This window comes from Agrilactobacillus composti DSM 18527 = JCM 14202 (assembly GCF_001436375.1).
GTDB lineage: Bacteria > Bacillota > Bacilli > Lactobacillales > Lactobacillaceae > Agrilactobacillus > Agrilactobacillus composti.
In genome coordinates this window covers 57,672-115,342 of the sequence record NZ_AZGA01000057.1, presented here as the reverse complement: position 1 = coordinate 115,342, position 57,671 = coordinate 57,672, and the positions used below count along the sequence as shown (strand labels likewise).

The 57,671-nt window shown below is 47.6% G+C and carries 56 protein-coding genes, 2 pseudogenes and 1 CRISPR repeat array (2 of these 59 cut by a window edge); of the genes and pseudogenes, 32 read left to right on the top strand and 26 right to left on the bottom strand.

Annotated elements, in window-relative coordinates; genetic code table 11:
* From FC83_RS09405 to FC83_RS09385, 5 genes are all read right to left on the bottom strand, one after another.
* Positions 1-86: the start of an SDR family NAD(P)-dependent oxidoreductase gene (locus tag FC83_RS09405; RefSeq protein WP_035450861.1), read on the bottom strand. The gene continues 682 nt to the left of window position 1, outside the view; 86 of the gene's 768 nt are visible here — the first part of the coding sequence; its start codon is at positions 84-86; the stop codon falls past the left edge of the window.
* Between the two features lie 317 nt (positions 87-403).
* Positions 404-1,747, bottom strand: coding sequence for a PFL family protein (locus tag FC83_RS09400; protein ID WP_035450864.1), 1,344 nt, complete (start codon positions 1,745-1,747; stop codon positions 404-406).
* Positions 1,748-1,756: 9 nt separating this feature from the next.
* Positions 1,757-2,026 carry an ACT domain-containing protein gene (locus tag FC83_RS09395; protein WP_035450867.1) on the bottom strand — a complete coding sequence of 90 codons (270 nt, stop codon included), beginning with the start codon at positions 2,024-2,026 and terminating at the stop codon, positions 1,757-1,759.
* 127 nt (positions 2,027-2,153) lie between these two features.
* Complete coding sequence (locus tag FC83_RS09390; protein ID WP_081762963.1) at positions 2,154-3,602, bottom strand: MDR family MFS transporter; 1,449 nt, start codon at positions 3,600-3,602, stop codon at positions 2,154-2,156.
* Positions 3,599-4,042 carry a MarR family winged helix-turn-helix transcriptional regulator gene (locus FC83_RS09385; RefSeq protein WP_057002696.1) on the bottom strand — a complete coding sequence of 148 codons (444 nt, stop codon included), beginning with the start codon at positions 4,040-4,042 and terminating at the stop codon, positions 3,599-3,601. The genes FC83_RS09390 and FC83_RS09385 overlap by 4 nt, the downstream gene beginning before the upstream one ends.
* Positions 4,043-4,232: 190 nt before the next feature.
* On the opposite strand from FC83_RS09385, the gene FC83_RS09380 reads away from it, so the two are divergent.
* From FC83_RS09380 to FC83_RS09295, 18 genes are all read left to right on the top strand, one after another.
* Positions 4,233-4,937 (top strand): uroporphyrinogen-III synthase, encoded by a 705-nt coding sequence (locus FC83_RS09380; RefSeq protein WP_035450872.1) that lies wholly within the window; start codon positions 4,233-4,235, stop codon positions 4,935-4,937.
* An 83-nt stretch (positions 4,938-5,020) separates the two neighbouring features.
* Positions 5,021-5,440, top strand: a complete 420-nt coding sequence (locus tag FC83_RS09375) for a 3-hydroxyacyl-ACP dehydratase FabZ family protein (RefSeq protein WP_035450874.1) — start codon at positions 5,021-5,023, stop codon at positions 5,438-5,440.
* A 21-nt stretch (positions 5,441-5,461) separates the two neighbouring features.
* Positions 5,462-5,926, top strand: a complete 465-nt coding sequence (locus FC83_RS09370) for a MarR family winged helix-turn-helix transcriptional regulator (protein ID WP_035450877.1) — start codon at positions 5,462-5,464, stop codon at positions 5,924-5,926.
* Between the two features lie 8 nt (positions 5,927-5,934).
* Entirely contained in the window at positions 5,935-6,924 is a 990-nt protein-coding gene (locus FC83_RS09365; protein WP_035450880.1) for a beta-ketoacyl-ACP synthase III, read from the top strand.
* Between the two features lie 93 nt (positions 6,925-7,017).
* On the top strand, positions 7,018-7,254 hold the full coding sequence (locus FC83_RS09360) for an acyl carrier protein (RefSeq protein WP_035450883.1): 237 nt from the start codon (positions 7,018-7,020) through the stop codon (positions 7,252-7,254).
* Positions 7,255-7,271: 17 nt separating this feature from the next.
* Positions 7,272-8,228, top strand: coding sequence for an enoyl-[acyl-carrier-protein] reductase FabK (gene fabK / locus FC83_RS09355; protein WP_057002695.1), 957 nt, complete (start codon positions 7,272-7,274; stop codon positions 8,226-8,228).
* Complete coding sequence (locus FC83_RS09350; protein WP_057002694.1) at positions 8,228-9,157, top strand: ACP S-malonyltransferase; 930 nt, start codon at positions 8,228-8,230, stop codon at positions 9,155-9,157. The genes fabK and FC83_RS09350 overlap by 1 nt, the downstream gene beginning before the upstream one ends.
* Positions 9,154-9,885, top strand: coding sequence for a 3-oxoacyl-ACP reductase family protein (locus FC83_RS09345; protein WP_057002693.1), 732 nt, complete (start codon positions 9,154-9,156; stop codon positions 9,883-9,885). The genes FC83_RS09350 and FC83_RS09345 overlap by 4 nt, the downstream gene beginning before the upstream one ends.
* 56 nt (positions 9,886-9,941) lie before the next feature.
* Positions 9,942-11,177, top strand: coding sequence for a beta-ketoacyl-ACP synthase II (gene fabF, locus FC83_RS09340; protein ID WP_057002692.1), 1,236 nt, complete (start codon positions 9,942-9,944; stop codon positions 11,175-11,177).
* A gap of 3 nt (positions 11,178-11,180) precedes the next feature.
* On the top strand, positions 11,181-11,645 hold the full coding sequence (locus FC83_RS09335; protein ID WP_035450885.1) for an acetyl-CoA carboxylase biotin carboxyl carrier protein: 465 nt from the start codon (positions 11,181-11,183) through the stop codon (positions 11,643-11,645).
* Between the two features lie 12 nt (positions 11,646-11,657).
* Entirely contained in the window at positions 11,658-12,083 is a 426-nt protein-coding gene (gene fabZ, locus FC83_RS09330) for a 3-hydroxyacyl-ACP dehydratase FabZ (RefSeq protein ID WP_057002691.1), read from the top strand.
* A 15-nt stretch (positions 12,084-12,098) separates the two neighbouring features.
* Entirely contained in the window at positions 12,099-13,511 is a 1,413-nt protein-coding gene (locus FC83_RS09325; protein WP_035450888.1) for an acetyl-CoA carboxylase biotin carboxylase subunit, read from the top strand.
* A complete protein-coding gene (locus FC83_RS09320; protein ID WP_057002690.1) occupies positions 13,480-14,331 on the top strand; it encodes an acetyl-CoA carboxylase carboxyltransferase subunit beta in 852 nt (283 codons plus the stop codon). The genes FC83_RS09325 and FC83_RS09320 overlap by 32 nt, the downstream gene beginning before the upstream one ends.
* 10 nt (positions 14,332-14,341) lie before the next feature.
* A complete protein-coding gene (gene accA, locus FC83_RS09315; protein WP_057002689.1) occupies positions 14,342-15,118 on the top strand; it encodes a carboxyltransferase subunit alpha in 777 nt (258 codons plus the stop codon).
* A gap of 17 nt (positions 15,119-15,135) precedes the next feature.
* Positions 15,136-16,530, top strand: a complete 1,395-nt coding sequence (gene lpdA, locus FC83_RS09310; RefSeq protein WP_035450890.1) for a dihydrolipoyl dehydrogenase — start codon at positions 15,136-15,138, stop codon at positions 16,528-16,530.
* A 45-nt stretch (positions 16,531-16,575) separates the two neighbouring features.
* On the top strand, positions 16,576-17,598 hold the full coding sequence (locus FC83_RS09305; RefSeq protein WP_057002688.1) for a thiamine pyrophosphate-dependent dehydrogenase E1 component subunit alpha: 1,023 nt from the start codon (positions 16,576-16,578) through the stop codon (positions 17,596-17,598).
* Positions 17,585-18,574, top strand: a complete 990-nt coding sequence (locus tag FC83_RS09300) for an alpha-ketoacid dehydrogenase subunit beta (protein ID WP_035450891.1) — start codon at positions 17,585-17,587, stop codon at positions 18,572-18,574. The genes FC83_RS09305 and FC83_RS09300 overlap by 14 nt, the downstream gene beginning before the upstream one ends.
* 15 nt (positions 18,575-18,589) lie before the next feature.
* Positions 18,590-19,885 carry a dihydrolipoamide acetyltransferase family protein gene (locus FC83_RS09295; protein WP_152537675.1) on the top strand — a complete coding sequence of 432 codons (1,296 nt, stop codon included), beginning with the start codon at positions 18,590-18,592 and terminating at the stop codon, positions 19,883-19,885.
* 61 nt (positions 19,886-19,946) lie between these two features.
* Here FC83_RS09295 and FC83_RS09290 read toward each other — a convergent pair whose 3' ends face one another.
* Positions 19,947-20,324 (bottom strand): HIT family protein, encoded by a 378-nt coding sequence (locus FC83_RS09290; protein WP_035450893.1) that lies wholly within the window; start codon positions 20,322-20,324, stop codon positions 19,947-19,949.
* 130 nt (positions 20,325-20,454) lie between these two features.
* Positions 20,455-21,468 carry a glycosyltransferase family 2 protein gene (locus FC83_RS09285; protein ID WP_057002687.1) on the bottom strand — a complete coding sequence of 338 codons (1,014 nt, stop codon included), beginning with the start codon at positions 21,466-21,468 and terminating at the stop codon, positions 20,455-20,457.
* A gap of 164 nt (positions 21,469-21,632) precedes the next feature.
* Here FC83_RS09285 and FC83_RS09280 point away from each other — a divergent pair, with 164 nt between their 5' ends.
* Positions 21,633-22,280: an NAD(P)H-binding protein gene (locus FC83_RS09280; RefSeq protein WP_035450894.1), complete on the top strand. Its 648-nt coding sequence runs from the start codon at positions 21,633-21,635 to the stop codon at positions 22,278-22,280.
* Between the two features lie 101 nt (positions 22,281-22,381).
* Here the strand turns inward: FC83_RS09280 and FC83_RS09275 are convergent, their stop codons facing one another.
* From FC83_RS09275 to FC83_RS09265, 3 genes are read right to left on the bottom strand one after another with little or no spacing between them, the layout of a single operon-like run.
* Positions 22,382-23,797, bottom strand: a complete 1,416-nt coding sequence (locus tag FC83_RS09275; protein ID WP_057002686.1) for an NAD(P)(+) transhydrogenase (Re/Si-specific) subunit beta — start codon at positions 23,795-23,797, stop codon at positions 22,382-22,384.
* A complete protein-coding gene (locus FC83_RS09270) occupies positions 23,797-24,111 on the bottom strand; it encodes an NAD(P) transhydrogenase subunit alpha part 2 (RefSeq protein WP_035450896.1) in 315 nt (104 codons plus the stop codon). The genes FC83_RS09275 and FC83_RS09270 overlap by 1 nt, the downstream gene beginning before the upstream one ends.
* Before the next feature lies 1 nt (position 24,112).
* The gene (locus FC83_RS09265) at positions 24,113-25,327 is read right to left on the bottom strand and encodes an NAD(P) transhydrogenase subunit alpha (protein WP_035450898.1); all 1,215 of its coding nucleotides are present in this window, start codon (positions 25,325-25,327) and stop codon (positions 24,113-24,115) included.
* 455 nt (positions 25,328-25,782) lie between these two features.
* Between FC83_RS09265 and FC83_RS09260 the strand changes: the two genes are divergently transcribed.
* From FC83_RS09260 to fdhF, 3 genes and pseudogenes are all read left to right on the top strand, one after another.
* The gene (locus FC83_RS09260) at positions 25,783-26,286 is read left to right on the top strand and encodes an NADH-quinone oxidoreductase subunit NuoE family protein (protein ID WP_035450899.1); all 504 of its coding nucleotides are present in this window, start codon (positions 25,783-25,785) and stop codon (positions 26,284-26,286) included.
* Between the two features lie 2 nt (positions 26,287-26,288).
* Positions 26,289-27,587: a complex I 51 kDa subunit family protein gene (locus FC83_RS09255; RefSeq protein WP_035450900.1), complete on the top strand. Its 1,299-nt coding sequence runs from the start codon at positions 26,289-26,291 to the stop codon at positions 27,585-27,587.
* Positions 27,588-27,673: 86 nt separating this feature from the next.
* Positions 27,674-30,166 (top strand): annotated as a pseudogene (gene fdhF, locus FC83_RS09250) (formate dehydrogenase subunit alpha); the annotation flags it as partial.
* 88 nt (positions 30,167-30,254) lie between these two features.
* Here the strand turns inward: fdhF and FC83_RS09245 are convergent.
* The 4 genes from FC83_RS09245 to FC83_RS09230 form a co-directional block, all read right to left on the bottom strand.
* Positions 30,255-31,043: a hypothetical protein gene (locus FC83_RS09245; RefSeq protein WP_035450903.1), complete on the bottom strand. Its 789-nt coding sequence runs from the start codon at positions 31,041-31,043 to the stop codon at positions 30,255-30,257.
* A gap of 110 nt (positions 31,044-31,153) precedes the next feature.
* Positions 31,154-31,945, bottom strand: a complete 792-nt coding sequence (locus FC83_RS09240; RefSeq protein WP_152537672.1) for a hypothetical protein — start codon at positions 31,943-31,945, stop codon at positions 31,154-31,156.
* A gap of 66 nt (positions 31,946-32,011) precedes the next feature.
* Positions 32,012-32,755, bottom strand: a complete 744-nt coding sequence (locus tag FC83_RS09235; protein ID WP_035450906.1) for a metallophosphoesterase family protein — start codon at positions 32,753-32,755, stop codon at positions 32,012-32,014.
* A gap of 69 nt (positions 32,756-32,824) precedes the next feature.
* A complete protein-coding gene (locus tag FC83_RS09230) occupies positions 32,825-33,199 on the bottom strand; it encodes a hypothetical protein (protein WP_035450907.1) in 375 nt (124 codons plus the stop codon).
* Positions 33,200-33,459: 260 nt separating this feature from the next.
* Here FC83_RS09230 and FC83_RS09225 point away from each other — a divergent pair, with 260 nt between their 5' ends.
* The 4 genes from FC83_RS09225 (at position 33,460) to FC83_RS09205 (ending at position 37,816) form a co-directional block, all read left to right on the top strand.
* Entirely contained in the window at positions 33,460-34,686 is a 1,227-nt protein-coding gene (locus FC83_RS09225) for an argininosuccinate synthase (protein WP_035450908.1), read from the top strand.
* On the top strand, positions 34,686-36,068 hold the full coding sequence (gene argH / locus FC83_RS09220; RefSeq protein WP_035450910.1) for an argininosuccinate lyase: 1,383 nt from the start codon (positions 34,686-34,688) through the stop codon (positions 36,066-36,068). Before FC83_RS09225 ends, argH begins: the two co-directional genes overlap by 1 nt.
* A 163-nt stretch (positions 36,069-36,231) precedes the next feature.
* Positions 36,232-36,807, top strand: a complete 576-nt coding sequence (locus FC83_RS09215; RefSeq protein WP_057002685.1) for a hypothetical protein — start codon at positions 36,232-36,234, stop codon at positions 36,805-36,807.
* Between the two features lie 616 nt (positions 36,808-37,423).
* On the top strand, positions 37,424-37,816 hold the full coding sequence (locus FC83_RS09205) for a hypothetical protein (protein ID WP_035450925.1): 393 nt from the start codon (positions 37,424-37,426) through the stop codon (positions 37,814-37,816).
* Positions 37,817-38,124: 308 nt separating this feature from the next.
* Here FC83_RS09205 and FC83_RS09200 read toward each other — a convergent pair whose 3' ends face one another.
* Both FC83_RS09200 and FC83_RS09195 read right to left on the bottom strand, forming a co-directional pair.
* On the bottom strand, positions 38,125-38,895 hold the full coding sequence (locus tag FC83_RS09200; protein ID WP_057002684.1) for a LytTR family transcriptional regulator DNA-binding domain-containing protein: 771 nt from the start codon (positions 38,893-38,895) through the stop codon (positions 38,125-38,127).
* A 14-nt stretch (positions 38,896-38,909) separates the two neighbouring features.
* Positions 38,910-40,229, bottom strand: coding sequence for a sensor histidine kinase (locus tag FC83_RS09195; RefSeq protein WP_035450934.1), 1,320 nt, complete (start codon positions 40,227-40,229; stop codon positions 38,910-38,912).
* A gap of 331 nt (positions 40,230-40,560) precedes the next feature.
* Here FC83_RS09195 and FC83_RS09190 point away from each other — a divergent pair, with 331 nt between their 5' ends.
* Positions 40,561-41,496, top strand: a complete 936-nt coding sequence (locus FC83_RS09190) for an alpha/beta fold hydrolase (protein WP_035450938.1) — start codon at positions 40,561-40,563, stop codon at positions 41,494-41,496.
* A 35-nt stretch (positions 41,497-41,531) separates the two neighbouring features.
* Positions 41,532-42,494 carry a D-2-hydroxyacid dehydrogenase gene (locus FC83_RS09185; protein WP_035450942.1) on the top strand — a complete coding sequence of 321 codons (963 nt, stop codon included), beginning with the start codon at positions 41,532-41,534 and terminating at the stop codon, positions 42,492-42,494.
* Between the two features lie 253 nt (positions 42,495-42,747).
* Positions 42,748-43,100: direct repeats of the CRISPR family, unit length 30 nt; unit sequence CGCAACTCCTGTAGTTGCGTGAATTGAAAT.
* A 530-nt stretch (positions 43,101-43,630) separates the two neighbouring features.
* On the opposite strand, the gene FC83_RS09180 is transcribed toward FC83_RS09185, so the two are convergent.
* The 9 genes and pseudogenes from FC83_RS09180 to FC83_RS09145 all read right to left on the bottom strand — a co-directional run bounded on the left by FC83_RS09180 (position 43,631) and on the right by FC83_RS09145 (position 49,860).
* Positions 43,631-44,284 (bottom strand): response regulator, encoded by a 654-nt coding sequence (locus FC83_RS09180; RefSeq protein ID WP_035450945.1) that lies wholly within the window; start codon positions 44,282-44,284, stop codon positions 43,631-43,633.
* Between the two features lies 1 nt (position 44,285).
* Positions 44,286-45,338, bottom strand: coding sequence for a sensor histidine kinase (locus FC83_RS09175; protein ID WP_035450948.1), 1,053 nt, complete (start codon positions 45,336-45,338; stop codon positions 44,286-44,288).
* A 65-nt stretch (positions 45,339-45,403) separates the two neighbouring features.
* A complete protein-coding gene (locus FC83_RS09170; RefSeq protein ID WP_035450951.1) occupies positions 45,404-45,832 on the bottom strand; it encodes a GAF domain-containing protein in 429 nt (142 codons plus the stop codon).
* A 22-nt stretch (positions 45,833-45,854) separates the two neighbouring features.
* On the bottom strand, positions 45,855-46,118 hold the full coding sequence (locus FC83_RS09165) for a hypothetical protein (protein ID WP_057002683.1): 264 nt from the start codon (positions 46,116-46,118) through the stop codon (positions 45,855-45,857).
* 14 nt (positions 46,119-46,132) lie between these two features.
* Positions 46,133-46,633, bottom strand: coding sequence for a cyclic pyranopterin monophosphate synthase MoaC (gene moaC / locus FC83_RS17440; protein WP_035451067.1), 501 nt, complete (start codon positions 46,631-46,633; stop codon positions 46,133-46,135).
* 144 nt (positions 46,634-46,777) lie between these two features.
* A pseudogene (gene mobB / locus FC83_RS17435) lies at positions 46,778-47,122 on the bottom strand (molybdopterin-guanine dinucleotide biosynthesis protein B); the annotation flags it as partial.
* Positions 47,098-48,321, bottom strand: a complete 1,224-nt coding sequence (locus FC83_RS09155; RefSeq protein WP_057002682.1) for a molybdopterin molybdotransferase MoeA — start codon at positions 48,319-48,321, stop codon at positions 47,098-47,100. The gene FC83_RS09155 and the pseudogene mobB, both read right to left, overlap by 25 nt.
* 14 nt (positions 48,322-48,335) lie before the next feature.
* Positions 48,336-48,806, bottom strand: coding sequence for a MogA/MoaB family molybdenum cofactor biosynthesis protein (locus FC83_RS09150; RefSeq protein ID WP_057002681.1), 471 nt, complete (start codon positions 48,804-48,806; stop codon positions 48,336-48,338).
* The gene (locus FC83_RS09145; RefSeq protein WP_057002680.1) at positions 48,799-49,860 is read right to left on the bottom strand and encodes a HesA/MoeB/ThiF family protein; all 1,062 of its coding nucleotides are present in this window, start codon (positions 49,858-49,860) and stop codon (positions 48,799-48,801) included. The genes FC83_RS09150 and FC83_RS09145 overlap by 8 nt, the downstream gene beginning before the upstream one ends.
* A 211-nt stretch (positions 49,861-50,071) precedes the next feature.
* On the opposite strand from FC83_RS09145, the gene FC83_RS09140 reads away from it, so the two are divergent.
* From FC83_RS09140 to narI, 4 genes are read left to right on the top strand one after another with little or no spacing between them, the layout of a single operon-like run.
* Entirely contained in the window at positions 50,072-53,749 is a 3,678-nt protein-coding gene (locus FC83_RS09140; protein WP_057002679.1) for a nitrate reductase subunit alpha, read from the top strand.
* Positions 53,739-55,298: a nitrate reductase subunit beta gene (gene narH, locus FC83_RS09135; protein ID WP_057002678.1), complete on the top strand. Its 1,560-nt coding sequence runs from the start codon at positions 53,739-53,741 to the stop codon at positions 55,296-55,298. Before FC83_RS09140 ends, narH begins: the two co-directional genes overlap by 11 nt.
* On the top strand, positions 55,291-55,881 hold the full coding sequence (gene narJ / locus FC83_RS09130; protein ID WP_035450953.1) for a nitrate reductase molybdenum cofactor assembly chaperone: 591 nt from the start codon (positions 55,291-55,293) through the stop codon (positions 55,879-55,881). Before narH ends, narJ begins: the two co-directional genes overlap by 8 nt.
* 2 nt (positions 55,882-55,883) lie before the next feature.
* The gene (gene narI / locus FC83_RS09125; RefSeq protein WP_035450955.1) at positions 55,884-56,573 is read left to right on the top strand and encodes a respiratory nitrate reductase subunit gamma; all 690 of its coding nucleotides are present in this window, start codon (positions 55,884-55,886) and stop codon (positions 56,571-56,573) included.
* Between the two features lie 83 nt (positions 56,574-56,656).
* On the opposite strand, the gene FC83_RS09120 is transcribed toward narI, so the two are convergent.
* Positions 56,657-57,671, bottom strand: partial view of an alpha-galactosidase gene (locus FC83_RS09120; protein ID WP_057002677.1) — the end only. Its footprint extends 1,205 nt past the window's final position; only the last 1,015 of its 2,220 coding nucleotides appear in the window; the start codon falls outside the window, past its right edge; it ends in the stop codon at positions 56,657-56,659.

Genomic DNA, 57,671 nt, shown 5'->3' with positions numbered 1-57,671 from the left:
TCAAGTGTCGGCATTTTTTTAGCTACAGTGTGCACATATTGATGGCCTAGGCCAGATGACGCCCCGGTAATAATTGCAATTTTCATATAGAAGTACCCCTTTCAAAATTTGCAATGATTAATTCATAAAGGAACGGCTAATCTAGTTAAATTGAAAACATATGTCAAATTATGGACATGTGTCATAATCTATAGCTATCATAAACGCAATAAGGTGTTTAAAACAAGAGACGGACCAATCAGATTGTTAAAATATCGACATGTTTTTTAAATTGTAACCATCTCAACCAACCTAAAAATGAATGCTAAAGATAACTGACCTATAACAGAACGCCACAAAAAGCTTTCTGTTATAGGCCAGTCGTTTAAACTATAATTGGTTTTATGATGAACCAAATGAAATATTAGTTTTTAAAGGAATGAATCGGTGCAGGAATGCGACCGCCCCGGGCGATGAAGTCCGCGGCACTGCTGGGGTTCACCGCCATGATTGGGGCGTGGCCGAAGAGGCCGCCGAAGTTGATGTCTTCACCGACTTTTTGACCGGTGGCGGGGATGACCCGCACGGCAGTGGTCTTGTTGTTTTGCACGCCAATGGCGGCTTCATCGGCGATCATACCGCTGATGGTGCTGGCTGGCGTGTCCCCAGGGACGGCCACCATGTCTAACCCTACGGAACAAACGGCGGTCATGGCTTCTAGTTTTTCTAAGCCTAAGCGGCCAGCTTCCACGGCTTTGATCATCCCCGCGTCTTCTGACACTGGGATAAAGGCGCCGGACAACCCACCCACATGCTCGCAGGCCATGACGCCACCTTTTTTAACTGCATCGTTTAAGAGCATTAAAGCAGCCGTGGTGCCATAAGCACCAACACTCTCTAAGCCCATTTCTTCCAAGATTTCGGCCACGGAGTCCCCCCGAGCCGGGGTTGGGGCCAAGGAGAGGTCTACGATGCCAAAAGGCACGCCCAGGCGCTCAGACGCCACGTTACCCACGAACTGGCCCATGCGGGTAACTTTAAAGGCGGTTTTCTTGATGGTCTCAGAAACCACGTCAAAGGGCTGACCCTTGACCTGTTCTAGGGCGTGCTTCACCACGCCGGGGCCGCTGACCCCCATGTTGATGACCCGATCGGCTTCACCCACCCCGTGAAAGGCGCCGGCCATGAAGGGGTTATCCTCCACGGCATTGGCGAAGACCACCAGATTCATACACTTCACCGGATCAATGGCCGCCACTTGTTTGATGATTTGGCCCATTTGCTGCACCGCATCCATATTGATGCCGGCTTTGGTGCTCCCCACATTAATGGAGCTGCACACCCGACTGGTGGCTTTTAAGGCTTCGGGAATAGAAGCAATCAATTTGGTATCGCCACTTTGAAACCCTTTTTGCACCAGAGCCGAAAAGCCCCCGATGATATCAATACCCAATTCTGTGGCGGCTTTATCTAAAGTCTGGGCAAAACTGACGTAGTTATCGGTGTTGCTGGCGGCCGCCACGATGGAAATTGGGGTGACGGAAATACGTTTGTTTACGATGGGGATACCATATTCCATCTGGATTTCGTTGGCAACCTTCACCAAATCCTTGGCACTGCGCATGAGTTTGTCATAAATGCGCTGGTTGGCCCGTTTAGGATCACTGTCGATACAATCCAGCAGGGAAATACCCATGGTGATCGTCCGAATGTCCAAATTCTCATCAGAGATCATTTGGATGGTTTCTAAAATCTGTCTGCTTTCCATGAATACCTCCTAGAGTTTTTGAATGGCGTCAAAAATTTCTTGACGTTGGGTGCGGATATCCACGCCAATTTGGCCGCCCAAAGCGGTTAACTGATTTTGAATCCCTTCAATATCCGCTTTATCGCTGGCGGTTTCACCCATTAGGATCATGGTAAAGTTATGTTGCATCAAAGTTTGGGAGATATCGATAATATTAATATTGAGTTCTGCTAATTTCGCGCTAACCTGGGCCACAATACCGACTTTGTCCTGGCCAATGACCGTGATAATAATTTTCATGGGTAATCTCCTCATAGTAAATTCATTGATTTCTAATACTTTATGAAAACATTATATCGGTTTATGGGGGTAAAAAAAAGAGAAACTCAGGTAAAAGTTGAAATTACCGTCATTTCTCGAAAAAGAGTTAAATTGTATCTGTCGATTCCATTTTTTTAATATCCGCACCGCTGGCATCGAAATTTTGCGGTTGTGGAGCTTTGTTGCGGCGGGGAACTAGTTTCAAGGCACAAAAGGCCCCCACTAAAGCTAAGACCCCACAAACGGCGTAGGCGGTGTTGATACCTTGCAATTGGGCCAAGGCAGCTTGGTGGCTGGAAGCTTTAGAAACTAAGCTCATCACCGTGATCAAGCAGGCGGTCCCCATGGAACCGGCGATTTGGCGAATGGTGGTATACATGGCCGACCCGTGGGAAATCAAATTCCGGGGCAGGGCATTTAAGGCTTCGGTTTGCAGGGGCATGGTGGTCAGGCCAATGGCCAAGTTGCGCACGGCCTGACAAATGATGATGTACAACAAACCCGTGGCCAGCTGTAATTGGGCAAACATAAAGGTACTAATGGCTAGGATCAACAGGCCAATGAAGCTCAAGTATTTAGCCCCATAGCGGTCGTACAAGGTCCCGGAAATTGGCGACATAATGGCGGTGATCAATGCCCCAGGCAGTAACACCAGCCCAGAAATTTGGGCGGATTGGCCCTGGACGTTTTGAATAAATAAGGGGAGTAACAAAGTCCCACCATATAAAGCCATCATGACGAAGACGTTGGTGATGACCGCCAGGGTGAAGTTACGGTATTGGAAGACTTTGAAGTTTAACAAGGGTGTTGGCCGGTGCATTTGGCGCCGGACGAAATAAGTGAGGACGGCTAGGCCTAAGAAAATCAGGCCAATCACCGACCAGGACAGCCAGTTGCCTTCCCCGGCATTGCTTAAGCCGGCTAATAAAGCCCCCATCCCCACCATGGATAAACCGATGCTGATGGTATCGAATTTCAATTTGACAGTTTCCCCATAGTTCTTCAATAGGAAGCTTGCCAAAATCACGTCTAAAATCGCTAAGGGTGCCACCATGTAAAATAAGTAGCGCCAGGTGAAGTTGGTCACAATATACCCGGACAAGGTGGGCCCAATGGCCGGGGCAAAGTTCATGGCTAAACCAATGAAACCCATGGCCCGCCCCCGTTTGTTAATGGGGAAGATGCGCATGGTGATCACGTTCATTAAGGGAATTAAAATCCCGGTCCCGGCGGCTTGGAACATGCGTCCTAAAATTAGAATCCAAAAGTCCGGGGCAAACCCGGCCACCACGGTCCCGATGGTAAACATGGACATGGCGGTCAAGTATAGGTGTTTAGTCTTAAAGCGGTCCATTAAAAAAGCGGTCAAAGGAATCATGACCCCATTAATCAACATATAACCATTGGACAACCACTGCCCTTGGCTGGCGGAAATGGAAAATTCCCGCATAATACTAGGCAAGGCAGTGTTCATCAGGGTTTGGTTTAAGAATCCTAAAAAGTTACCGATGCCGACAATTAGTAAAATATTTAACTCACGTCGACTGACGTTCATTGACATTCCTCCTCGAATTTTTCGATAATGCGTTGCTGGGTTTTGAAATATGACGCAAGTTCAGAAGATGGTACCTGTAGCACTGGTGCCAATTGGGCGTAGAATTCAGTGTGAATCGCTGCATCCAAAGCTTGGCCTTTTTTGGTCAATTGGATAGCTAGCTTGCGTTGGTCTTGGTCTTGTTTGGCCTTAGCCACCAAGCCCCCAGTGATTAAGCGTTCAACGATGCCGGATACCGAGCTTTTGGATAGATGCAATTGCTCTGCTAGTTGATTCAAATCCGTGTTGGGATGGTGCCGCAGGATTTCTAGGGTCAACACTTGGGTATAGGTCACGTTGTGGCGCTTGGCTACTTCACTGGATAGGCGTTGGGTAATTTTTCGAAAGCGCCGATTCTGGGATAACAGTTGCTGAATCATGGCTACTTGATTTGCCTCCATACTGCCGCTCCTTTGCTTTGTTCGTATACGAACAGTCAATATATAATGTTACACGTTATTTAATTTATGTCAAATATTCCCCGCAAAATAATGGTTTCATGAAAATAAATTATAAATTTACTGGAAAAATGCGGCGATTTCCCATAAAATTAACGCAATGACTGTTTATTAATTTGGTACAGGAGACCATATGGCAAAAAAATATTTAATCACACGTTCGCAAAAAAGCTTGCCCACCAGACTGTTGACCCGTCTGCTCCAGCAGCAAACCGACTTTATTAATCTCACGGAGTTAGCGCCCCTACATTTACAGCGTAAGCAGATCCAACTGATCAAAAGTGCCGATATTTTGGCCTTGACCAGCGGCTTTGCCCTCCAGTGTATTCAGCCCTTTTTTCAAAATTCGGCTAAAAAGCCCCAATTGGCGGTGATCAGTACCCGCCTGCAACTGTTGGCCCAAAAGGCGGGGTTTGACAGTGTGCTCACCAGCCGCAGCGAACAGCAGGATTCCCTGGCCACCATGCTACGGGCCCGGATGTATGCTCGTAAGCGAATCCTCTGGCTGCGGGGGGACTTGTCTGATCGCTATAATCCCCTCAATTTAAATGCCAAGAATTGGCAGGCCCTGGTGGTTTATAAAAATAGTGTCACCTATTTGCAGGCTTTGCGGCTGGCTCATTTATTGCAAGTCCAGGACTATGACAAAATTTTAGTCACCAGTAATTCGGCTTTTGAGCGGATCATTGACATCGACCCAAAATTGTCGGCAGATTTCGTCAGTATGAGCTATAAAAGTGCCCACCTGATTCAAAGTAAGGGCTTTAATGCCATTGCCCCCAAACAAGGCCAGCAACGCCTAGAGGCGGCGGTTAAGCTGTTGTTGACGGACAGCTGAAATTTGACATTTTATTTCTTACAGGGTACTATGCTTAAAGTTAAATATTTTGATGTTTGAAGTAATTTTTTAGGAGGTTGCTCGTGACTAGTCTCTCTTTAAAAGCAATTGAAGCGTTGATCCCAGAACGGGGCAGTGAGCTAATGGTGGATGAAATCCTGGAGATTAACGATAATTCTATCACCGCCCATCAAACCGTTGCGGTAGATGCCCCTTATTTTCAGGGCCATTTCCCTGGGGAACCCGTGGTACCGGGGGTATTATTGGTAGAGGGGCTACAGCAATCTGCCAGAATTTTTATCAAATCTCAAAATAAGGCCGCCGTCATTGAACTGGCGGGCTTAAAGCGGGTCAAGTTTCGAAAGACCGTCACCCCCGGCAGTGAATTGACCTATGAGGTGGCACTGACTGAAAAAGACGGCCAGGATTATGAATTCAAAGGCACTGTCTTATTAGACGGGCAAAAAGCCTGCCTTGCCAAGCTAGCCTTTGTGGTACATTAGCTATGGAAGGTGGAAAACCGCGTGACTGGTGATGTTAAACAAAGAATTAACACCAAACTCGTTCAGGCTTACCGGGATATTACCAATATTGAAGAAAAAGAATTAAAAAAGGGTCCCTTTAGTGATTTATCCATTAAAGAAATCCATGCGATCAATGCCATTTCAATGTATGAACATAAAACCAGCTCCCAAGTGTCCAAGGAGCTGTCCATTAACCCCGGGACATTGACCGCCACCGTGAATAATTTAGCCCGTAAAGGCTATGTGTTGCGGCTACGGGGCGAACACGATCGCCGGGTGATCCGCCTGGGATTGACCAGAAAAGGTCGCTCCGTTTATCGGCTCCATGCTTCGTTTCATCGGAAGATGGTGGATACTTTCTTACAGGGGTTTAGTGATCATGAGATCAGCCTGATTGAAAAGGCCATTGATCATCTGCTAAACTTCTTAGAGGGTCGGCCGAATACCGTATCAACCCGGATATAAAGAAAGGGATGGCTTTAATTTTGCTCAAAATTACAAAAACTGCACATTATACACCTAGCAAAGTGATTTCAAATGATGATTTGGCCCAAATTATGGATACCAATGACGAATGGATCAGCTCTAGGACGGGGATCAAACGCCGCCACGTGGTCACTGACGAAGATACCACGGATTTGGTGGTCAATGTGGCTGAAGACTTGTTAAAACAAAGTCAGGTGGATCCAGAAGACATCAACTTCATCGTGGTGGCCACGGCCAGTGCTTCCGAAGCCGTACCCACCGCTGCCGCTTGTGTGCAAAAGGCCATCGGTGCTAAGAACGCCTTTGTCTTTGATTTAAATGCCGCCTGCTCCGGCTTTATTTATGGCTTGAGTGTGGTCCGGGGCTTATTTGCAAACCCTAACTACAACAAGGGGATTTTGATCGGCGCCGAAGTTTTGTCCAAGTACACGGACTGGGAAGACCGGACCACCGCCGTCTTATTTGGCGACGGGGCTGGGGGCGTTTTGTTAGAAAAGAACGCTGAACCTGGGGAAATGTTCTTAGGCGAAGACTTGTTGAGTATGGGGGACTTGGGGGATAAAATCACCATGGCCGGTACCCAAAACAACTCCCCATTTAGTGCGGGTGCCACCAAGGATAATCCTGGTAAGTACGTCACCATGGATGGTCGGGCAGTTTATACCTTTGCCACGAGAAATGTGCCTAAGTCCATCAACCGGGCCTTAGAACAAGCTAACTTGACGGCTGATGATGTGGACTTGTTCGTCTTACACCAAGCCAACGCCCGTATCGTGGAAGTCATCGCCAAAAAACTGCACCAACCTATTGAGAAGTTCCCAATGAATATCAGTGAGTATGGGAATACCTCAGCCGCCAGCGTGCCCATTTTATTGGACGAATTAAACGCCGCTGGTAAAATCAAACCTGGGAGTGTCATCGCCTTAGCCGGTTTTGGCGGGGGCTTGACCTTGGGTTCTGAGATTATCAGATTTTAAGCACAGCTTAGCAAGCGCACCACTTTTAAATTAGGTTACAGAGTTATCAAAAAATAAATTAAAACTATAAAAAATAAAGGATGGTATTTAACCATGGCAGACAACGCAGAAACTTTCAAAAAAATTCAAGACATCATCGCTGATCAATTAGACAAAGAACCTGAAGAAGTTAAATTGGAATCTAATTTCAAAAACGACTTTGACGCTGATAGCTTAGATATCTTTGAAATCATCAACGAAATCGAAGACGAATTTGATGTGAAAATCGAAGCTGAAGATGGCATTGATACCGTTAAAGATTTAGTTGATTACGTGGAAAAGCAAGCCTAAGTTAAGGAGTCGAACAAATGAAAGCAACGGCCTTTTTTGAGGATCTAGGAATCCGCTACCCCATTATTCAAGGTGGGATGGCTTGGGTAGCTGACGGCCAATTGGCTGCAGCAGTTTCAAACGGTGGTGGCTTAGGCATCATCGGTGCCGGCAATGCCCCAGGGGCGGTAGTGGCCGAACAAATCAAAGTTGCTCGCAGCTTAACGGACAAACCGTTTGGGGTCAACGTGATGCTTTTATCGCCTTTTGTGGATGAAGTCATCAAAGTTGTTCTAGATGCCCACGTCCCCGTGGTCACCACGGGAGCTGGGGATCCGGGCAAGTACATAGACGCCTTTAAAGCGGCTGGCAGTAAAGTGGTGCCGGTGGTGGCTTCAGCTGCCATGGCCCGCATGATGGCCCGTACTGGCGTTGACGGCGTGGTAGCTGAAGGCATGGAGTCCGGCGGCCATATTGGCCAATTGACCACCATGGCCTTGGTACCCCAAGTGGTAGATGCCGTGGATATTCCCGTCTTTGCGGCCGGGGGTATTGGCGATGGCCGCGGGATTGCCGCCGCTTTCATGTTAGGGGCTAGTGGGGTGCAAATGGGTACCCGCTTTTTAGCCGCTGAAGAGACCAATATTCACGCCAACTACAAAAATGCGGTGCTCAAGGCCAAAGATATCGACACCCAAGTCACCGGTCAATATGCCGGGGCCCCGGTGCGGGTCTTGAAGACCAAGATGAGCAAGAAGTTCTTGAAAATGGAAAAAGCTGAAGCCCAACAACCGAACCCAGATTTCTCTAAATTAGATGAATTGGGTAACGGTAGTCTGCGCCGGGCTGTGCAAGAAGGGGACAAGGAAACAGGTTCCTTTATGGCCGGTGAAATTGCGGGCTTGGTGAAAAAGATCCAACCTGCTGCTGAAATTATTCAAGACTTAGTGCAAGAAACCGACGCCTTATTACAAAACGCTGGGAGATTTATTTAATGAAATTAGCGTATTTATTTTCAGGCCAAGGGGCTCAATATTTGAATATGGGCCAAGACCTTTATGATAATTACAAAACTTATCGCGATATCATTGACCAGGCCAGTGCAGCTTGTGGCTTTGACATCCAAGCCAAAGTCCATGACGAAGCCGCCTTAGCTAACACCGCCATGTTACAACCCATGGTGGTGGCCATGAGTTTAGGGGTCCATGCCCTAGTGGCGGACCAATTGCCAAAACCCGTGGCCCATCTAGGCTTGAGTCTAGGGGAATACAGCGCCTTGATTGGGGCAGACGCCCTGGATCTAAAGACGGGGATTCAACTGGTCACCAAACGGGGCCAATTGATGCAGACCGCTGCTGAGAAGTCTAAAGGCAAAATGGTGGCCGTGATGACCAAAGACCACGCCAAAGTGGCTGAAATCTGCGGGAATATCAAGGCCGGTTATGTGAATATTTGTAACTACAACACCAGCAAACAAGTGGTGATCGGCGGGGATGCAACGGCCGTTGATTTAGCCAAGGTACAATTAGATGACGCTGGTTTTAAAACCATTCCCTTAAAAGTTGCTGGGGCCTTTCACACCCCGTTGATGTCCTATGCGGCGGTTAATTTAAGCGCCGACTTACGGGCAGCTGCTTTCAAAGATCCCAAAGTGCTTACTTTGAGCAATACCTTGGTGGTGCCTTTTGATCATGTGAACACCGCTGAAACGTTGATCGACCAAATTACTGAGCCCACCCATTTTGCTCAATGTTTGCAAAAACTAGCGGATATGGGCGTGGACACCTTGGTTGAGGTGGGCCCGGGCCACACTTTAAGTGGCTTTGCCCGCAAGACGTTAAAAGGTGTGAAGACCTATCATGTTGAAGACCAAGACACATTGACTGCCACGGTATCAGCTTTGCAAGGAGCGATGAACGCATGAATTTAACAGATAAAGTTGTTTTTGTCACCGGTTCTTCCCGGGGCATTGGTAAAGCCATTGCCCTGGCCTTTGCGGCCAAAGGCGCCCAAGTGGTGTTAAATAGCCGCCATGACATTGCCCCTGAAACTTTGGCCGAATTTGCCGACTTCAACCATGAAGTGGGCACTGCCATTGGGGATATCAGTGATCCCAAAGACGGCCAAACTTTGGTGAAGGCCATCAAAGCCCAATATGGGTCCTTGGATGTGCTGGTGAATAATGCCGGCATCACCGACGACCAGTTATTGTTGCGCATGGGGGCAGATGATTTTATGAAAGTCATCCAGACCAACCTGTTGGGCACCTTTAACGTGTTGCAACCGGCTTTGAAATTAATGTATAAACAAAAATCTGGCAGTATTATCAATATTTCCTCCGTAGTGGCTTTGACCGGCAATATCGGCCAAGCCAATTACAGTGCTGCTAAAGCGGGTATCTTGGGTTTAACCAAGACCACGGCTTTAGAAGGGGCATTGCGGGGGATTCGCTGTAATGCCATTGCCCCAGGGATGGTCAATACGGCGATGACCACAGAGCTCAGCGACAAAGTCCAGGCTGAACTATTGGCTCGGATCCCGTTGAAACGGGCCGCTGAACCTGAAGAAATTGCCCACACGGCCATTTTCTTAGCCGAAAACGACTATATTACCGGCCAAACCATTAGTGTGAATGGCGGCATGTACATGTAGCTTGCAGGCGGCCGCTGATCTTCGGAACATGGATTTATAAACTAGGAGGAATTACTTTGCGTAGAGTTGTTGTGACCGGTATTGGTGCCGTGACGCCTATTGGTAATGACGTCAAGAGTTTCATCGACGGCCTTTATACCAATAAGCTGGCTGCGGGGCCAATTACCCACTTTGATGCTTCTGATTTAAATGTCACCTTGACCGGGGATGTCAGAGATTTTGACCCGGTGGTTCGGCTGAACAAAAAAGATACGAAGCGGATGGATCTATTTTCCCAATACGCTGTTTATTCAGCCCTAGAAGCCATGGCCGACGCTAACTTTGAAGAAGGCGTGGTTGCCCCTGAACGTTTAGGCGTGATGTATGGCTCGGGGATTGGTGGTTTGACCACCATGACTGAACAAGTGGTGAAGATGTATACCAAGGGTGCGGATCGAATTTCACCGATGTTTATCCCGGAAACCATCGCCAACATGGCGGCGGGCAATATTGCCATGCGCTTTAAAGCCAAGAACACCTGTCAATGTATCGTGACGGCTTGTTCCTCATCCACGGATGCCTTGGGACAAGCTTTTCACCACATTCAAAGTGGGCGGGCGGACATGATGATCTCCGGCGGTGCGGAAGCGGTGAATAACGTGATGGGCGTGGGCGGCTTTACGGCCCTAACGGCCATCACCCGCGCCACGGATCCAGCCCAAGCATCGATTCCGTTTGACACCAAGCGCTCAGGCTTCTTATTATCCGAAGGCTCTGGCACTTTGGTGTTGGAAGATTTAGAACATGCCCTAGCCCGGGGTGCCAAGATTTATGGCGAAATCGTGGGTTACGGCAGTACCTGTGACGCCTATCATATGACCTCCCCAGATCCAACCGGCGCCGGTGCGGCCAATGCCATGCAAATCGCTATCGATGACGCGGATATCACCCCAGATCAAGTGGGTTATATCAATGCCCACGGCACCAGCACCAAGGCCAATGACGTCATGGAAGCCATCGCCATCAACACGGTCTTTGGCAAGGATCCTGATGTTTTAGTCAGCTCCACTAAGAGCATGACCGGCCACTTGTTAGGGGCGGCGGGGGCCATTGAAGCCATCGCTACGTTGACAGCGTTGCAAAAAGATAAAATGCCAATCAACGTTGGGGTCACAGAACAAGATCCTGACTGTCAGGTCAACTTGGTCACTGAAGCCAATCAAAACGCCACTGTGGATTATGCCATCAGCAATTCCTTCGGTTTTGGCGGTCATGATGCCGTATTAGCAATGAAGAAATGGCGAGGTGTATAAGCAATGGATCAAGAGACATTATTTAAGTTATTACAGACCTTCGATGAATCCACGGTTCGGGAAATGGACCTGGATTTTGACGGGGCTCATGTTTATTTAAGCAAGAATGAAACCAGTGCCCCGGTGGCCCCTAGTATCCCAGGACCAGTCGCGGCTAATGCGGCCCCAGCAACAGCCCCGGCTAAAGCCGGCGGTGCGGGCAAGCCAGCTGCTAAAGTTCCAGACAAACGCAGTGTGATCAAGGCCCAATTGGTGGGGGTGGTTTATCTACAACCAGCCCCAGATAAAAATAATTACGTCCATGTGGGGGACCACATCCAAAAGGGGCAAATCGTCTGTGTCATTGAAGCTATGAAAATGCTGACGGAAGTTAAAAGTGAGTTTAACGGCACCGTTGTCAGCATTGACGTGCACAATGAAGATATGGTGGACTTCGATCAACCATTGATGACGATTCAACCGGATTAAGGAGGGGGTAAAATGACCCAAGTAAATGTGGACATTCAACAAATCTTACCCCACCGTTATCCCATGTTGCTCATTGACCGGGTGGTGGCTTTAGAGGCTGGCAAGAGTTGTTCAGCCATTAAAAATATCACCAACAATGAAGCGGTGGTCCAAGGCTATGCCAAGGGCCCGGCCCGCTATCCGCAAATGCTCATGGTGGAATCCCTGGCCCAAACTGGGGCTGTGGCTTTATTGTCCCTGCCAGAGTTTGCGGGACATATCGCCTTTTTCGGCGGGATCGAAAAAGCCGCCTTTAGTGGCTGGGCGACCCCTGGGGATACCCTGGAAATTGCGGTAGAATTAACGAAATTGCGGCAAAATGCCGGTGTTGGGGAAGGCACTGTGTCTGTTGATGGCCAAGTCATCTGCAGTGCCACAATTACCTTCATGGTGTCCTAAAGGAGAGAAAAAACTATGTACCAGAAAGTCTTAGTCGCCAATCGTGGCGAAATCGCCGTGCGCATTATTCGAGTGCTTAAGGAATTAGGCATTCGCTCGGTTGCGATTTATTCAAGGGCTGATGTTAACAGCCTCCATGTGAAATTAGCAGATGAAGCCGTTTGTGTGGGTGGTCCCATGCCAGTGGCCTCTTATTTGAATGAGCGCAATATTTTGTCGGCGGCGATCTTAACTGGTGCACAAGCCATTCATCCTGGTTTTGGCTTTTTGTCTGAAAGTAGTGAGTTTGCGCAAATGTGTGCCGAGTGTCAAATTGACTTCATTGGCCCCAAACCTGAGACCATTGATCTCATGGGGGATAAAGCCAAAGCCCGGCATACCATGCACGCCCATAATATTCCCGTGATCCCCGGCAGTGTAGGTACCATTAGCAGTTTAGCCGAAGCTAAGAAAATTGCCGCGGACGTGGGTTATCCCGTGTTACTAAAAGCCGCCGCTGGTGGTGGTGGTAAAGGTATTCGCCGGGTGGATAGCGCCGATCAACTGGCGGCAGCCTTTGAAGAAGCTCGCCGGGAAGCTAAGGGTGCTTTTAATGACAGTGACATGTATTTGGAAAAAATCATCAGTCCGGCCAAGCACGTGGAGGTCCAAATTTTTCGGGACCAAAACGGCCACGGGGTTTATTTTCCAGAGCGGGATTGTTCCCTGCAACGGAATCACCAAAAGGTCTTGGAAGAAACCCCTTGTCCGGTTTTGAATGCCACTGAACGCCAACAGCTGGGGGAAACGGCTTTGGCTGCGGCCAGCGTCATCGACTACGTGAATACCGGCACGGTGGAGTTTCTCATGGATAGCGACCATCATTTTTATTTCATGGAAATGAATACCCGCATCCAAGTGGAACATCCTATCACCGAAATGGTCACTGGCACCGACTTGGTCCGGGCCCAAATTTTAGTGGCAGCGGGGCTAGATTTACCCTTCGCCCAAAGTGATTTGACGTTAAATGGTTATGCTTTGGAATGTCGAATCAACGCCGAAGACCCGGACAAGAATTTCATGCCTTCTGCCGGTCACTTGGATTATCTCTATTTGCCAACCGGCGGCGTGGGGGTGCGCATTGACAGCGGCGTTTATTCTGGTGGGGATGTATCCCCTTATTATGATTCCATGATTGCCAAGTTCATCACCCACGGTCAGACTCGAGACATCGCCATTGCCCGGATGCGCCGGATTTTAGAGGAGCTGGATATCGAAGGGATTCAATCCAATCGAGCTTTTCAACGGGCCTTATTAGACGACCCCACATTTTTAGCCGGGGCCGGCAATAACAGCTACATTGAAGCCCATTTCTTGAAAAACTTCCTAGAACGCCACGGACATAAGGAGCGACAACATGAATCTCTTCAAAAGAAAGCCGTACGTTGAGACCCATCCCCATCGGCAGCCAGAAAGACATTTTAATCAAAAAGTCCCGGATAACATGTTTATTCAATGTCCCCACTGTAAAGAAGGGGCTTATTACAAGGCCTTCGGGGCTTTTCGGGTCTGTCCTAATTGCGGCTATGGCATGCGCTTAAAGGCTCAGGAACGCTTGGACATGCTGACAGCTGACTACACCCCATGGGATACGGAGCTGCAAACCAAAGACCCCCTAAACTTCCCGGGCTATGACCAAAAATTGGCCAAAGCCCAGGCGGCCACTGGCCTCAATGATTCTGTTTGGACCGGGGAAGCCCGGATCGCCGGGGCCAATGTGGCTTTGGGCATCATGGACCCATTTTTCATCATGGGCTCTTTAGGGACCATTACCGGGGAGAAAATCACTCGCTTATTTGAACGGGCCTTGAACAAGCAATTACCCGTGGTGATTTTTACCGCTTCTGGGGGCGCCCGGATGCAAGAGGGGATGCCGGCCTTGATGCAGATGGCCAAAATTTCCCAGGCAGTGGCCCGCCATAGTGCCGCTGGCTTGTTTTATTTGACAATTTTGACCGATCCCACCACCGGCGGCGTCACCGCCAGTTTTGCCATGCAAGGCGACATTATTGCCGCTGAACCCCATACGTTAGTAGGCTTTGCCGGCCGTCGGGTGATCGAGCAGACCATTCATAAGAAGTTACCCGAAGACTTCCAAAGCGGGGAAAACTTGCAAAAGCATGGTTTTGTGGACAGTATCGTGCCCCGGGAGAAATTGGGGGCCTTTATTGCCCAGGTGGTGCGCTTAAACCAACCGGAAGAAGAATAGGTGAGAAGAAATGGCTCAGAAGAAAACAGCAGCTGAAGTGGTCCAAGCCGCCCGCAGTGCCGATAAAATCAGCACGAAGACGTTGATCAATGGGCTGTTTAATGACTTTGTTGAATTACATGGGGATCGTAATGGCGGCGACGACCCCGCGATTATTGGGGGGATCGCCCGTCTGGGGAATCGCGCCGTGACGGTGATTGCCACGCAAAAGGGCGAAACCGTTGAAGAAAAAATTGCCACCCATTATGGCGACCCAGAACCAGAAGGCTACCGCAAGGCTTTACGGCTAATGCGCCAAGCGGCCAAGTTTAACCGGCCAATTATTACTTTGATCAATACCGCCGGGGCTTATCCCGGGGCCGATGCCGAAGCCCATGGGCAAGGTGAAGCCATTGCGGCTTTGCTGCAGGCATCTTATGACCTGCCCGTGCCCTTTATCGCCACGATTTTTGGCGAAGGTGGCTCCGGCGGGGCGTTAGCGCTAGCCTGTGCCGATGAGGTTTGGATGTTTGAAAACAGCATTTATTCCGTCTTATCCCCCGAGGGGTTTGCGTCCATTCTTTGGAAAGACAGCACTAGAGCTGATGAGGCCGCGGGCTTAATGAAATTAACCCCGAATGATTTATTAGATATGAAAATTATTGATACCATTATTCCTGAACCAGCTAATCAAGATCGTTTGCTAAAAAATCTGAAGAAGAAATTACTGTTGAAGTTGGCTGACTTAAGCCAATTATCCGGTGAAGAACTGATTCAAAAACGTCTGGCCCGCTTCCGCGAGTTTTAAGAAACGAAGGTATATGAATGGATACATATTATGATGTTGTCGTTTTAGGCGGTGGCGTGGGTGGCTATACCGCAGCCATCCAAGCTGCCAAACACCACTTAAAAGTTGCTTTGATCGAAGCACGACTTTTGGGTGGTGTTTGTTTAAATCAAGGGTGTATTCCCACCAAAGCTTATTTGAAGTCTGCGGCCGTCCTGCGGGATGTGCAGCGGGCGGCTGACTTTGGGGTGGAGGCTAGTGCCCAAGGCTTTGATTTTGGGACTATTTTTGATCGTAAAGAAAAAATCGTGGACCAATTGCGCCAAGGGGTGGCTTATTTGATGCAAAAAAATGCCATCACGGTTTTTGAAGGGATGGGGAAGATTTTAAGTCCCCGGCAAATTCAAGTGACCACTGGGGACAAAGTTGCGACCTTAGATTTTAGAAATCTGATCATTGCCACGGGGGCCACCGCTAAGACCCTACCGGACTTATTGATCGATGGGACCCGCTTGGTGACCTCTCAGGAATTATTGGCCCAAGATTATCTGCCCGCTAGTTTAGTGGTTATCGGCGGCGGGGCCATTGGCTTAGAGTGGGCCTCCTTATTGAACGATTTTGGGGTCCAGGTGCAGGTTTTGGAATACGCTGACCAATTACTGGCCAATGAGACCAAAGCTATCAGCAAGGCCTTAAAAGCCGCTTTAAGCAAGCGTGGCATCCAGATTACCACTGGGGCCCAGGTCACCAGCAGTGAAATTGAAGATCAAAGTGTGATGATTCGCTACACGGATGCCAAAGGTGCTGCCCAGACGGCTATTGCCGAGCAAGCTTTAGTGGCTGTGGGCCGCCAAGCCCGGGTCACCGGTTTTGGCTTAGACAATACCGACGTGATTTTGACAACTAAAAACACCATTGCCGTGGATGCCCATTATGAAACCAATGTTTCCAATATCTTTGCCATTGGCGATTGTATTGACACCCTGCAATTGGCCCATGTGGCCATGGCCGAGGGGATTCATGCCGCCGACTTTATTGCCGGCCTGGACGTGGAACCCATTGATTACGACCAAGTCCCCCGCTGTATTTACACCTACCCCGAAGTGGCGGTGGTGGGGCCAGCCAACATTGACACCGACCAACATCCCCATGTGAAAACTGGTGTCTTTCCTTATCAAGCCAATGGCAAAGCTTTGATTGAAGGGGAAAGTGCTGGCAATGTGCAAGTGGCCATTGACGGCGACACCGATGACTTATTGCAAGTCTTGATTGTGGGGGAACACGCCACGGATATGATCAGTGAAGCTAGTTTAGGCTTGTACTTAAACGCCTCGGCTGCCGAAGTGGCAGCCACCATTCATCCCCACCCAACCTTATCTGAAACCATCCGCCAAGCGACATTAGCCGCCAAGGGCCTGGCCACAGATATTTAAAAATAGATTTTAAGCAGCGTCATGAAATGGAGGTACTATCGAATAATGACAAGAAAACTACAGGAGAGCGGTTTGACCAAAGCACAACTGCGGGTGGTCTACGCCCAGATCCTACGATCTAGACGCCTGGACGAACGCATGCTGCAACTCCAGCGCACCGGGAAAACATCCTTTCACACCTCAGGACAAGGCCAAGAAATCGGACAAGCCGGTATGGCCATGGCCTTTGAGCCGGGGAAGGATTATTATTTACCCTATTATCGGGATATGACAGCCTTTATGCTGTTTGGGATTACGGCCAAAGAGATTTTAATGGATTCTTTTGGCCGTTATGATGGGCCTTCAGGACATGGGCTACAAATGCCCAATCACTATGCTGCCAAGCGCGTCAAAGCCGTTTCCCAATCCTCAACCGTGGCCAGCCAATATCCCGTGGCCACTGGGATCGCCTATGGGGCCAAGCTGGAAAATAGCGACCGGGTGACCTTAGTCACCACCGGGGATGGTTCCACCGGTGAAGGGGAATTTCACGAAGCTTTGAATTTCGCCGGGGTGGCCAAGCTACCTGTGGTTTTTGTCATTGAAAATAATGGTTATGCCATTTCAACGCCCCACAACGAAGAATATGCCGCTAAAAGTCTGGCACTCCGGGGCCAAGGCTATGGTATCCCCGGCGTCGATGTGGACGGTTTAGATTTCACCGCGACTTATTTAGCCTTTAAAGAAGCCGTTACCCGGGCGCGAAAGGGCGACGGGGCCACCTTGATCAATCTGCACGTGTTGCGGATGCAAGACCACACCAGTGATGACAACCAGCGCATCTATCGCTCCAAGGCTGAACTGGCTGAGGTAAAAGCCGCCGATCCTTTGAAAACCATCACCCAACAGGTTTTGGACGAAGGCATCTACACCCAAGCTGAATTAGCTGACTTAGAAAAACAGCTTAAAAAAGATATCAACGTGGCCACGGATCAAGCTGAAGCTGCGCCCCTACCAGACTTAAGTGTGTTAAGTCAAAATGTTTTTGCCCCAGTAGATAAGGAGAGTGGGATCTATGGCAACAATTGATTACTTGCAAGCATTAAATCAGGCATTGGATGAAGAATTGGCCCAAGATGACACCCTGACTGTTTTTGGGGAAGATGTGGGGGCACCTAAGGGCGGCGTGTTTAACGTCACCCAAGGGTTGGCGGAAAAATATGGGGATCTGCGGGTCTTCAATACGCCGCTAAGTGAAGCTGAAATCGCCGGCCTGGCCATTGGCCTAGGGGTCAGCGGCCATCATGCCGTGGCGGAATTCCAATTTGCCGATTACATATTACCGGCGACCAATCAAATCATTTCTGAAGCCGCCCGCATGCGTTATCGCTCCCAAGGCGACTGGTCAGCCCCCGTGGTTTTCCGAGCCCCTTATGGCGGCGGCGTTGGCGGTGGTTTTTATCACTCCCAATCCACCGAGAAAGTCTTTGTAGGCCAACCCGGCCTGCGGGTGGTCACCCCTTCCACGGTACGGGATGCCAAGGGCTTGTTAAAAAGTGCGATCCGCTGTGCGGACCCCGTGTTATTCTTCGAACACAAGCGGCTGTATCACAGCATTAAAACCGATATCGATCCCGACGAAGAAATTTTGACCCCCATCGACAAAGCCCAAGTTTTGCGCCAAGGCACCGATATTACCGTTATGAGTTATGGCATTACCTTGCAATATGTCTTACAAGCCGCCGAAGAATTGGCTAAAAGCGGGATCCAAACCGAAGTGGTGGATATCCGCAGCCTTTACCCGTTGGATGAAGCCACCATTGTGGCCGCTGCTAAGAAGACGGGCAAGGTATTATTGGTCAATGAAGATAACAAAGAAGGTGGCGTTTTAGGGGAAATTTCCGCGATAATTAGCGAACAAGCCCTGTTTGATTTAGACGCCCCCATCAAGCGCCTGGCCGGGCCAGATAGTCCCGCCATGCCTTATGCCAAAAACTTGGAGCAGGCTTTCTTGGTGCAACCGGACCAAGTGAAACAAGCCATGCAAGAACTCGCCGAATTTTAAGGAAGTGTGCAGATTATCGTGAAAAAAGAAATGACCATGCCCCGCTTAGGTGAAAGTGTCACAGAAGGCACCATCGTGGACTGGTTAGTCCAAGTCGGGGACCATGTGGAAGAATATGATCCAATTTGTGAAGTGCAAACCGTCAAAGTTGTGGCGGAAGTGCCTTCTAGTTTTACCGGCACCATCACCAAAGTCCTGGCAGCCACTGATGATACCATCGCCGTGGGGGCCCCTTTGGCCGAAATCGCCGTTGAAGGCGCCGTTGAAGAATCTGCCCCAGCAGCGGATACAGCGACTTCCGCAACATCTGAGACCTCCGCTGAGCCAGCTACCCCAGACCCAGCGCCAGTGGCAGCGGCACAACCAGCAGTAGATTCAACTGATGCCCCAAGATTCTCCCCAGCCGTCGCCAGCCTGTTGGCCAAGTATCGCCTCCATGCTGATGACATCCCCGCCACCGGCCACCAAGGGCGCTTGACCCGCCAAGATGTGGAAAACTTCATGGCTGAAGAAGTCAGCCAACCCGCACCGGCTGCTGCCCATCAAGCAGCCAGCCCTGTCCCAACACCAACCCCAGTGCAAAACACCGGGTTCGATGGCCAATTACCTGGGGATATCATCACCCCCGGCAGCAGTGTCCGTAAGGCCATTGCCGCTCATATGTCCCAAAGTAAAAATGAAATTCCCCATGGTTGGATGATGGTGGAACAAGACGTCTCCAATATCGTGGTTTTAAGACAAAAAGAAAAAGCCAACTTCCAAAAGCGCGAAGGCTTTAAGTTAACTTATTTCCCATTCTTTGTGAAAGCTGTGGCCCAAGCCTTGGCTAAACATCCCCGGATCAATAGCTCTTGGCAAAACAATATGAAAATCACCCATAAACAGGTGAATATTTCTATTGCCGTGGCCAAGGGGGATGAATTATTTGTCCCCGTGATCAAACATGCTGATGACCTATCCATCAAAGGCATTGCCGCTGAAATCAATCGGTTAGCTTCCGCTGTCCGCAATGGCACCGCCACTGCCGATGATATGCAAGGTGGCACCTTTACGGTGAACAACACCGGCTCCTTTGGGTCCGTGGCTTCCATGGGAATCATCAATTATCCCCAAGCAGCCATCATTCAAATCGAGTCCATCCGAAAAGCCATCCAACCCACCCCAGATGGCCGGGGCTTCACCTTCGCCGATATGGTGAACCTGTCCTTATCAGTGGACCACCGTTTATTAGACGGTGTAGCCGCCGGGGGCTTTTTGAAAGATGTGAAAAAGAATCTGGCTGCCTATGGGCCGGATAGTAATTTGTATTAATAACTATAGAATAAAAAGGCTTTGGAGAAAAAAACATCACTTTCTCCAAAGCCTTTTTTTGTCAAATTTCACCACCATTAGGTAGTAATTTTCTAATACCACCAGCTGGATGGGGATCATCATCGATATAACGGGGTATCAAGTGGCAATGGCAATGCATGACGGTTTGACCACCATAATGGCCGACATTGAAGCCAACATTGTAACCAGCCGGACTAAATGTTTGATCGATCAATGCCTTCCCTTGACGGCTGAGGGCGTTGATTGCTAGCAACTCTGCGTCGCTTAAATCGAAGTAGGTTACTTTGTGTGCTTTGGGGATGATCAAAAGATGGCCCTTATTAACGGGATGGCTATCCCAAAAGGCAACGGCTAACTCATTTTCTAAAACAATCTTAATATTTTTTCTCTGGCAGAAGACACAAGCTGCTTTTTCCATGATGACCCTCCAAACTATGTACTAAGATGATTGGTTACAAAGATTTGTATTCTTTCAATAGCTTTGGCACTAAAAATACCTGCGATTCGAAGTTTTCATCGCAGGTAGCTGTGCGTTAAGATGTCAGATATTAATTAAACCCATAAATGCGTTTGACGATACGGTAAGCCCCGATGGCTGTGTGTCGACCTAATCTACCGGGGAGATTGACCCCGTGGCCTAAGAAGCCGCTGTGCAGGCGGTTGTATAGGTCAGGGTTGGTTTTTTCAATGAAAGCCCATAAGGCATCTTTTTTATGGAGACTTTCCGGGGTGCCATCTTTGATCAAGAAAATTGAGGAGATGGCGGTGATGATTTGCAGATAATTTTCCATATAATTGCGGAGGTGGGGATTGGTGATATTAGCCTGGTCGTAGATCTGGACCATTTCTTTATTCACGGCCAGTTGTTGGTCGATGCGCTGAATCATGACATCTTCATTGATGGATTGATCGTCGCGACCAATGAAATAGTGGTACACGGTGGTATCAATGTAGTACATGGTTTTCACAAAGGGCAGGGGGGCAAAGACATATAAATTGTCCACGTAAAAACGGTGCTTGGGCAATTTGACCTGGGCCGCTTCAAGGATAGCTTTGCGGTAAATGGCGGAGTGCATCAGCATGTATTTACCGGGTGAAAAGTTCACATCTGCCCAGGTAAATTCCCGATCAATGGGCATAAAGGAGCCATAGTGCATGGCCTTGGTCCGGCGGGCCCCTTGTTTATCATAAACATAATTGCTGATTAATAAATCAATGGTTTGGTCATGGCCTTCAAGTTCCCGCAGGAAATTGAGAATTTGTTGAAAGCCACTGAAATCCAGCCAATCGTCACTGTCCAGGATTTTAATATACTGGCCCGTGGCATGGCGAAGACCAGCGTTGATGGCTTCACCGGGGCCGCCATTTTTTTGATGCACGGTTTGGACAACTTCTGGAAAATATTGGGCATAGTGGTCGGCAATTTCCGGGGTTTTGTCACTGGAACCATCATCCACGATGACGATTTCCACGGCTTGGCCGCCTAGAAGTGCCGAGTTAATGGCCCGCTCCATGTAATTTTCGGAATTATAACAGGGTACAATAATACTGAGTAATTTCATAAGGCTGCCTTTCTAGTCGTTTGCTTATATTATGGGCTAAATTTACATTTTTGGTCAAGGAAAAAACCTAGGCTGTCGCCCAGAAAGCGTATTCTGAGCTTAATTTATGAAAATTGGCTATACTTAACAGTAGTTAATAATTTTGAATAGGGAGGCATTCAATTATGAAAATTGGCGTTATCGGGGCCACCGGACACGCGGGGTCGAAGTTATATGAAGAAGCTAAGGCACGGGGCCATGCGGTCACGGCCATTGTCCGCAATGCGCAAAAGGCCCAAGACATGTTGGGCGCAGACGCCCAGATTTTGGAAAGAGACGCTTTTGCCTTGACCAAGGCGGATTTAACGGCCTTTGACGTGGTCATCGATGGTTTTGCCGTGGGGCGTTTCTCCGGGCTGGGTTATTTACACGTGGACTTAGCCGCGAAGTTGATCCACGAATTACGGGGTACGGATAAACCTCGAATTTTCTTCTTGCTGGGGGCCTCTAGTTTGAAGACGGCCAGTGGGCGCTTCTTGATCGAAGACCTGCGGAATTCCCCCAACTCAGACAAGTGGATCGATGTGCCGGAACAACAATATCGGGAGTACTTATTCCTACAATTGATCACTGATGTGAACTGGGTGGCTGTTTCCCCAGCCGGTAATTTTATCCCTGGGGATAAGAGCGCATATATTCGGGGGACTGATCAGTTACTGGCCGATAGCAATGGGGAATCGATTTTGACCACGGGGAACTATGCCGTGGCAATTTTAGATGAAATTGAAAATCCGCAAGTTAAGCAAGGTCGGTTTACCGTCAATAATAAATAAGCACCGCATAAAAATAAATCTCACCCATTTCCTGAATGAGGCGTTTTGCCTAGGAAATAGATGAGATTTATTTTTTTAAAAAAAGAATAATTTTTTTTAGTTTAATCCAAATATTGTTTGGTAGCGGCAATGATATCCTGCAGGCCAGTTTTGGCATCGGCAAAGAACATGGTAGTCTTGTCATCACTGAAGAGTGGGTTGGCTACCCCGGCATAACCGGTACTCATAGACCGTTTGATAACCACGACGGATTTAGATTGATCCACATTTAAAATCGGCATCCCTGAAATTGGATTCCCAGATTCCCGAGCCAGGGGGTTAGTAACATCGTTGGCCCCAATGACTAGGGAAACATCGGTATCTTCAAACATGGAATTGGCATCTTCAAGTTGTTTCATTTGATCATAAGGCACATTGACATCGGCTAATAAGACGTTCATGTGACCAGGCATCCGCCCAGCCACCGGGTGAATGGCGTAGTTGACGTTAATACCACTATCGGTCAACAATTTGGCTAATTCAGCCAGTTCGTGTTGAGCTTGGGCAGCAGCTAAACCATAACCCGGAACAATCATGACGTTATGGGCGTAGCCTAGTTGCAAGCCAATATCGTCGGCGGTAGTTTCGGTGACGTTCACCGGTACATCTGAGGCCGCAGCCCCTTTACCTGTGGCGCCAGCGCCAAAGCCACCTACGATGATGTTGGCCACTGACCGGTGCATGGCTTCAGCCATTTGTAAGGTCAAGATAGTCCCAGCGGCCCCAACTAAGGCCCCGGCAATGATCAAGACTTGGTTGTTGATGACAAACCCGGCAAAGGCCACGGCTAACCCGGTGAAGGCGTTGAGTAAGGAAACCACCACGGGCATATCGGCGCCACCAATTGGCAAGGTCATCAAAAGCCCGAAAATCAAGCTGGCCAATAAAACTAAGCCTAAGTACCAAGGGGTAACTGGGAAGCCAATGATCAAAACGGCCCCCACAACCATGGCAATGATGACGATGAAGTTGCAGATCCGCGCCCCTGGGAAGCTGATGGGTTTGCCGGAAATTTTCCCGGCCAGTTTACCCATGGCGATCAAGGACCCGGAAAAAGTTGTGCCCCCAATGACAATGTCTAATAAGACGGGGATAGAGAAAACTAAGCTTAAGCTGGACCCAGTGGGCATATGGAAGTAATCAAAGATCCCAATGGCGGCAGCAGCGCCACCCCCAACGGCGTTAAATAGGGAAACCAGTTGAGGCACGGCGGTCATTTCCACGCGGCGGGCTTTGATGACCCCATACAAGACCCCGAGAACTAACCCGGCGATGAGGACTAACCAGCCCATGGCGGTGATTTTACCTTGGACGATCAATTCAATGGTGACCATGATGACCGCTAAGAGCATCCCCGCCCCGGATAACAGGTTCCCGTTCCGGGCTGATTTAGGCGAGCGCATCAAGTGGACCCCTAGGACATAACAAATGGCTGAGATTAAGTAAACTAATGAAGCAGCAGTTTGTAGTGTCGACATCATTTGTCACCTCCATCATCATTTTTAGAAGCTTTGGGCCGATCGAACATGTGCAGCATCCGATCAGTCAAAGTATAGCCTCCGGCCACGTTGACGGCGGCAAAGAAGGCGCATAAGAAAGCCAGGATATATAAGGCCACATTGTTAGCTTCGGCGGCAATGACAAAGGCCCCCACCACGACCACGCCGTGAATGGCATTGGCCCCGGACATCATGGGCGTTTGTAAAGTGGCTGGGATTTTACTCATGACTTCAAACCCCACTAAAAGACTTAGAATAAAAATGGCTAGATTGGTAAATAATTGCTGGCTCATGTTATTTTTCCCCCTCTGTGGTAGCTGGTTGTGCTGGTGCAGTTGCGGCAGCACTTGGGTCAGGTTTGTCAGTATTTTTGTCAGGTAATTTTAAAGCTTGGCGCAGGCGGCCGGACACGATTTCTCCTTGATACGTGGCCACCAGTTCACTTAAAACATCGTCTTTGACATCAATGACGATTTCAGCTTCATTGACAATGGTGTTGATCACCGCCTGCATATTGCGGGCATACATTTCTGAAGCCGAAGTGGCTAATTGACTGGGGAGGTCTTGGGCTCCAATGATTTGGGCGTTGTTAGCCGTGGTGATAGTTTCACTAGGTTTAGAGCTATAGACGTTGCCCCCTAAGTCACTGGCAGCTAAGTCCACGAAGATCGTCCCAGCCGGGGCCGCTTCTACGGATTTTTGGGTAACTAATAATGGCGGTTTGCGGCCAGGCACTTGGGCGGTGGTGATAATAATGTCGTTTTTAGCGATGAAACCAGCTAATTCGTCTTGTTGCTGTTGTTGTTCTTCTGCGGAGAGTTGGCGGGCATAGCCACCTTCGCCCACGGCATTGACGGAACTGGTCAAGAAGTTAGCTCCTAAAGATTCCACTTCATTTCGCGAAGCCGGCCGGACATCATAACCGGAGACGATGGCCCCTAGCCGTTTAGCCGTCCCAATGGCTTGTAAGCCGGCTACCCCAGTACCTAAAACTAATACCTTGGCGGGTTTAGCGGTCCCAGCGGCGGTGATCATCATGGGTAAGTAACGGGTAAAGGCGTTGGCCCCCACTAAGGCCGCTTTATAACCGGCAATGGAAGCTTGAGAACTTAAGGCGTCCATGTTTTGGGCCCGGGAAACGGTCCGGGGTAATAGTTCCAAGGATAAAGCTGTCACTTGGCGCTTAGCTAAATCTTGGATGACAGCTGGTTCAACCAGGGCCTTTAACAAGCCAATGAGGACCTGACCTTTTTTCAACTGGGCCAAAGTGTCCTCATCGGGCCGATCTACCACGGCGATCAGGTTGGCTTTGGCTAAAGCTGTTTGACGATTCACAATCGTAGCGCCAGCTTCAGTATATAAATGATCCGGGAAATAGGCGGCGGCTCCGCTGTCTTTTTCCAACAGGACCTCAAAGCCACCTTTCACAAATTTTGCCACAACGGCAGGGCTTAAGGCCACCCGCTTTTCACCAGCAGGTTCCTTGAGCGCCGAGAGAATAATTGCCATTAGAAATACCTCCTTATAAATATATAAGTAAACTTAGATGAAAGCCTTTACACACCGATTTTAAGCTAATTTTTGCACTAATGCAATCACTGGATACAAGTGAATTTATTAAAACGTATTAATAAAGCTAATTTATTTATAAAATTAGGGTATACCCTCAATTTGTGAAAAGACCAGCTAATTCAAAAAGGGCCAGCTACCGCCATTGTTGGGCTCAGCCCTAAAATTAAAGTTGGTGAACTCCCGGATAATTAGATTGACGGATGGACTTATTCTTTCTATAATAAATGTGAAGTTAGTCAATTATTAAGAACAGCACAGACTTTTGTTAGGACATTATAGGAACAATTTTGCTGCGGGATTCAGGGCACGATGTGAGGCGCGCAGTTTTTTTAGCGCCACTATTGTGAATCAATTCACTTGTGTCTTATCATAAAATGAAGGAAGCGATTTTTATGCGTCAAACGATGACCTTAACCCAAAAAGTGGCGCTCATAAAAAGCTATGCACCAGAACCGCAACAAGTTGTGAACATTTTGTTGGCATTGCAAGCGGTTTCTGAGGCCAATTATGTGGACTTAGCCACGGCTCGGTTGGTGGCGGACTACTTAAAGATGAATGATGCCCAGATTTTTGAATTGATCAGCTATTATCCTATTTTACATTCAAAACCCCAGGCCCATTACGTGTTGGAAGTTTGTGACAGTGCGCCCTGTCAATTGACCGGTAATCAAATGGTCCAAGCTACGCTAAGAGATGCCCTGGGTGTCGGGGAAAATGAAGCCAGCAGCGATGGGGAATTTATGTATTGCCCCGTGACTTGTCTAGGGGCCTGTGACCAAGCGCCTTTTATTCGCGTCAATGGGCGTATTTTCCCAAATTTGACAGCAGATGCGATTTGGGAGTTGTTGGCCGACCTTAAAGCTGGCCGTTATGCGGCGCAATTGGGAGGTGCATAATTATGGCACAAACAACACAATTAGTTTTAACGAAACGGTTTGGCAAACTGGACCCCGTCTTTGACTTGACCGCCTATCAAGGTCTTGAAGGCTATGGGGGGTTGGCCAAGGCCGTGCAACTGGACCCAGTCGCCATTATGGCAGACATAGCCGAGAGCAAGTTGCTGGGCCGCGGGGGCATGGCCGCCCCGGTCGGCGACAAGTGGCAACAAGTGGCTAAAGCCAAAGGGGACACCAAGTATATCGTCTGTAACGCCAATGAAGGGGAACCCGGCACTTTTAAGGACAAGGCCTTATTGGCCCAGGATCCGTTGGCAGTTATTGAGGGGATGACTATTGCCGCTTGGACTCTCAAAGCCAAACAAGGGTATATCTACGTGCAAGGGCGCTATCCGGAACTAGTAGCCACCATTGAAGCGGCTTTACAACAGGCTCGCTTGGCCCATTATTTAGGCCAAGAAATTTTAGGCATCCCCGATTTTAATTTTGATATTGAAGTTATCGCTGGAGGTGGCGCTTATGTCTGTGGGGAGACGTCGGCGTTACTGAATGCTTTAGCGGGCCAACCCGGTCGGCCAGATTCTAAGCCCACGGACCCGACCCAAACTGGGCTTTTTGGCGCCCCCACCTTGATCAATAATGTGGAGAGTTTTGCCAATATTCCGGTGATTCTACGGCTTGGCAGCGGGGCTTTTCTAGCCTTAGGCACACCCGAGGCCGGGGGGACGAAATTGATTTGTCTTACCGGTCAAATCAAACACCGGGGTTTGTTTGAAGTGCCTTTGGGGCTACCCTTAACTGACATTTTAAATGGGGCTGAATACGGCGGTGGTGCACTTAACGGCCACCAATTGAAATTTGTGCATTTCGGCGGTCAAGCTGGGGCCATTGCGGCTGCGGCTGACCTGGATGAACTAACGTACAGTTACGAAGCCCTCCAGGTTAAGAATTTGACCATTGGTTCCGGGGCCATCGTGGTGATGGACGAACGGACCAGTATTATTGATTATTTGACCAGCGTGGCCCAGTTCTTTATGACCGAGTCTTGCGGCAAATGTATCGCCTGTCGCCTGGGGACCCTTAGGATCTATGAAATGCTCCAGCGTTTTCAACAACACGCCGGGGTGCCCGGGGACTTGACTTATTTTGAACACATGGTGGACCATGTGGCGGATCAATCCATCTGCCCCGTGGGTCAAAGCATTGGTAATCCAATTTTCAGCGCCATGGAACAATTTCCGGAAGAATTTAAAAAGACGATTGACTGGCAGGCCCAACCAAAAGAAGAGGTGCCTTGGTGATGCGAAGTAAACAAAATAAAGGTGACACCTTGCCCAACCAATACGGCCGTTTAGTGGCCCCGGTGAGTTTGGAAGGTGAGCCGGAAGTCTTATCTCGTAGTGAACAGACGCGCAATAGCCGCCGTTTTGCGGTGGATTTGGAATTAAGTAACCATGATGTGAATTGTTTTGAATGTCCGAAAAATGGGGATTGTCAGCTGCAAAGTGACGCCATGGCTGCTGGGCTATTTCATACCAGCTTCCATGGCAAACGCCAGCCTGTGGGCCAAATTGATCACAGTAATCCCTTCTTTGACTATGACCCGGCTAAATGTATTTTATGCGGCCGCTGTTCCCAAGTCTGTCACCTGCGCCAAGGTCGCAATGTGCTGTCCTTGTCCGGACGGGGGTTTGCCACGAAAATGGTGGCCGGCTATGAAGGGGACTTTGACAGCTCCATGTGTGAATCCTGCGGGAACTGTGTTTCCGTTTGCCCAACGGGGGCATTGACGGCTAAAGTCCATCAAGATTATCGGAAATGGGAAACCACTCAAGTGAAGACCACCTGCCCTTATTGTGGGACGGGCTGTCAGATCAACTTGGTGGTTAAGAATCGTAAAATTGTGGACGCAGAACCGGCCAATGGGGTGGCCAATAAGAATTTACTCTGTGTGAAGGGGAAGTTTGCTTCCTATAAGTTTGTCACCTCTGGAGAGCGTTTGAAGAAGCCGTTGATCAAGCGAGATGGGGAATTTGTCCCCGTGAGCTGGTCCGAAGCCATCAATTACATGGCGGAACGCTTTGGAACTTTGAAGAGCCAATATGGCCCGGATAGCTTAGCCGGCTTTGCCTGCTCCCGGTCCACCAATGAAGACAACTATGTCTTTCAAAAGATGGTCCGGACTGCTTTTGGCAACAACAACGTGGATAACTGTGCCCGGGTTTGTCACGCCCCATCGGTCCACGGCTTAGGCATTACTTTAGGTAGTGGCGCCATGACCAATACGATTGCCGACATTACCACTGATGTGGATGTGATTTTACTCATTGGTTCCAATACCACTGAGGCCCATCCGGTGATTGGGGCACAAATTCGCCAAGCCGTTCAACACGGCACCAAGCTGATCATCATCGACCCCCGGAATATCGATTTGGTGAAAAATAGTACCTTGCATCTCCAATTGAAGGGGGGCACCAATATTGCCCTGATCAATGCCATGATGCATGTCATCATTAAAGAAGGTTTGGCTGATGAGAAGTTCATCGCTGAGCGGACCGAAGGCTATGAAGCCATGCGGGATTTGGTGGCCGATTACACGCCCGAAAAAGTGGCGCCGATTTGTGAAGTAGCCCCAGAAGATATCGTCAAAGCTGCGCGGATGTATGCTTTAGCTGACAAAGCGCCGTTGATCTATTGCTTAGGGGTCACGGAACATTCCTTTGGTACTGAAGGTGTCATGAGCATGTCCAACCTGGCCATGTTAGTGGGTAAAGTGGGCCGCCCTGGTTGTGGGGTCAACCCGTTACGGGGGCAAAACAACGTGCAAGGGGCCTGTGATTTGGGGGCATCCCCCTTTGACTTTCCAGGTTACCAAAAAGTCGGTGATCCAGCGGTACAAGCGAAATTTGAAGCAGCTTGGCATACCAAACTTAATGATAAAATCGGCTTGACAGAAACCCAAGCCCTACCAGCTGCCCAGACCGGCCGAATCCGGGGCCTTTATATCTTTGGGGAAGACCCCATGGCCACCGACCCAGATACCAATGATGTGCGCCGGGATTTGGAAAACATGGACTTCTTAGTGGTCCACGACCTCTTCATGACTGAAACCGCCAAATATGCCGATGTGGTCTTGCCGGGTTTGAGTTATGCGGAAAAAGACGGGACCTTCACCAACACGGAACGGCGGGTCCAAAGAGTCCGCCAAGCCGCTAAAGCATTAGGCGGGGTGAAAGTGGACTACCAAGTCTTCAGTGAATTAGCCACCAAGATGGGTTATGAAATGGCTTATGACTCACCTAGTGCCATCATGGATGAAATTGCCCAAGTGGTCCCTAGTTACGGGGGCATCAATTATGAGCGCCTGGAACAAAACAGTGGTCTGCAATGGCCTTGCCGCACCCTGGACGATCCCGGCACCCCAATTTTACACGTGGACAAATTCACCCGGGGCAAGGGGCTATTCAAAGCCCTGCCTTATCAGCCACCAGATGAATTGCCAGATGACCAATATCCATTCTTAATGGCCACTGGGCGCCAGTTGTACCAATATAATACCCGGGTCATGACCGACAAGACCCCGGGCATTGATCAATTAGCTGGTCGCTCTTATATTGAAATGAACACCGTCGATGCCCAAAAGATGGGGATCAAAGATGGGGACAAGGTGCAAGTCAGCTCCAGACGGGGCACGATTCAAACCTATGCTGCCGTGGCCGACGTGGTCTCGGTGGGGTCTGTCTTCATGACCCTGCATTACCACGATGGTAACGCCAACGTCTTGACCAACCCCCACTGTGACGATATTGCCATCATCCCTGACTATAAGGTTTGTGCGGTGAAAATCGAACCAGTTGCGGCCCCGGTAGACAGTCACTAATTGTTGTAAGTTAAATAAAGGATTCAAAATAGCACCAATTAAAAAAGTATCACAGGATGTATTTTTCCCGTGATACTTTTTTTAGTGGTTAGTAACCGTAACTGGACTGGCGAGTGTCACCGCCATAAACCCATTGGCGGTCGTTACCAACGCGATGCATGATTTGATTGTTCTTGTCAAAGTGATATTCCCCAGAAACATAAACCGTAGAAGTTTGAATGGTACCAGTGGGATGACTATTCACATCATAAGTGGTCACGCCAGCATCAATATCTAAATAAATGGGGTCATTGCGGAAATGAATCGTCTGCGTCGGGTCAATGTATTTAACCCAAGCGTTAGCACCTAAGTTATAGGCGCTTATCTGACCGGCCTTGTTATAAGCATAGCCATTTATTTGCCAAATATCATAATCTGTGCCTAAGATTCCGGCAGGTTGAGTTGTTTGCGCATCTGAATATAATTGATAAGCGGCACGATTAGAAAAGAAAGTTGTGAAAGGTGCACCAATTACTTTGAGGACCAGGGTACTAGCTGTAAAGTCACTGCGTTTGACCCACTGATTATCACCTAAATCGTAAGCGGTAGCCAAAAGTGCACCATCTGAATCCATGTAGGCACCTGTGATTTCCCAACGGTCATAAGTCGTGGCCAACTGACCGTTACTTACTTGGTCAGTTGGGGAATTATACAGCGGCAACGCTTGTTTGTCTGAGTCTACCTGAATATAGCCAATATAATTCGAATTCCTGTTGATGTCATAATCTCCGGCGGCTTGGGCCACGTGATTAAAACTCAATAAACCAATCAAGGCCAAGCTCAAACTAAAGAGGACAAGGGCGAGTTTGCGGAACCGAGCGGTAGCTGGTTTTGTCATAATGAATTCCTCCCAATAAATTTGTATGGTAGTTACAAACAGTGCCACGAAAATAGTTGAATGTAGGTGCATTGAGTTGCAGCCAGATGGTTGGAACTAGCAGCCAAGATTTAGTAGCCATAACTAGATTGCCGCATATCCCCACGATAAACCCATTGGTAGTGATTACCGACCTGTAACATCATTTGATTATTTTTATCATAATGATAAGCCATGCTGCCATAAACCGTGGTAACTTGAATGGTGCCGGTGGGATTGCTGTTAAGGTCGTAAGTGGTCACACCAGCATTAATATCATAGTAGACCGGATCGCTCAAATAATTGATTAGTTGAGTTTGATCACTGGCCCTGACCCAAGCATTGGCACCTAGGTTATAAGCAGTAGTATTGCCATTTTTATCAGTGGCAGTCGTTGTGATATGCCACGTGTCGTAGGTTGTGTTCAATAGACCAGCCGGTTGGGTAGTTTGGGCATCTGAGTACAATTGATAAGGGGCATTATTGGAGAAGAAATCACTAAAAGCCACACCGGCTAAGTTTATAAAGCGGGTACTGTCTGGGATATCACTGAACTTAAGCCACTGATTATTACCTAAATCATAAGCGAGGACTTTATAATCATTGCTACTACTATCAACATAAGCCCCAGTAATTTGCCAGCGGCGATAAGCCGTCGATAAGGTGCCGTTACTTTGTGAACTGGTAGGTGATTTATATAGGGGTAAAGCCTGTTGTGCAGAGTCAACTTGGGTATATTTTCCATAAGACTCATCGCGACTAATGTTAAAGCTATCCGCCTGGGCGATTTGCCCAAAGCTTAGTAAACCCGTTAGTGCCAACCCAAAACTAAAGAGCCAAAGGGCCAACTTGCGTATCCGTATTGTAGCTATTTCTGGCATCATGAATACCTCCCAATTAATTCGTGATGTTGCAAAAGAACGATATCAAAATTTTTGGCTATGGCTGTATCATTGCTGATTTGTCAATTGGTCTAATATTTTATACGCTGCTGCGAGCGAAGTGGTGTGTTTAACATTTGCATCAATAAATTCGCTCAGGAAGGGAAAGCTACTGGTTTGCATAGCTTTGATTGCCGCGGGCTTAGCCACTGGCGTTGTCTTGAATTCAGCTGTTTGCTCTGTCAGCCAAAGCCATTGGGCACCGGCTTGGTTTGAAAAGGGCATCCCTACACTGCCAGCATTGATAATTTCTTGGTCACCAAGCTTTAACTTAAATTGGATATGGGTATGGCCACAAATGATAAATGGGGCCTGAATACCCGCAAATAGTTTTTGAATTTTCTGAATATCTGAATGCGGTGTAAAAATTGTACGATTATCGCCAGCCACAGCATGACAGAAAAAATAGTTACCAAGCGTCACATTAGGTTGCAATCTTTTTAAGGCAGTAATTTGTTGGTCATTTAATTGCTTTGCGACCCATTGGATTTGTTGTTGACCATGATCAGACATTTGTAACGGTTGACCATTAGCTGCATCAATGACATCTTGGTCGTTATTTCCCATGATACTGACCGTTGAATACTGCTGTTCCAGCTTCTTGATTAAAGCCAAGGTCTTAAGCGGCATGGGGCCACTGATTAGGTCGCCGCCAAATACGATTAAATCCGGCGCGAGTGTGGTGAGTTGTTTTGAAATAGCCGCTAGGGCCGGATAGTTGCCATGAATATCATAAAGTGCCGCTATCTTCATAACAAATCATCTCCCAAAGAGCCTTTATTCTGGTAAAAATTAGGTCGCAACATTGGCTTGTCAGCGCTATCATTTAGACTTCCGCCGACCGTGTTTGGGTTTATACCCCAAGCCTTTGAACAAATTGATCCGGGTGTAGACGCAATAAACGATCGTTGCGATGGATACGATGATGGCTAAAATCAACCAAATATTAGCTGACAGAAAGTCCTTATCCTCAGAAGCTTGGAAGCTTAGGAAAATAATGACTAAATTCACGGCTAATAAAGAGAACCCCAAAATTGAAAATAATTGCAACGCCCGTTCCACTTTTTTATCAAAGCTTTTATAGTAATGTCCCAGGGTTTGCAGCAACAAACCGGCCAGGGCCAGCAATAGAAATAAGCCAGTGGACATCAACGGGCGCACTAAACTTGCTTGTTTTAGGAACTGAATAATGACCACTACTTTCTTTTAAATATGAAATAAAAAGCAAACTTGCCGCTGGTAATTATTTGAAAAAGCGCATTTGTATCACTAAGCCCATTATACCGGTATTTCAACCAGAACGGAACTGACAGGGTCGAGTGAATAATATACATAATTTCGGTAAATTAATGTATATTTATTTAAAACCTTGCATTTTTTATTTCAAGGGTGTATATTTATCACCATGATATCACTAAATTAAAAATTCATTAAAAAACAAAAGGGAGTTTTCAATTATGGCAAATCCAAAAGTAGTATTAGCATATTCCGGCGGTTTAGATACCTCCGTTGCAATTCAATGGTTAAAAGACAAGGGTTATGACGTCATCGCTTGCTGTGTTGATGTGGGTGAAGGCAAGGACTTGGAATTTATCAAAGAAAAGGCCTTGAAAGTCGGTGCCGTTGAATCTTACACCTTAGACTGCCAAGACGAATTCGCTGAAGAATACGCCTTGATCGCCCTGCAAGCCAACGCTTTATATGAAGAAACTTACCCATTGGTTTCCGCATTATCTCGTCCCTTGATCGCCAAGAAATTGGTGGAAATCGCTAAACAAACCGATGCTGCAGCCATCGCCCATGGTTGTACTGGTAAAGGTAATGACCAAGTTCGTTTTGAAGTGGCCATCCACGCTTTGGCACCAGATATCGAAATCTTAGCCCCAGTTCGGGACTGGCACTGGTCCCGTGAAGAAGAAATCGACTATGCTAAAAAGCACAATATTCCAATTCCAATCAATTTGGACAGCCCTTATTCTATTGATCAAAACCTTTGGGGCCGGGCTAACGAAGCCGGCGTCTTGGAAGATCCTTGGGTAACCCCACCAGCTGATGCCTTTGAATGGACCGCAGCTATCGAAGATACCCCAGACGAACCTGATATTGTGGAAATTGGCTTTGAAAAAGGTGTACCAGTGACCTTAGACGGCGAAAACTACAACTTAGCTGATTTGATTTTGCACTTGAACAAAGTTGCCGGCAAACATGGTATTGGCCGCATCGACCACATCGAAAACCGGTTAGTGGGTATCAAATCTAGAGAAATCTATGAAGTACCTGGCGCCCAAGTGTTGATGACAGCCCATCAATCCCTTGAAGACATCACTTTTGAACGGGATTTGGCCCACTTCAAACCACAAATCACCAACCAAATGAGCAACACAGTTTATAATGGCCTCTGGTTCTCACCATTAATGCAAGCCATGGTCGCTTTCATTAAACAAAGTCAACAAGTTGTTACAGGGACCATTCGGGTTAAATTATTCAAAGGCAACGTGGTCGTTGAAGGTCGGAAGTCACCATACTCCTTGTACGACAAGGATTTGGCAACTTATACCTCTTCAGACACATTTGATCAACAAGCCAGTGTGGGCTTCATCAAACTTTGGGGCTTACCAACTCAAGTGGCTGCCCAAGTGCAAGCCAAAGGTGATTTAGAAACTAAAGGACAGGCGGTTAAATAATGGCAACAACCAAACTTTGGGGTGGCCGGTTCACTGCAGAACCCAGCGAATATGTGCAAAAATTCGGTGCCTCCATCGAATTTGACCACTTATTAGCCGAAGAAGACATTCAAGGCTCCCTGGCCCACGTACAAATGTTGGCGGATCAAAATATTATTGCCAAAGGCGAAGCTGACCAAATTCAGGATGGCTTAAAGGAATTACAAAAGAAGCTTGAAGCTGGTGCCCTGCATTTTTCCATTGAAAATGAAGATATTCATTTAAACTTGGAAAAGGCGTTGACGGACTTGATTGGGCCGGTAGCGGGGAAAATGCACACGGCCCGTTCCCGGAATGATCAGGTGGCTTTGGACATGCATCTGTACTTGCGCAATCGCTTGGCAGAACTGTTACCGTTAATTAAAGACTTACAAAAAACGCTGGTTGAAAAAGCTGACGCCAATGTGACCACCATTATGCCCGGGTATACCCATTTGCAACATGCCCAACCCATTAGCTATGGCCACTATCTCTTAGCTTATTACAACATGTTGCACCGGGACTATGAACGTTTTGAGTTCAACCAAAAGCATGCCGATATTTCCCCAATTGGGGCGGCGGCGCTGGCGGGGACCACTTTCCCCATTGACCGGCAAAAAACGGCGGACTTGTTGGGTTTTAAAGACATCTACCACAATAGTTTAGATGCGGTCAGCGATCGGGACTTTATTTTGGAATTCTTAAGCAACTCGGCCATTTTGATGATGCACTTATCCCGTTTTTGCGAAGAATTAGTGCTGTGGTCCAGCCAAGAATTCAATTATATTGAACTTTCGGACACTTATTCCACGGGCAGTTCCATCATGCCTCAAAAGAAGAATCCGGATATGGCCGAATTGATCCGGGGCAAATCCGGTCGGGTCTTTGGGGACTTGATGGGCTTGCTCACGGTGATGAAGGGCTTGCCGTTGGCTTATAATAAGGATCTGCAAGAAGATAAAGAGGGGATGTTTGACACCGTCAACACCATCTTTATGTCCTTAAAAGTGATGAATGGCATGGTTGAAACGTTGACTGTGAAGAAGGACAACATGAAACATGCCACGGTTCACGACTTCTCCAACGCCACGGAATTAGCGGATTACTTGGCCAAGAAGGGGATTCCTTTCCGCCAAGCCCACGAAATCGTGGGGGAAACAGTCTTGAAGTGTATCCAACAGCATAAATTCCTGAAGGATATCACCTTGGCTGAATTCCAACAAATCTCACCATTGATCGATGAAGACGTGTATACGGCCCTCGATCCCGAAAACGCTGTGAAGCTGCGGGATTCCTTAGGGGGTACCGGGTTTGATGAGATTCATAAAGAAATTAAGCGGGCCAAAGCGGCTCTAAATGACTAATTTAGTGATTTGTCATAATTGAAAAAACCATCTGATATTAACGCTGGGCGGCGTTAGGGTCAGATGGTTTTTTAGCGTTCAGGGGCCAAATCCCAGCGCTTAGGACATTGTTTCCACAGTTTGGACGATTTGTGCTAAGTTTTGGAATGAGGAGATGATTTTCATGACAAAATGGCTGGCCAAAGCCAAGGCCGCAGATACGCGAATGGCCCTGATCATTTATTACTTATTTGCACTGTTGGATGTTTACTTTGTGATGTTCTTATTTCCACCTAAAGGTGTGAAGACTGCAGTTCAACAGACCCTGATTAACAGTGACAGTACGGGTCTACATATTTTCACAGGAGCGACAGCGATTATTGGCGGCGTAGTGACCCTGGTGGTCGGGTTGTTTATTACGGTTTACCTGGAGTTTATCCTGTATTATATTGTTTTGACCATTACCAAAACCCAAGCGAACCCCACCACCAACAAGTTGATCAAACGGGGGCTTTATATCAGCTATGGGATTTCCGGGGTCGTTGACGCCATTATTACCATGGGGACAGTTTTGCTCAAAGTCCCTTTGACCAGTACACCCTATTTCATAGTTTCGGGTTGCTTTGATACGGTGGTAACCTATGGCCTGATTTATGGATTTATCAAATACCTGGCAAAACAACCTAAACAGGCGACTTGGTTTGCCAGCATTGGCGTTGTTTTAAATATTGGGTATCTGATCGTCCGGGCTATTATTTAGCCCCGATGCAGGCACGTGAAAGCGGCTTATAGCTCAACTTTTTCGCGTTCGGGGGCCAAATCCCAGCGCTCAGGACTTTTTTCCACAGTAGTAATGACCTGTGTTAAATTTTAGTTGTTGGGCAATATTTGTTCAACCAAATATTCTGGAGGTTTTGCCAATGAAAAAGAATTTAATGCGCGTAGTAGCGTTAACATCAGCACTTAGTTTTTTTAGCCTGCTCATCAACTGGCTTAGTATCGGCAGCAACAACTGATAACTTGAGTCAAAATAATGGGACGACAGACTCAGCCACACAGACATTTAATCCTGGCACGACAAAGACTTCTGTGAACCCACAGACGATTAATGATAAGAAACTATGGTCATATGGTCGAGAATGGCCATTTGCCAGTGACGTCGAGTCTCTGGGAGACGATACTTATCGAGTCTTCTATACCAAAGAAGATATTGAGGCCGCAACCGGTTGGGCACAAGCAATTATCGGAATCATCCCTGGGTTATCAGCGGTTGTAGCCTCAGGCATAGTTGGTCAATCTAGCGCACATATGCAGGACTACAGTGTTGATATACACAATCTTGGTTCGTATAGTAGTTGGAGTGATAATATTCAAGCATGGAAATAGCAAGTTTTAAGAAGTATGGATTTAAAGTAATTCGTGTAACAATTGCACTTCTCTTGTGGATTCTGACTATTATAAGTACACGTCATGGTTTAGGCGGATTAATAAACGTTGTGTTAATCCTCCTGGCACAAATACTTGCTCCTGAATTATGGCATTGTGATCGGTTATTACAAAGTTGGTTCGCAACCTTGAGAAAGTACCGAAGATTCAAAAAAATTAGACAAGCTATGAGTTGTGTTTTGTGGTTAGAAATACTTGGCAGCGTTTTTTATGGTATTCCAGCTTGGATCATTGTGGTGTTAGTGTTATGCAATATTTTATTAGTGCCGGAACCTTGGCACTTGGTTACCTTAGCCAATAAATGGCAAGCTTGGCGACAATAATATTGATAGCACACTGGTATTTCTGATTTTTTCGCGTTCGGGGGCCAAATCCTAGCGTTCAGGACTTTTTTTCCACAAACCTAAAAATCCGTGCTAATCTAGACCTACTGAATAAGTTATTCAGTATTCACCACCAACTGTGGTGAATCTAGCAGCAGTCTCAATTAGACCACGATATTTAACTTTTGAAGATTGCATTTCATTGTATTTGACGACGACCATAGGCAGATGGCTGTCGTCCCCCTCCCTCTTATTGAAAAATACCGTCTGACAACCATGACAGCACATGGTGGGCAGGCGGTATTTTTCTAATGGGATTTAAAAAAATCCAAGACATCGTTGATTTTACGAGTACTAACCTTGCAACTAACTGTTTTTGCCTGGTCAAAGTAAACCAGGCGCTTTTTGGCATCAAAGGTGGTCATGTTATCGGGATTGAGCAAGTACCCCCGATCACAGCGCATAAGCTTGGGATATTTAGCCGCGAGTTGGGCTAATTCACCTCTGAATTCCACGTGCAGGCCCTTGCCAACCAATAAAAGCTGGTGGTCATAGCCGGGCTGCGTTTGAAAATAATCAATATCGGCAAAGTCAATTTTGCGATAGACCCCGGGTAAGGCTTCGTAAGTGAAGTGGGTTTTTAGGGTGTTGCTAACCTGTTGATACCAGTGATGGACCACATCTACATCTTGGCGCAGGCTGGTTTTAATTTCCCCGGCACCGGATTCCTTGTAAATAAAATCCAAGGGAGCCACTTTGCGCTTTAAGGTCAAGGGCAGGAGGTCATCGTGGGTGGTAATGAAGACAATATTGGCCAGGGGATAAGCATGGCGTAGGGTTTCGGCAATATCGATGCCACTTAAGGCGTCATTTTGGATATGGATGTCCAAGACCGCTAAAATAGTGGCCTCGGCGTGGGTTTGAATGTAGTTGAGGATTTCTCGGGGGTTAGCCGTCGCCAGCGCCAGCTGCATGTCATAGGGGTGGTCGCTGGGATTGACTTGAATGCGTTTTTGGATGATATCCGCATACCGAAGGCGCTCGGCAGCGGTATCTTCTAAAATAAGAATATCTATCATATCAATGGCTCCTTTTACACGGCCTGCATCAGCAGGCTAAAGCGGATCATTTGGTCGGTGGCCCGGACTTCGATGGCCAAATTCTTTTTGGCTGCTTGAATTTGCTGCACCGTGGCCAACCCTAACCCCTTGTGGCCAGCTTTGGTGGAATAGCCCCTTTGAAATAAGCGATTCACATCAACAGCTTCTGTCAAGGAGTTTTCGACGGTGAACTCATAGGCCCACTCATTGTATTTGATCAAGGCCATTTGAATATTGGGCTGGGCTTGATCCGCCACGGCTTCAAGGGCATTATCCGTGAGAATCCCAATGATGCGGACGATATCGATCATATCCCCGGGTAATTTGGCAATTGACTGGGCGACTTCAAAGGCGGTGGGGATGTTGGCCGCGGTCATCTTGTTGAGCTTATCCAGCAAAAGGGCCCGGAGACCAGGGATTTTGATTTTGGCTAAACTCGTGACAAATTGACTATCCACCGCGGTCTTTGCGGCCACGTCTTGCAAGAGGCTGGCGATATAACGCTGAGCCGCTGGCTGGTCGTTGGCGGTGATATAGCCTTGCAGGGCCACCAGATTGTTATGGTAGTCATGGCGAAAGCTGCGCAGGGCTTGGTAATTTTTCTCTAAGTCCAATAAGTAAGTTTGTTGCTGTTTATAAGCAGTGACTTGATTTTTAGAAATTTGCATGGTTTGATAGCTCAAAATAAAATAACGCATGACCACCACCGTAATACCGATGAAAATCACGAAGCAGGTGATCACAATTAATTGAAAAGCTGGGGTGACTTGATAGTAAAAGGCGAATAAAGAAATGGCCTCCACCATGGCAAATAAGACCACCAAAAAACCAATGATCCGCCGGCGAAATTTACCATCTTCGCTGAGGTAGCGGGTGGCTTTTTTAGCATGCTGTTTAAAGCGTTGCACCGCCACGACTAGTAGGACTAAGGCGCCAAATAAGACAAGCAAGGACGCCCAGTCGATCAAGTGACGCCCAGCTGGGAAGCGTTGGTCTAAATTGGCCGCCACATAGGAAATGATGTTACCGATAGGAAATACCACGATGCTGATGGTCAGTAAAGCCACCGTTTGGCGGGAATCGATGGGTATTTTGCCGATGCGGTTGATGGTCACTTGGAGCAAAATCACTAAAATAAAGCTCCAATCGGATAAAGTATAGCCAAACAGGGATAACAGCAAGGCCGGCACTAGACACCGCAAGATTAACACCTTAGGGGTCAAAGCGCCCACCATTTTATGATATGGGACCAAGACTAACAATAAAGCCAAGGTATCCCAAAGGTAAGCTTGTAAGGGCAAAACTTGACGCATTTTTAGAAACTGCCTCCAATATAGTCCAACAAATCGCTTAAGGGATTACTGCTACCAATGGTGCCTAGGTCAAAACGTTTTGTGGGGTGGTCTGATGGGTAATCTGGCATACGCAAAATCCTCCTAGATTAATTTTTGAGTAAGTGGTATCTATGTATCTAGGATAATACCAGAATTTCAATCGTTTGACTAATTTTGTTGAATTGTGAAGTTTGTGATAATCCTGCCGGAATCTCTGGACAAACAACCAACACAGTTAGTACCATGAAGATAGTGCTAATCTGGTAGTATCTAAGATTCTATGGCAAAACTACTCTACGGAGGTGGCAAAATGAAGACAGAAGTTAATTCGTTTTTATCTAGTGACGGCAAGCATCGCCTGCCCACCGTGACCTGGTTGCCCGAAACGGGGGTCAAACCCAAGGCGATTTTACAAATTGTCTATGGCATGGCCGAATACGCCCAGCGTTATGAACCGGTGGCTGAGTATTTTACCAGCCAAGGTTTTATAGTGGCCACCCACGATCATTTGGGCCATGGGGGCGCTGTGCGCAGTGACAAGGAATATGGTTATTTTGGGCCTAAGGGCGCTGAACATTTGATTGCGGACACCTATGCCCGGACCCAACAGCTGCAAGACCACTATCCGAACACTCCCATTTACCTATTGGGGCATTCCATGGGGTCGATCATTGCGGCGTTATACATGGCCCAGCACTGGTATGCGGTCCATGGCCTGATTCTCATGGGCAGTGTTTATCTGCCGCCAATTTTGCCACCACTAATGCCATTGATTCGCTTAAAGGCGCGGATTACCGGCCGCCAACCGGACCGCCTCTTAAATGCGGCTGCCTTTGGACCCTATAGCCGCCGCTTTGACCACCACGACTTTTTCTCCTGGCTCAGCAGTGATGCCGATTCGGTGGCCCGTTATGAGGCTGACCCGAAGCTAGGCTTTACCTTTACCACCAATGGTTTTCTCACGTTGTTTACCTTACTCACAGATCAGGAAAAAATGCAGTGGTACCGGCAACTGCCTAAGGACTTCCCGATTTTGGTCACCAGTGGCCAATTGGATGCGGTGGGGGACTTTGGCAAGGAACCTAAGACCATCGCAGAGAATTTGACCCATGATGGCTTTGTCAATGTCCTGGAAAAACAGTGGCCAGATTTGCGCCACGAATTATTTTTTGAAAAAGATAAGCCAGCGGTGGAAGCCTATCTAGCAAACTGGATGCTGGCAAATTTGGGCAATCATCCTTTATAATGGTTAAAAATAATTAAAAAAAAGAGGCGGATCACGTGAAAATTGTAGTTTTAGATGGTCATGGCTTAAATCCCGGTGACTTAGACTGGGATATTTTTGAAAAATTTGGTGAGGTGACGGTTTATGACCGGACCCCTTATGACGATCCCCAAGAGATTTTGCGGCGGATCGGGGATGCAGAGATTGTACTGGATAACAAAGTACCTTTGGATAAACAGATTTTAGCAAAGCTCCCCAAAGTACGCTACATCGGCGTCACAGCGACGGGCTATAACATTATTGATTTAGCCGCGGCTAAAGCCCAAGGCATCACAGTGACCAATATCCCGGCTTATGGTACCTATGCGGTGGCGCAGTTTACCTTTGCATTATTATTGGAAATCGCCAATCAAGTGGGCTTACATAACGATGCCGTCCATGCCGGTGAATGGGCTAGCAGTCCGGACTTTACGTTTTGGAAGCGGTCGTTAATAGAACTCAGTGGTAAAACCATGGGGTTAGTGGGCTATGGCCGCATTGCCCAAGCTGTGGCCGCTATCGCCTTAACCATGGGGATGAAAGTGATTTTTTATAATCACCGCCCGAAAAACGACCTACCCGCTGGGGTGACCCAGGTGGACTTGGACACGTTATACGCTCAAGCAGACATTATCAGCCTGCATGTGCCACAAACGGCCGAAACCACGGCAATGATCAATCAAACCGCCATCCAAAAAATGCAGGATGGCGTTATCCTCATCAATACGGCCCGAGGTGGTTTAATAGATGAACAAGCCGTGGCTGATGCCTTAAATACCGGTAAAATTTATGCTGCCGGGGTAGATGTAGTTTCTGAAGAGCCTATTTTACCGGACAATCCTTTGCTGCAAGCCAAAAATTGTTATATTACGCCCCATATCGCGTGGGCGCCAACTGAAACCCGCCAACGTCTGTTGGATATTGCGTTGGATAATCTGGATAGTTATTTAGGAAAAACACCTAAAAATGTGGTCTCCTGAAGAACAGACAGCTCAAAAAACAGCGTAGACATTATACGCTGTTTTTTGAGTTGTTATTCTATTAGATTTTTCTTTCGCTGGATAGAAGATAGCCAAAAGTGCGAACCGAGGTTGATCATAGATATCCCGAGACATTCGCACTAAAAAAATGGTTTTATAATCAAAAAACATGACAATATTAGGCTAAATAAGTTAAAATATAAATAAGCTACTAAATGTGACCGTGTTAGTATTAAATACCCTATATCTAGGCCGCAACTCCTGTAGTTGCGTGAATTGAAATACCGGAACTGGTGCCGGTCGGCTTGATCTTGGAGCGCAACTCCTGTAGTTGCGTGAATTGAAATTTATATTGTTTAGTACTTATTTCACCGTTTTTATCGCAACTCCTGTAGTTGCGTGAATTGAAATCTAAAATAAGGCTAAATAACCGCATCGCGGTGGAGCGCAACTCCTGTAGTTGCGTGAATTGAAATCGCAAAAACCGTGAATGAGACAGATAAGGCCCTCGCAACTCCTGTAGTTGCGTGAATTGAAATAAAGGCGCCTTCGCCAAGAATAATCAGGATGTTTAGTCGCAACTCTTGTAGTTGCGTGAATTGAAATACTATCATAATGGTAAGATAGCAAACTATCAAACGCGCAGCTCTTGTCCAAAAAAACATCCCCAAAACCAGCAAAACCGCTGATCCGGGGATGTTTTTTGCATTACGATGCTATCTAATGATGATTGATGGTATTTACGTCCATTTGATGGCAAAAATTTTCCGCAGTTATTTCCGATTTACTTTTTCTACAACTGCAGTCAAAGCGCTTTACTTTCTTAGCAAGTCCGAATTATAATGTGAAAAAATAACGGATATGACATTGCATGGCCCCTCGGAAAAGTAGAATTTAGGGTGATAGAGATGAAAACAGTATTTATCGGCATTGCCATTTTCATAGTTCTGCTGCTAGGCTACTTAACCAGTTACTACTACAGAACATTTCGAAAAGATAATTCCCGCGGAAAAGCTTTTATCCTGGCGCTTGGCACTGCTATATTAGACTTGGGTCCATTAAATAAGTAATTTAAGACCAATCCAAAAAAACATCCCCAAAACCAGCCAAACCGCTGATCCGGGGATGTTTTTTAATTACAATTCTATCAAGTGATGATGAATGGCGTATTGGATCAATTCCGCCCGATTTTTCGTCTTTAATTTTTTCATGATGTTGGCCTTGTGGGCCTCCACCGTCTTAACAGATATAAATAGCTGCTTGGCAATTTCCTTGTTGGAATAGCCCAGGGCCACTAGGGGTAAAACTTCTTTCTCCCGGTTGGACAAGTCGTTGTATTCTTTCAAATTCAACTCGTTATCCCCAGAATTGATGGCCTCCGCCGATTCCTCGGATAGACGGATATTGCTATCTAAATAGGTTTGGTCATAAGTGACCTTGTTTAAAGCCGTCAATAACTCAGAGTCTGGCGAGCTTTTGAGGATATAAGCACTAGCGCCGTTTTGCAGGGCTTGGCGGATATATTCTTCTTCTTCGTGCATGGATAAAATAACAATTTTGACGTTGGGGAAGTGGTCGTGAATGCGTTTAGTAGTAATTAAACCGCTTTCGCCAGGTGGCATGGACAAGTCCATGACCAGGATATCCACGGGATTTTGCTCCACTTTCATATAAGTTTGGTTGCCATCAGCGGCTTGGTCCACCACTTCAAAGTCAGGCTGTTGGTTCAACAAAAAAGACAGACCATTGCGGACAATGGCATGATCATCGGCGATTAATATTTTATTCAAGCTAGCTTACCTCCAAATGCGCAGAAATCACTGGGAATTCAACTTTGACGGAAGTACCTTCGCCGATTTTTGATTCCAGCGTAAAGACGCCGTTTAACGCCTTGACCCGTTCATTCATATTCAACAATCCCAAGGAACGGCCGTTGGGCTGGTTCATTTTGGCCACATCAAAGCCTTTGCCCGTATCAATGACCTCTAAAGATACACCCTTATCGTGGGTTAATAATAACAGGGTGATCTCATCGGTATCCGCATGTTTAATGGCGTTACTCATGGCCTCTTGGGCGATGCGGTAGATGACGATGGCAATGTCGTTGGGGATAGTGATATCTGGTTTCAAGCGGTTAATGAAGGTAATTTGGATGCCAGTATTTTCTTGTAGGCGCTGAATCAAGGTCTTTAAAGCCGGGACTAGGCCTAAGTCATCTAAAGCCGATGGCCGCAGGTCTAGTGCCATGCCCTTGACTTCATTTAAGACTTCCCGCAATTGATTTTGAATCAAGTCACCTTGTTGGGCGAAGTCTGTTTTACTGGCAGTGGTTTGCTGGCTGACTAAGCGACTGATGCCCATAATGGCCGTAAAGATCCCTTGGGCAATGGAGTCGTGTAAATCTTCGGAAATTTGTTTGCGCTCATCTTCGTGGGCGCGATTGATATATTGGATCAAGGAGTGCTGCACGGACAATTGGTCCAAACGCTCCCGGGCGTCCGCACTTTTTAAAGTGATGGAATAAACATTTTCGTGACTGGACAATTGACGGTGAATCAAGGAATAAGATAACGGCTCCTTACCATCGGAATTGATGGTAAGGGGAATGGTAATATCAGACAATTGATTCTTAATGGCACAGTTAAAACAGTCATCAGACTCATTACTGTTGCGCTTCAAATATGTTAAAACGAGTTGTTGCAAATAGTTGGTGTCCACGTCTGTTTGGTCCAACAAATTTTGCGCCAAATCGTTCATGATCAATAATTGGTCATCTTGAAAAATCAACATGGCATCACTGGCATGACTAAAATTTTGCATAATCCAGTTTGAAACTTCAAGCATAACAAATACCCCCTCGTCATACTTAGATCAGAATTTGCTTTTGGGCAAATTAAAACGCGCGAAAATTACGCTCTTCTTAAATAATACCGCAAATTACTGATAGTTTCATGTGAAACGTTTTCGCCGTGTCGATAACCGGCCAATAACACACCGGTGACCTGTTGATGATCAGCGCTTAAGAGGGGGATAGCGGCGGCTGAAGTCAATTTTTCCACGACGGTGATGGGGGTATACATAAAGTCTTGGGGTTTGCGATTCAAGTCATTGTCATAAAAGGGCTGGCCAGTGCGCAGGACTAATCCAGCGATACCTAAGCCATTACGCAAGACGATGCGTTGGTAACGTTGGCTGGTGTTGCCCCGAACATAGCGCCATTTAATTTGACCTAAAGCGTCAGAATTTTGCAAGGCGATGCCCACAAAGTCATAGTGCGACATTTGATAGATTTCTTCCACAAGGGATTCATAATTATTTTCTTGCACGGGGTCCACCATTTTCAACCTCCTTCACGACAGATTAATTTTCATAATCAATGTCGATTTTCTTGGCCAGGGTAGGATCTACGAATTGTTGATAGTGACGGTAATCTGCGGCGATACGCTGGACTTGCATATCGCTGTGTTCAATTTCGGCATCCCGTTCTAGGGAACGGGGTTGAGCTGATAAATCAGCTATGTGGTTTTCCATAAGGGTCCGGCGAATGGCCAGGTCACTTAAAGCGATTTGTAACAAGCGCTGGAAGTCACCACTGGTCATGTCGCTGGGGTTGCTAGTTGCCATGGGTAAAGCTCCTTTTATTCTGAGTCCTTTTGTTTATGATAGATAAAATGGCCGCTTTTACCACCCATTTTTTCCACTAAATGGCAATTGGTCAACCGCATGCCCCGATCCATGGCCTTACACATGTCATAGATAGTCAATAGGGCGGTTTGACAAGCCACCAGGGCTTCCATTTCCACCCCGGTGACATTTTTAGTCTTCACAGTCACTTCAGCGGTGATGGCGTCTTTGTCATTGTCTTTAAAACTGATATCCACCCCAGTCAAAGGGACCAGGTGGCACATGGGGATGAGTTCACTGGTCTTTTTAGAAGCCATGATACCGGCGACTTGGGCCACCGCTAACACATCCCCTTTTTTAACCTTACCAGCGTGGATCCGCTCGAGGGTCTCGGGTTGCATGATAATGGTGCCAACGGCAGTTGCTTGGCGGCTAGTGATGGATTTATTGGTGACGTCCACCATCTTAGCGCGGTTTTGGGCATTGAAGTGGGTCAATTTATCTTGTTCAGACATCGCAAAATCCTCTTTTCTTTGATTAAGCCAGTGGGTAAACCAAGCTTTGCGCTTAGCACTGGTACGGAAATCCTCAGTTTGGGGCATTTTTGCTAAACTGGCCTGGGCCGCCACCGCTGTTAAATTCGGGTCGCTGGTATCGCCCGGGCGCATTAGGACAACTTTGGGATAGGCCGCGGTTTTAAAGCCCTCAATTAACACCAATTGGGTATCACTGGGCACCACAGCGGTGATCAGCTGGGGCAGGGTGGCCGGTTGGGCTTGGCGGAGAAATAGTTCTGCATTTGTTTGTAAGACTAAGGTAGTGGCCCCAGCGGCTTTGAAGCGGCTGGTATCGGTTTTGGGCTGGTCTAAATCAGCTAGGTCATGATCATCGTGTTTGATCACAGCTGTCTTTAAACCCTTTGCCTGGGCCACGGCCAAAAAATCTAGGATGGTGCTGGTTTTACCACTGTTTTTAAAGCCTACCACTTGTAAGGTAAGAGCCATGTGGACACCTCACTGTGCAGCGGGATGGGTTTGTTGCTGCTGGGGATCTTAAAGAGGCAAGTACTTGACCCTAAATTACCCAGAGCCCCAGATTGGTCACTGCCCACTAATTCCACAAAATAGTGGTCGTCTTTTTGATAATAAGTTCCCCGCAAAATCCGGTCATAGCCGTTGGTTTTGTCATAAGGCTTGGCTAAGGTGGCCGTTACGGCTTGCACTCGGCTGGCTTCATGGCCCAGCTTGCGCAATAGCGGTTCAGCAAAGAGATAAAAGCCCGTGAAACAAGCACCGGGGTTACCAGATAAGGCCATGATCGGCGTGTCTTCAAAGATGAAGCCAGTGGTGACACTACCGGGCCGCATTTTCAATTTATTAAATAACAATTTTTGAGAAGACTTGGCCGCGATGGCTAAGAAATCAAAATCCCCCACAGAGACCCCACCGGTGGTAAGAATCAAATCGCAGTCCTTGGCCATGGTTTTGAGATTTTCTAATAGCAAATCGTAATCATCTTCAATTTGGGTCTGGGCAATGATCCGGCCGCCGGCTTCTTGAACTAAGCCTTGTAGTAAGGCGCCATTACTGTTGTAGATTTTCCCAGGTTCAGCGGGGGCACCGGGGGCCAATACTTCGGTCCCGGTGGTGATAATGCCTACTTGGGGTCGTTGGTAGACCACCACTTCTTGGACATTTAAGGCGGTCAATAGGCTGATGTGGCCAGGATTTAAAACGGTATTTTCGGGGATCAACGTATCCCCTTGGTGGAATTCAACCCCGATTTCGGTGATATTGTTCACATCAGGGCTGATTACCAAGTTGATTTCATCCGGGTGGCCTTCAACTGGGCGGCTTTGTTCTAACATGATGACTTTGCCGGCATTACTAGGGACTGCAGCCCCAGTCATGATCCGGACAGTTTCATGATAGCCCAGGGGCCGGTTATAAACGGCCCCGGCTTGGACTTCGCCCATGACTTTAAAGGTCTGGGGTAAATCGTGGTCATCTTCAGCGCGGATGGCATAGCCATCGTAACCGGAGCGGCGGAAGTTAGGGAATTCATCCGGGGCTAAGACGGCTTGAGCTAAGACGCGGTGATTGGCCCAGGCAATGGGCAAAGTTTCAGTTTTGTAAGAAAAAGTCAGCTCAGCTAGTTTAGCTTGGGCTTCGGCAATTGAAATAGGTTTACGTCGATCTAACAAGATGATAGTCTCCTTTATTTTGCCCGTTCATGTAGCAAGTGGGCTAATTCTGGTACGATGATTTGTTCTAAGGCCAATTGGTTGGCTTTGGTAGACCCGGGGAGGATAAAGGTCAATTGATTCCGGTGGGTAAAGCCCGCCGTGGCCCGGGAAGCCAGGGCATGGGTGCCAATGTCGGCATAGCTCAATTGGCGAAATAACTCCCCAAACCCGGGGATCTCTTCAGCTAACAAGGGGGTCAAAGCTTCTAAGGTCACATCTCTTTTAGCAATACCCGTGCCGCCGTTGGTTAAAATGAGGTCTACGTCCGTCAAGGCCAAAGTGGTGAAACCATGTTGAATTTCCAAAATGTCATCAGTGACCACTAACCGTTGCTGGACGCGGGCCAGGTCATGGTCGGTTAAATAGTCGGCTAAAAATTGACCGCTTTTATCCGTATTTAAATGACGGGTATCGCTGACAGTTAAGATGGCGGCATTAAGCATGTGCCGCACCTGCTTTCTTGATTTGAAGTTGGTTGAGCAATTGTTCATACCCCTGGTTGGCCGTGGCCTTATCCGGGGCATCATAGATAAATAACTTGTGGTTTTTAAAATAGGTTAATTGTAATTTTTTAAAGGGGAATTGGACAGAAATGGCATTGGCCTCATTTTTGATCTGGTGTTGGGCTAAGCGTTCGGTCATCTCAGCTAAACTTAAACTACTATCCAGATAAATGGCGTAGACGTTGGTGCCACACAAGGTTTTGAGCTGATTATCAAAGTCAGCGCTGATCCGGGTCAGGGGTTGTCCGCAGGCCGGACAGTGGGGATCTTTAGTGACTTTGAAACTTTGTTGGTTCATTTGCCAGTTATCAATGGTGATGAGTCGGTCAAAGTCCACCAAATCCTTATTCACCAGGTATTTCAAAGCTAAGGAGACCTGTAAGCCACTGACCAGCGGGATGAGGGCGGTGTTGACCCCCAAAAGGTCACAGTCCGTTTGCTTCAAAGCTTCTAGATTGGGGTAGAGACAATGGAGACAGGGATGAGTCGTGGGGCTGATGGCCATGACATTGCCACTGACCCCGGCACAGGAACCGAAGATATAATCAAATTTATATTTTAAAGCCAATTGATTTAATAAATCACGGACGCCATAGTTGTCCGTGCAATCAATGGCTAGATCAAAGGGGGCGACTTTTTGAAAACGACTTTCCGACAGTTCATAAGGGTAGGTCGTCACGGCGGTCGTGTGGTTGATTTGCGCTAAGCTGGTTTTCACGGCGTCCACTTTAAAGACACCAGCGGCAGCGTCGGCTTCAGTAAATAGCGTTTGACGTTGGAGGTTGGTTAAACTCACCACATCCGGGTCAAAAATGGTTAATTGACCAATACCGGCCCGGGCTAAAAGTTCGGCACAATAACTGCCCAAAGCCCCAGCACCGATAATTAAGATGTGAGCGTGATTGATTTTGCGTTGACCGCTGGCGCCGATTTGTTTGACGCGCATCTGGCGGTCATAGCGATTGACTTGGTTTGTAGACGTTTGTAAAGTCATGTGATAAACCTCACCATATTTTATTTAGGTCATTCCCTAATCGAAGTATATCAGACTGAATGCTATCTTAATATTAGGGAAAAGGCTAACAACTTCCTTAAGATTTAATCTTACATTAATTATTAGCCTTCAAACAACTGCAAATAATAAATTTTTTTAAACCGAAGTAACGCGCTGCAATCGGCGCAACTTTATGTAAAGGGGCGATTTTATGAAACGTGCGCGTTTTTTCAAGCGTGTTGACAAGTTCAACGGTAACTTCACGCAACTTGAAACAGATTCTAGGCGTTGGGAGAAATTGTACCGCCAGCGCTGGAGCCATGACAAAGTCGTTCGCACCACTCATGGTGTGAACTGTACCGGCTCTTGCAGCTGGAACGTCTATGTCAAAGAAGGCATCATCACCTGGGAACACCAAGCCGTGGACTATCCAACTTGTGGCCCCGATTTTCCGGAGTACGAACCTCGGGGTTGTCCTAGAGGGGCTAGTTTTTCCTGGTATGAATACAGTCCCGTGCGGATCAAGTATCCTTATATTCGAGGAAAATTATGGCAACTTTGGACCGCTGCTAAAAAAGAAAATAATGACGATTTAGTCAAAGCCTGGGCCAGTATCGTCACTGACCCCAATAAAACCCAGCTTTATAAAAAAGCCCGGGGTCAAGGGGGCTTGGTCCGGGTCCACTGGGATGAAGCCCTTGAGTTAATTGCCACCATGGTGCTTTATACCGTGCAGACTGAAGGCCCAGATCGTTTGGCCGGCTTCACGCCAATTCCCGCCATGTCCATGATCAGCTATGCCTCCGGGGCCCGTTTCTTATCCTTAGTGGGTGGGGAAATGCTGAGTTTCTATGACTGGTATGCGGACTTACCACCAGCATCCCCCCAAGTCTGGGGTGAACAGACCGATGTCCCAGAATCCGCCGACTGGTATAACAGCCAGTATTTGATCATGTGGGGCTCTAATGTGCCGCTGACCAGAACACCAGATGCCCATTTCATGACCGAAGCCCGTTATAAAGGCACCAAAGTCGTGGCCGTCAGTCCAGATTACGCTGAAAATGTGAAATTTGCCGATAACTGGCTGGCCCCGCACCCCGGCACGGATGCCGCGTTAGCCCAAGGCATGACTTATACAATTTTAGATGAATTCTACCGGCAGAAACAAACCCCTGAATTCAGCCACTATGCTAAACAATTTACCGATTTACCTTTCTTGGTGACTTTAGATCAAAGTGACGCCAACACCAACCATTACACGGCGGGGCGTTTTTTGCGGATCAGCGATATTGAAAAGACCCCGGTGGCCAATGGGGATTGGAAGACTTGTGTCATTGATGCCACCACCAACCAGATCGTGGTTCCCAATGGCACCATTGGCCAACGTTGGGAAGACCATACGGACTGGAACCTGCGCTTAAAGGACAAAGCTGGCAACACCATTGATCCTAAACTTGGCTTGGACACACCAGATACCACGGTGGTCACGGATTTCCCATACTTCAGTGATGCGGGCAGTGCCGTGTTAAGTCGGCATTTGAAGGCCCAGACAGTGACTTTTACCGATGGCAGTGAGCACTTAGTTACCACCGTTTATGATTTAATGCTCAGTCAATATGGCTTGCCCCAAACTGAGAATGATGACTTGGCCGCTCAAAACGCCCAAGATGCTGATAGTCCCTTCACCCCGGCCTGGCAAGAAAAAGTCACCGGTGTGAAGGCTAGTATTTGTGTCCAAATCGCCCGGGAATTTGCCCAAAACGCCATTGATAGCGGGGGTAAATCCATGGTGATCATGGGCGCTGGGATCAACCATTGGTTCAACAGTGACATGACTTACCGGGCCATCATCAACCTGGTGCTCTTGACCGGTTGTGAAGGGGTTTCCGGCGGCGGCTGGGCCCATTATGTGGGGCAAGAAAAATTGCGGCCCCAAGAAGGCTGGGCCACCGTGGCCTTTGCCAACGACTGGCAAGCTGGCGGTGCCCGTCAGCAAAATGGCACGTCCTTCTTCTATTTTGCCAGTGATCAATGGAAATATGATGAACTGGATAACAAGGCCTTAAAGTCCCCAGTCAAAGCCACCAAACATCGCTATGACCACCCGGCTGACTATAACCAAATGGCCGCCCGCTTAGGCTGGCTGCCAAGTTATCCCCAATTTGATCGGAGTTCTTTAAGTTTTGTGAAGGACTACGACACCCAAGATTTTGACCAAATCAAAGCTAAAATTATTGCCGAATTAAAACAAGGCAGTTTGAAATTTGCCATTGAAGATCCTGATCGGGCTGAAAACAACCCCAAGGGCCTGTTTATTTGGCGCTCTAATTTATTCACCAGTTCCGGCAAGGGCCAAGAATATATGATGAAACATATGCTGGGGACGGAAAATGGTTTATTGGCCAAGGCCAACGACCAGTTCAAACCCCAAGACATGGTGTGGCATGAAGATCCTGTGGAAGGCAAGTTGGACTTAGTGGTGGACCTGGATTTCCGGATGGTGTCTACCCCGATGTATTCTGACATTGTCCTGCCGGCGGCCACTTGGTATGAAAAAGAAGATTTATCCAGCACGGATATGCATCCCTTCATCCATCCCTTCAACGCTGCCATCAATCCGCTCTGGGAATCTAAGAGTGACTGGGATATCTTCAAGAACCTGGCCAAGAAATTCAGTGCCTTAGCTGAAAAATACTTACCCGAGACCCAATATGATGTGAAGACCCAACCCCTGGGCCATGATTCCCCTGCAGAACTGGCCCAACCTTTTGGGGAGATCAAAGACTGGAAGTACGACAAAGACGTTGCGCCAGTACCCGGCAAAACCATGCCGCTGTTGCAATTGATCCCAAGAGACTATACCCAGGTCTATGACAAGTTTATTGCCTTAGGACCGAATGCCGGGGGTAAGGTGGGGGCCGATGGCATCAGCTATTCAGTGGCTGAGCAGTATGAAAGCCTCAAGGCCATGAATCGCACCTATACCGCTGCCGGCATCAATCAAGGCTGCCCCAAGATCGACCAGGCTAAAAAAGTGGCCGATGCCATTTTGACCCTGTCCAGTGCCTCCAATGGGGCCGTGGCCAAAAAAGCCTGGTTAGCGGAGTCAGAACATACCGGCGTGGATTTAAGTGAAATCGCCGCTGGCCGCACCGAGGACAAAATGACCTTCCAGAGTATCACTACGCAACCTAGAGAGGCGATTCCAACGCCGATCTTCTCCAGTGCCAAGCACGACGGAGAGCGGTATGCACCATTTACCGTGAACACGGAATTTTTGGTACCCTTTAGAACCTTGACCGGCCGCCAACAATTTTATCTGGATCACGAAATTTTCCAAGAATATGGGGAACAACTGACCACCTATAAACCGACTTTGCCCCCACAAGTCATGGGACCAAAGGATGTGGTGGTGTCTGATGCCAAAGAAATCACCCTGCGCTACATGACCCCCCATGGGAAATGGAATATCCATACCACCTATCAAGATAATTTGGAGATGCTGACCTTATTCCGGGGGGGACCCAACGTTTGGCTGGCTCCAGAAGATGCCACGGACTTAGGCATCAAGGATAACGATTGGTTGGAAATTTATAACCGTAATGGGGTGGTCACCGCCAGAGCCGTGGTGAGCCACCGGATGCCAAAGGGCAGCATGTACATGTACCATGCCCAGGATATGGACATTCAAGAACCCCTGTCCACCATCACCGGCAATCGGGGCGGTAGCCACAATGCCCCAACCCAGATCCATATCAAACCCACCCAAATGGTGGGGGGCTATGCCCAATTGAGTTACGGCTTTAACTATTACGGCCCCATTGGCAACCAACGGGATCTTTATGTGAACGTACGCAAATTAGAGAAGGTGAATTGGAATGAGGATTAAAGCACAAATATCAATGGTCTTGAACCTGGACAAGTGTATCGGCTGTCATACTTGTTCCGTCACTTGTAAAAATACTTGGACCAATCGGCCTGGGGCAGAATACATGTGGTTTAATAACGTGGAAACCAAACCCGGCGTGGGCTATCCCCGGGGTTGGGAGGACGAAGACCATTATCATGGTGGCTGGCATTTAAATGACAAGGGTCATTTGGAATTAGTGGCCGGTAATAAATTAAATAAAATTGCTTTGGGTAAGATTTTTTACAACCCCGATATGCCGGAATTAAATGACTACTACGAACCCTGGACCTATGATTATCAAACTCTATTTAGCCCTGCTAAAAAACATCAACCTGTGGCTCGAGCTAAGTCCCAGATCACCGGCCAACGCATGGATTTAAAATGGGGCCCCAACTGGGATGATGATCTTGCCGGTTCCACAGAAACCATGCAAGAAGATCCCAATATCAAGAAAATTGAAACCGAGATCAAAACCAATTTCGAAAATGCCTTCATGATGTATTTGCCCCGGTTATGTGAGCACTGTTTGAACGCCCCTTGTGTGTCCTCTTGTCCCAGTGGCGCCATGTACAAACGGGATGAAGACGGCATCGTGTTAGTGGACCAGGAAAAATGCCGGGGCTGGCGTTTTTGCATGACCGGCTGCCCCTATAAAAAGGTGTACTTCAACTGGAAAACCAACAAGGCTGAAAAATGTACCTTCTGCTATCCTAGAATTGAAGAGGGCTTGCCCACGGTTTGTTCTGAAACCTGTGTGGGCCGGATTCGTTACATCGGTGTGATTTTATATGACGCTGACCGGGTGAAAGAAGCTGCGGAAGAACCAGATGATACCAAGTTGTATGAACGGCAATTGGACTTGTTCTTAGACCCTAACGATCCTGAAGTAGTGGCTGAAGCTCAAAAAGCCGGCATTGCTGACGACATGATCGAAGCGGCCCAAAACAGTCCCATCTATAAAATGGCCGTGGAACAAAAAATCGCCTTCCCATTGCACCCAGAATACCGTACCATGCCCATGGTTTGGTATGTGCCACCTCTATCCCCAATCATGAATTACTTCGAGGGTAAGGACTCCTTGCATAATCCAGAGATGATTTTCCCAGCCATTGATGAAATGCGGATCCCCGTGGACTATTTAGCCAGCCTGTTGACCGGGGGCAACCAAGAAGTCATCAAAGCTGCTTTGTATAAATTAGCCATGATGCGCCTGTACATGCGGGCTAAGACTGCGGGCAAGGATTTTGATACCGAGAAATTGGCCCGAGTGAACTTGACTGAAACGACTGCCACGGATTTATATCGCCTGTTGGCCATTGCCAAGCATGAAGACCGTTTCGTGATCCCCACGTCCCACAAAGAACAAGTGGTACCCGCCCATGAAGCCCAGGGCACCGTGGGTTATGAAGGCTGTAAAGGCTGCAGTTTAGCCAGTGCCCATGGCAGTATGTTTGCCGACGCTAAGGCCGGTAAGACCTCTGAGGAGATTTATGCAGAAAGCTTTTATGGGGGGATTTGGCGTGATTAATTTTAAAGTGTTGAATCAAACCAAAGGGGATTTTTATTACTTATCCCATTTGTTAGACTATCCCCAAGATGAACTGCAAAGCCCGGAATTTCTGACCAATTTTCAAAAGGAGTATAGCGCTTCAGCTGCTAAAGCTGAGGTACAAAGTATTATCCAACAATTTCAACAACAATCCTTAGAGGACCTGCGCCTGACCTATAGCGATTTCTTTGAAATGAACAAACGCTTCACCTTATACATGACTTTTTACCGCTTTGAAGATTCTAGACAGCGGGGCCAAGTTTTGGCCAAGTTAAAAATGTTGTATGAGATGTTTGGCGTTTCAGCGGCCGAACAAGAACTGACGGACTATTTGCCCTTGATGTTGGAATTCCTCTCCTATGGGGATTGGGCCAACGAGCCAGCTGTGCGCACCCAGGACATGCAACTGCTGTTTTCCGTGTTAGAAGATGGGACTTACCGGCTGTTGGAAAATGGGGCAATTTATCAAGACGAGCCCTATTTTCGCCTGATTAAAATCATCCGCCAAGAATTGGCTAAATGTGTGACTGACCGGACGATTATTACGAAAACGGAGGTGTAAAAATGGCACATCCTGTGGATTGGTTCTTTTGGACCGTCTATCCTTACTTGATGCTAGGGTCATTTTTCTTTGGGACCATTATCCGTTTTGTGTTCTATCCCGGGACCATCACGGCCAAATCCAGTGAACTGCTAGAGAAAAAACGCTTGATGATCGGCAGTATTCACTTTCATATCGGGATCATTTTGGTCTTCTTCGGCCACGTCATGGGGGTTTTGATCCCGAAATCCTGGACGGATGCTTTGGGGATTTCCAATGAACTGTATCATATGTTTGCCCTGATTGGTGGGGGTGTGGGTGGCCTGTTAGCTTTGGTGGGGATTTTTATCTTGACCTGGCGGCGCTTTTCCGACATCCGGGTCCACCTCACCAGTTCCATGAGTGATTTGATCGTGGACGTGGCGTTATTGGTGATCATTATTTTGGGGATGTGGGCTTCTTTTGTGGCCGGTCCGAGAAATCCTGATTTCAATTACCGCACCAGCTTAGCCATCTGGGCCCGGCAGCTCTTTTATTTCCGGCCCAATTACTTATTGATGGTGGGCGTGCCTTTGACCTATAAGATCCATGTGGTTTGTGGCTTAGCCATCTTTGGCTTCTTCCCATATACCCGCCTGGTCCATGCCTTGGCTTTACCTTGGCAATACATTTACCGCCGTTATTTAGTTTATCGCCGGCGGCCGACCATTTAATTAAACAGTTACAAAAAATACCTGACTACCGTCAAAAAATGACGAGGTAGTCAGGTATTTTTTATGGATTTTCTGAAAATTAGCTAGGACTTAACGGCCTTGGCCACGAACAATTGGGCATTGAAGTCGGCGGATTGAGTGGCCAATTTCGCTGGGGTTGTTAAGAAGTAGCCCGCTGACATCAACTCATCCCCATAAAGTGGGTGGGCTGTGTCATCGTTGATAACATATTGCTTATTGGGATCTAAGCCCTTGAAATACAGCCGGCTATAAGGGGCATTGGCGGTATTTAGCAATTGATAACGGGCAGCGATGGCTGTATCTTGGGCTTGGTCCACCACTTGCCAGGCGATGACATTGCCGCCATTTTCATAAGGACTTTGAAGGCGGTAGAAGGTGCCAAATTGGAATAAGTGGCGATATTGCTTGTAAAAAGTCACTTGTTGGGTAATTTCAGCTTGGTCGGCTTCAGATAATTGGGTGATGTCTAACTCATAGCCCAAGTCCCCGAAGTAGGCCACGGCCCCTCTAGTGGCTAGGGAGGTGATCCGGCCATTTTGGTCGTTAGGGACCGCCGAAACGTGGGCTCCCATCATGGCTTGAGGATAGCCAAAGGAAGTGCTGTATTGAATATTCAAGCGCTCAACGGCATCAGTATTGTCGCTGGTCCAAGCTTGGGGGGCATAGTACATCATGCCCAGGTCAAAGCGGCCGCCCCCGGAAGCACAGGATTCAAATAAAACATCTGGGAAGGCTTGGGTGAGTTTGTCGTAGAGGCGATAGACCCCCAAAATATAGCGGTGGGGGAATTCCAGTTGTTGGTCAGGGGCCAATTGAGCCCCGTACATTTCCGTGATATTGCGGTTCATATCCCACTTCACGTAGTCGATGTGATTGTCGGCAATCATTTTTGCCATGGCGTCATACAAGTAGGCCACCACTTCTGGGCGGGTCATGTCCAAGACAAATTGATGGCGCTCGGGGCTGCTGGTGCGGCCCGGGGCATGGATCAGCCAGTCGGGATGGGTTTTGTAGAGATTGCTGTCTTTAGAGATCATTTCCGGTTCAAACCACAGGCCAAATTTCAAACCTAGGTCA

Coding starts and splice junctions, on each gene's coding strand:
- FC83_RS09335 (WP_035450885.1), top strand. CDS start 11,181: ATGGATCAAGAGACATTATTTAAGTTATTACAGACCTTCGATGAATCC.
- FC83_RS09265 (WP_035450898.1), bottom strand. CDS start 25,327: ATGGCAATTATTCTCTCGGCGCTCAAGGAACCTGCTGGTGAAAAGCGG.
- FC83_RS09345 (WP_057002693.1), top strand. CDS start 9,154: ATGAATTTAACAGATAAAGTTGTTTTTGTCACCGGTTCTTCCCGGGGC.
- FC83_RS09270 (WP_035450896.1), bottom strand. CDS start 24,111: ATGAGCCAGCAATTATTTACCAATCTAGCCATTTTTATTCTAAGTCTT.
- FC83_RS09320 (WP_057002690.1), top strand. CDS start 13,480: ATGAATCTCTTCAAAAGAAAGCCGTACGTTGAGACCCATCCCCATCGG.
- FC83_RS09390 (WP_081762963.1), bottom strand. CDS start 3,602: ATGAACGTCAGTCGACGTGAGTTAAATATTTTACTAATTGTCGGCATC.
- narH (WP_057002678.1), top strand. CDS start 53,739: ATGAGGATTAAAGCACAAATATCAATGGTCTTGAACCTGGACAAGTGT.
- FC83_RS09385 (WP_057002696.1), bottom strand. CDS start 4,042: ATGGAGGCAAATCAAGTAGCCATGATTCAGCAACTGTTATCCCAGAAT.
- accA (WP_057002689.1), top strand. CDS start 14,342: ATGGCTCAGAAGAAAACAGCAGCTGAAGTGGTCCAAGCCGCCCGCAGT.
- FC83_RS09290 (WP_035450893.1), bottom strand. CDS start 20,324: ATGGAAAAAGCAGCTTGTGTCTTCTGCCAGAGAAAAAATATTAAGATT.
- FC83_RS09325 (WP_035450888.1), top strand. CDS start 12,099: ATGTACCAGAAAGTCTTAGTCGCCAATCGTGGCGAAATCGCCGTGCGC.
- FC83_RS09365 (WP_035450880.1), top strand. CDS start 5,935: ATGGCTTTAATTTTGCTCAAAATTACAAAAACTGCACATTATACACCT.
- FC83_RS09175 (WP_035450948.1), bottom strand. CDS start 45,338: ATGCTTGAAGTTTCAAACTGGATTATGCAAAATTTTAGTCATGCCAGT.
- FC83_RS09350 (WP_057002694.1), top strand. CDS start 8,228: ATGAAATTAGCGTATTTATTTTCAGGCCAAGGGGCTCAATATTTGAAT.
- FC83_RS09360 (WP_035450883.1), top strand. CDS start 7,018: ATGGCAGACAACGCAGAAACTTTCAAAAAAATTCAAGACATCATCGCT.
- lpdA (WP_035450890.1), top strand. CDS start 15,136: ATGGATACATATTATGATGTTGTCGTTTTAGGCGGTGGCGTGGGTGGC.
- FC83_RS09205 (WP_035450925.1), top strand. CDS start 37,424: ATGGAAATAGCAAGTTTTAAGAAGTATGGATTTAAAGTAATTCGTGTA.
- FC83_RS09140 (WP_057002679.1), top strand. CDS start 50,072: ATGAAACGTGCGCGTTTTTTCAAGCGTGTTGACAAGTTCAACGGTAAC.
- FC83_RS09235 (WP_035450906.1), bottom strand. CDS start 32,755: ATGAAGATAGCGGCACTTTATGATATTCATGGCAACTATCCGGCCCTA.
- fabZ (WP_057002691.1), top strand. CDS start 11,658: ATGACCCAAGTAAATGTGGACATTCAACAAATCTTACCCCACCGTTAT.
- FC83_RS09300 (WP_035450891.1), top strand. CDS start 17,585: ATGGCAACAATTGATTACTTGCAAGCATTAAATCAGGCATTGGATGAA.
- FC83_RS09395 (WP_035450867.1), bottom strand. CDS start 2,026: ATGAAAATTATTATCACGGTCATTGGCCAGGACAAAGTCGGTATTGTG.
- FC83_RS09190 (WP_035450938.1), top strand. CDS start 40,561: ATGAAGACAGAAGTTAATTCGTTTTTATCTAGTGACGGCAAGCATCGC.
- FC83_RS09245 (WP_035450903.1), bottom strand. CDS start 31,043: ATGACAAAACCAGCTACCGCTCGGTTCCGCAAACTCGCCCTTGTCCTC.
- FC83_RS09255 (WP_035450900.1), top strand. CDS start 26,289: ATGGCACAAACAACACAATTAGTTTTAACGAAACGGTTTGGCAAACTG.
- FC83_RS09275 (WP_057002686.1), bottom strand. CDS start 23,797: ATGTCGACACTACAAACTGCTGCTTCATTAGTTTACTTAATCTCAGCC.
- FC83_RS09380 (WP_035450872.1), top strand. CDS start 4,233: ATGGCAAAAAAATATTTAATCACACGTTCGCAAAAAAGCTTGCCCACC.
- FC83_RS09165 (WP_057002683.1), bottom strand. CDS start 46,118: ATGGCAACTAGCAACCCCAGCGACATGACCAGTGGTGACTTCCAGCGC.
- FC83_RS09200 (WP_057002684.1), bottom strand. CDS start 38,895: ATGATAGATATTCTTATTTTAGAAGATACCGCTGCCGAGCGCCTTCGG.
- FC83_RS09240 (WP_152537672.1), bottom strand. CDS start 31,945: ATGATGCCAGAAATAGCTACAATACGGATACGCAAGTTGGCCCTTTGG.
- argH (WP_035450910.1), top strand. CDS start 34,686: ATGGCAACAACCAAACTTTGGGGTGGCCGGTTCACTGCAGAACCCAGC.
- FC83_RS09285 (WP_057002687.1), bottom strand. CDS start 21,468: ATGAAATTACTCAGTATTATTGTACCCTGTTATAATTCCGAAAATTAC.
- FC83_RS09225 (WP_035450908.1), top strand. CDS start 33,460: ATGGCAAATCCAAAAGTAGTATTAGCATATTCCGGCGGTTTAGATACC.
- FC83_RS09400 (WP_035450864.1), bottom strand. CDS start 1,747: ATGGAAAGCAGACAGATTTTAGAAACCATCCAAATGATCTCTGATGAG.
- FC83_RS09195 (WP_035450934.1), bottom strand. CDS start 40,229: ATGCGTCAAGTTTTGCCCTTACAAGCTTACCTTTGGGATACCTTGGCT.
- FC83_RS09145 (WP_057002680.1), bottom strand. CDS start 49,860: ATGACTTTACAAACGTCTACAAACCAAGTCAATCGCTATGACCGCCAG.
- moaC (WP_035451067.1), bottom strand. CDS start 46,633: ATGTCTGAACAAGATAAATTGACCCACTTCAATGCCCAAAACCGCGCT.
- FC83_RS09170 (WP_035450951.1), bottom strand. CDS start 45,832: ATGGTGGACCCCGTGCAAGAAAATAATTATGAATCCCTTGTGGAAGAA.
- FC83_RS09150 (WP_057002681.1), bottom strand. CDS start 48,806: ATGCTTAATGCCGCCATCTTAACTGTCAGCGATACCCGTCATTTAAAT.
- fabK (WP_057002695.1), top strand. CDS start 7,272: ATGAAAGCAACGGCCTTTTTTGAGGATCTAGGAATCCGCTACCCCATT.
- FC83_RS09215 (WP_057002685.1), top strand. CDS start 36,232: ATGACAAAATGGCTGGCCAAAGCCAAGGCCGCAGATACGCGAATGGCC.
- FC83_RS09280 (WP_035450894.1), top strand. CDS start 21,633: ATGAAAATTGGCGTTATCGGGGCCACCGGACACGCGGGGTCGAAGTTA.
- narI (WP_035450955.1), top strand. CDS start 55,884: ATGGCACATCCTGTGGATTGGTTCTTTTGGACCGTCTATCCTTACTTG.
- FC83_RS09305 (WP_057002688.1), top strand. CDS start 16,576: ATGACAAGAAAACTACAGGAGAGCGGTTTGACCAAAGCACAACTGCGG.
- FC83_RS09260 (WP_035450899.1), top strand. CDS start 25,783: ATGCGTCAAACGATGACCTTAACCCAAAAAGTGGCGCTCATAAAAAGC.